At 35.6% G+C, this 57,671-nt stretch carries 51 protein-coding genes, 3 pseudogenes, 1 riboswitch and 4 other annotated features (1 of these 59 cut by a window edge); of the genes and pseudogenes, 12 read left to right on the top strand and 42 right to left on the bottom strand.

Annotated features, from left to right (window positions below):
- From DPQ31_RS09070 to DPQ31_RS09050, 5 genes and pseudogenes are all read right to left on the bottom strand, one after another.
- Window positions 1-648 carry the beginning of a bifunctional S-methyl-5'-thioadenosine deaminase/S-adenosylhomocysteine deaminase gene (locus DPQ31_RS09070; protein WP_208731800.1) on the bottom strand. 678 nt of this gene lie to the left of the window's left edge, so 648 of the gene's 1,326 nt are visible here — the first part of the coding sequence; it begins with the start codon at window positions 646-648; the stop codon falls past the left edge of the window.
- 53 nt (window positions 649-701) lie between these two features.
- Window positions 702-1,061, bottom strand: coding sequence for a YunG family protein (locus tag DPQ31_RS09065; RefSeq protein WP_097959011.1), 360 nt, complete (start codon window positions 1,059-1,061; stop codon window positions 702-704).
- 27 nt (window positions 1,062-1,088) lie between these two features.
- Complete coding sequence (locus DPQ31_RS09060; protein WP_087969987.1) at window positions 1,089-1,532, bottom strand: GNAT family N-acetyltransferase; 444 nt, start codon at window positions 1,530-1,532, stop codon at window positions 1,089-1,091.
- 228 nt (window positions 1,533-1,760) lie between these two features.
- Window positions 1,761-2,444 (bottom strand): annotated as a pseudogene (locus DPQ31_RS09055) (5'-methylthioadenosine/adenosylhomocysteine nucleosidase).
- Window positions 2,445-2,601: 157 nt separating this feature from the next.
- A complete protein-coding gene (locus DPQ31_RS09050; protein ID WP_001102585.1) occupies window positions 2,602-3,525 on the bottom strand; it encodes an alpha/beta hydrolase in 924 nt (307 codons plus the stop codon).
- Between the two features lie 205 nt (window positions 3,526-3,730).
- On the opposite strand from DPQ31_RS09050, the gene DPQ31_RS09045 reads away from it, so the two are divergent.
- The gene (locus tag DPQ31_RS09045) at window positions 3,731-4,492 is read left to right on the top strand and encodes a DODA-type extradiol aromatic ring-opening family dioxygenase (protein ID WP_199631630.1); all 762 of its coding nucleotides are present in this window, start codon (window positions 3,731-3,733) and stop codon (window positions 4,490-4,492) included.
- 55 nt (window positions 4,493-4,547) lie between these two features.
- On the opposite strand, the gene DPQ31_RS09040 is transcribed toward DPQ31_RS09045, so the two are convergent.
- The 3 genes from DPQ31_RS09040 to DPQ31_RS09030 all read right to left on the bottom strand — a co-directional run bounded on the left by DPQ31_RS09040 (window position 4,548) and on the right by DPQ31_RS09030 (window position 7,516).
- Window positions 4,548-5,762: a multidrug efflux MFS transporter gene (locus DPQ31_RS09040; protein ID WP_000179322.1), complete on the bottom strand. Its 1,215-nt coding sequence runs from the start codon at window positions 5,760-5,762 to the stop codon at window positions 4,548-4,550.
- 167 nt (window positions 5,763-5,929) lie between these two features.
- The gene (locus DPQ31_RS09035) at window positions 5,930-6,781 is read right to left on the bottom strand and encodes a GNAT family N-acetyltransferase (RefSeq protein ID WP_140158520.1); all 852 of its coding nucleotides are present in this window, start codon (window positions 6,779-6,781) and stop codon (window positions 5,930-5,932) included.
- Between the two features lie 18 nt (window positions 6,782-6,799).
- Window positions 6,800-7,516, bottom strand: a complete 717-nt coding sequence (locus DPQ31_RS09030) for a DUF554 domain-containing protein (protein WP_087969984.1) — start codon at window positions 7,514-7,516, stop codon at window positions 6,800-6,802.
- A gap of 203 nt (window positions 7,517-7,719) precedes the next feature.
- Here DPQ31_RS09030 and DPQ31_RS09025 point away from each other — a divergent pair, with 203 nt between their 5' ends.
- Together DPQ31_RS09025 and DPQ31_RS09020 are read left to right on the top strand one after the other, a co-directional pair.
- Window positions 7,720-8,823, top strand: coding sequence for a CapA family protein (locus DPQ31_RS09025; protein WP_199631629.1), 1,104 nt, complete (start codon window positions 7,720-7,722; stop codon window positions 8,821-8,823).
- A 52-nt stretch (window positions 8,824-8,875) separates the two neighbouring features.
- Window positions 8,876-9,103: a hypothetical protein gene (locus DPQ31_RS09020; protein ID WP_023521660.1), complete on the top strand. Its 228-nt coding sequence runs from the start codon at window positions 8,876-8,878 to the stop codon at window positions 9,101-9,103.
- A gap of 80 nt (window positions 9,104-9,183) precedes the next feature.
- Here DPQ31_RS09020 and ilvA read toward each other — a convergent pair whose 3' ends face one another.
- The 6 genes from ilvA to ilvE are packed head-to-tail and all read right to left on the bottom strand — an operon-like array spanning window position 9,184 to window position 16,072.
- Window positions 9,184-10,446 (bottom strand): threonine ammonia-lyase IlvA, encoded by a 1,263-nt coding sequence (gene ilvA / locus DPQ31_RS09015; protein WP_199631627.1) that lies wholly within the window; start codon window positions 10,444-10,446, stop codon window positions 9,184-9,186.
- Between the two features lie 31 nt (window positions 10,447-10,477).
- Window positions 10,478-12,151 carry a dihydroxy-acid dehydratase gene (gene ilvD, locus DPQ31_RS09010; RefSeq protein ID WP_001255829.1) on the bottom strand — a complete coding sequence of 558 codons (1,674 nt, stop codon included), beginning with the start codon at window positions 12,149-12,151 and terminating at the stop codon, window positions 10,478-10,480.
- A 46-nt stretch (window positions 12,152-12,197) separates the two neighbouring features.
- Window positions 12,198-13,211, bottom strand: a complete 1,014-nt coding sequence (gene ilvC / locus DPQ31_RS09005; protein ID WP_199631626.1) for a ketol-acid reductoisomerase — start codon at window positions 13,209-13,211, stop codon at window positions 12,198-12,200.
- A gap of 14 nt (window positions 13,212-13,225) precedes the next feature.
- The gene (locus tag DPQ31_RS09000) at window positions 13,226-13,438 is read right to left on the bottom strand and encodes an ACT domain-containing protein (protein WP_000019908.1); all 213 of its coding nucleotides are present in this window, start codon (window positions 13,436-13,438) and stop codon (window positions 13,226-13,228) included.
- Window positions 13,435-15,150 carry an acetolactate synthase large subunit gene (gene ilvB, locus DPQ31_RS08995; protein ID WP_199631625.1) on the bottom strand — a complete coding sequence of 572 codons (1,716 nt, stop codon included), beginning with the start codon at window positions 15,148-15,150 and terminating at the stop codon, window positions 13,435-13,437. The genes DPQ31_RS09000 and ilvB overlap by 4 nt, the downstream gene beginning before the upstream one ends.
- A gap of 22 nt (window positions 15,151-15,172) precedes the next feature.
- Window positions 15,173-16,072 (bottom strand): branched-chain-amino-acid transaminase, encoded by a 900-nt coding sequence (ilvE, locus tag DPQ31_RS08990; RefSeq protein WP_000528146.1) that lies wholly within the window; start codon window positions 16,070-16,072, stop codon window positions 15,173-15,175.
- A 151-nt stretch (window positions 16,073-16,223) separates the two neighbouring features.
- Window positions 16,224-16,463: a binding site (T-box leader), on the bottom strand.
- Between the two features lie 68 nt (window positions 16,464-16,531).
- Window positions 16,532-16,777 (bottom strand) — a binding site (T-box leader).
- Window positions 16,778-17,034: 257 nt separating this feature from the next.
- On the opposite strand from ilvE, the gene DPQ31_RS08985 reads away from it, so the two are divergent.
- Both DPQ31_RS08985 and msrA read left to right on the top strand, forming a co-directional pair.
- Window positions 17,035-17,793, top strand: coding sequence for an SDR family oxidoreductase (locus tag DPQ31_RS08985; RefSeq protein WP_208731799.1), 759 nt, complete (start codon window positions 17,035-17,037; stop codon window positions 17,791-17,793).
- A gap of 90 nt (window positions 17,794-17,883) precedes the next feature.
- Complete coding sequence (gene msrA / locus DPQ31_RS08980) at window positions 17,884-18,420, top strand: peptide-methionine (S)-S-oxide reductase MsrA (protein ID WP_001291856.1); 537 nt, start codon at window positions 17,884-17,886, stop codon at window positions 18,418-18,420.
- 168 nt (window positions 18,421-18,588) lie between these two features.
- Here msrA and DPQ31_RS29270 read toward each other — a convergent pair.
- From DPQ31_RS29270 to DPQ31_RS08960, 5 genes and pseudogenes are all read right to left on the bottom strand, one after another.
- A pseudogene (locus tag DPQ31_RS29270) lies at window positions 18,589-18,790 on the bottom strand (hypothetical protein).
- Window positions 18,791-19,013: 223 nt separating this feature from the next.
- Entirely contained in the window at window positions 19,014-19,910 is an 897-nt protein-coding gene (locus tag DPQ31_RS08975) for an RCC1 domain-containing protein (protein ID WP_097959000.1), read from the bottom strand.
- A 164-nt stretch (window positions 19,911-20,074) separates the two neighbouring features.
- Entirely contained in the window at window positions 20,075-20,716 is a 642-nt protein-coding gene (locus DPQ31_RS08970; RefSeq protein WP_000387067.1) for a FusB/FusC family EF-G-binding protein, read from the bottom strand.
- Window positions 20,717-20,826: 110 nt separating this feature from the next.
- Complete coding sequence (locus tag DPQ31_RS08965) at window positions 20,827-21,513, bottom strand: DUF421 domain-containing protein (RefSeq protein WP_001015969.1); 687 nt, start codon at window positions 21,511-21,513, stop codon at window positions 20,827-20,829.
- 152 nt (window positions 21,514-21,665) lie between these two features.
- Complete coding sequence (locus DPQ31_RS08960) at window positions 21,666-21,929, bottom strand: CD3324 family protein (protein WP_000878303.1); 264 nt, start codon at window positions 21,927-21,929, stop codon at window positions 21,666-21,668.
- Window positions 21,930-22,252: 323 nt separating this feature from the next.
- Here DPQ31_RS08960 and DPQ31_RS08955 point away from each other — a divergent pair, with 323 nt between their 5' ends.
- A complete protein-coding gene (locus DPQ31_RS08955; RefSeq protein WP_208731798.1) occupies window positions 22,253-22,957 on the top strand; it encodes a polysaccharide deacetylase family protein in 705 nt (234 codons plus the stop codon).
- Between the two features lie 143 nt (window positions 22,958-23,100).
- On the opposite strand, the gene DPQ31_RS08950 is transcribed toward DPQ31_RS08955, so the two are convergent.
- Entirely contained in the window at window positions 23,101-24,438 is a 1,338-nt protein-coding gene (locus tag DPQ31_RS08950; protein WP_001088192.1) for a sodium-dependent transporter, read from the bottom strand.
- A gap of 298 nt (window positions 24,439-24,736) precedes the next feature.
- Window positions 24,737-24,959, bottom strand: a binding site (T-box leader).
- A gap of 366 nt (window positions 24,960-25,325) precedes the next feature.
- Here DPQ31_RS08950 and DPQ31_RS08945 point away from each other — a divergent pair.
- A complete protein-coding gene (locus DPQ31_RS08945) occupies window positions 25,326-26,960 on the top strand; it encodes a putative polysaccharide biosynthesis protein (protein WP_097958997.1) in 1,635 nt (544 codons plus the stop codon).
- Window positions 26,961-26,999: 39 nt separating this feature from the next.
- Here the strand turns inward: DPQ31_RS08945 and DPQ31_RS08940 are convergent, their stop codons facing one another.
- From DPQ31_RS08940 to DPQ31_RS08915, 6 genes are all read right to left on the bottom strand, one after another.
- The gene (locus tag DPQ31_RS08940; RefSeq protein ID WP_097958996.1) at window positions 27,000-27,824 is read right to left on the bottom strand and encodes a DUF4037 domain-containing protein; all 825 of its coding nucleotides are present in this window, start codon (window positions 27,822-27,824) and stop codon (window positions 27,000-27,002) included.
- Window positions 27,825-27,917: 93 nt separating this feature from the next.
- Window positions 27,918-28,430: a GNAT family N-acetyltransferase gene (locus DPQ31_RS08935; protein ID WP_208731797.1), complete on the bottom strand. Its 513-nt coding sequence runs from the start codon at window positions 28,428-28,430 to the stop codon at window positions 27,918-27,920.
- 77 nt (window positions 28,431-28,507) lie between these two features.
- On the bottom strand, window positions 28,508-29,425 hold the full coding sequence (gene cysK, locus DPQ31_RS08930; protein ID WP_000762271.1) for a cysteine synthase A: 918 nt from the start codon (window positions 29,423-29,425) through the stop codon (window positions 28,508-28,510).
- Between the two features lie 10 nt (window positions 29,426-29,435).
- On the bottom strand, window positions 29,436-30,647 hold the full coding sequence (locus tag DPQ31_RS08925; RefSeq protein ID WP_001149432.1) for an MFS transporter: 1,212 nt from the start codon (window positions 30,645-30,647) through the stop codon (window positions 29,436-29,438).
- A gap of 211 nt (window positions 30,648-30,858) precedes the next feature.
- On the bottom strand, window positions 30,859-32,118 hold the full coding sequence (hflX, locus tag DPQ31_RS08920; RefSeq protein ID WP_000391892.1) for a GTPase HflX: 1,260 nt from the start codon (window positions 32,116-32,118) through the stop codon (window positions 30,859-30,861).
- 483 nt (window positions 32,119-32,601) lie between these two features.
- Window positions 32,602-33,156, bottom strand: a complete 555-nt coding sequence (locus DPQ31_RS08915; RefSeq protein WP_000821918.1) for a hypothetical protein — start codon at window positions 33,154-33,156, stop codon at window positions 32,602-32,604.
- Window positions 33,157-33,338: 182 nt separating this feature from the next.
- On the opposite strand from DPQ31_RS08915, the gene DPQ31_RS08910 reads away from it, so the two are divergent.
- The gene (locus DPQ31_RS08910) at window positions 33,339-34,322 is read left to right on the top strand and encodes a ketoacyl-ACP synthase III (RefSeq protein WP_087969972.1); all 984 of its coding nucleotides are present in this window, start codon (window positions 33,339-33,341) and stop codon (window positions 34,320-34,322) included.
- 46 nt (window positions 34,323-34,368) lie between these two features.
- Here DPQ31_RS08910 and DPQ31_RS08905 read toward each other — a convergent pair whose 3' ends face one another.
- Both DPQ31_RS08905 and DPQ31_RS08900 read right to left on the bottom strand, forming a co-directional pair.
- Window positions 34,369-35,643 carry an MFS transporter gene (locus tag DPQ31_RS08905; RefSeq protein WP_098911494.1) on the bottom strand — a complete coding sequence of 425 codons (1,275 nt, stop codon included), beginning with the start codon at window positions 35,641-35,643 and terminating at the stop codon, window positions 34,369-34,371.
- 187 nt (window positions 35,644-35,830) lie between these two features.
- Window positions 35,831-36,643, bottom strand: a complete 813-nt coding sequence (locus DPQ31_RS08900; protein WP_087969970.1) for a polyphosphate kinase 2 family protein — start codon at window positions 36,641-36,643, stop codon at window positions 35,831-35,833.
- Window positions 36,644-37,369: 726 nt separating this feature from the next.
- Between DPQ31_RS08900 and DPQ31_RS08895 the strand changes: the two genes are divergently transcribed.
- Window positions 37,370-37,834 (top strand): hypothetical protein, encoded by a 465-nt coding sequence (locus DPQ31_RS08895; protein ID WP_000823157.1) that lies wholly within the window; start codon window positions 37,370-37,372, stop codon window positions 37,832-37,834.
- A gap of 19 nt (window positions 37,835-37,853) precedes the next feature.
- Here DPQ31_RS08895 and DPQ31_RS08890 read toward each other — a convergent pair whose 3' ends face one another.
- A complete protein-coding gene (locus DPQ31_RS08890; RefSeq protein WP_000259572.1) occupies window positions 37,854-38,132 on the bottom strand; it encodes a hypothetical protein in 279 nt (92 codons plus the stop codon).
- A 34-nt stretch (window positions 38,133-38,166) separates the two neighbouring features.
- The gene (locus tag DPQ31_RS08885; RefSeq protein WP_097958988.1) at window positions 38,167-39,429 is read right to left on the bottom strand and encodes an MFS transporter; all 1,263 of its coding nucleotides are present in this window, start codon (window positions 39,427-39,429) and stop codon (window positions 38,167-38,169) included.
- A gap of 139 nt (window positions 39,430-39,568) precedes the next feature.
- On the opposite strand from DPQ31_RS08885, the gene DPQ31_RS08880 reads away from it, so the two are divergent.
- Window positions 39,569-40,054 carry an 8-oxo-dGTP diphosphatase gene (locus tag DPQ31_RS08880; protein ID WP_097954141.1) on the top strand — a complete coding sequence of 162 codons (486 nt, stop codon included), beginning with the start codon at window positions 39,569-39,571 and terminating at the stop codon, window positions 40,052-40,054.
- A gap of 28 nt (window positions 40,055-40,082) precedes the next feature.
- On the opposite strand, the gene DPQ31_RS08875 is transcribed toward DPQ31_RS08880, so the two are convergent.
- From DPQ31_RS08875 to DPQ31_RS08865, 3 genes are read right to left on the bottom strand one after another with little or no spacing between them, the layout of a single operon-like run.
- Window positions 40,083-41,708, bottom strand: coding sequence for a YndJ family protein (locus DPQ31_RS08875; RefSeq protein WP_098711711.1), 1,626 nt, complete (start codon window positions 41,706-41,708; stop codon window positions 40,083-40,085).
- A 5-nt stretch (window positions 41,709-41,713) separates the two neighbouring features.
- On the bottom strand, window positions 41,714-42,325 hold the full coding sequence (locus DPQ31_RS08870) for a DUF4166 domain-containing protein (protein WP_000002649.1): 612 nt from the start codon (window positions 42,323-42,325) through the stop codon (window positions 41,714-41,716).
- Window positions 42,318-43,238 carry a DoxX-like family protein gene (locus DPQ31_RS08865; protein WP_000824131.1) on the bottom strand — a complete coding sequence of 307 codons (921 nt, stop codon included), beginning with the start codon at window positions 43,236-43,238 and terminating at the stop codon, window positions 42,318-42,320. Before DPQ31_RS08865 ends, DPQ31_RS08870 begins: the two co-directional genes overlap by 8 nt.
- 192 nt (window positions 43,239-43,430) lie before the next feature.
- A riboswitch (Lysine riboswitch) is annotated at window positions 43,431-43,617 on the top strand.
- 201 nt (window positions 43,618-43,818) lie between these two features.
- On the opposite strand from DPQ31_RS08865, the gene DPQ31_RS08860 reads away from it, so the two are divergent.
- Window positions 43,819-45,048, top strand: coding sequence for an aspartate kinase (locus tag DPQ31_RS08860; protein ID WP_208731796.1), 1,230 nt, complete (start codon window positions 43,819-43,821; stop codon window positions 45,046-45,048).
- A gap of 190 nt (window positions 45,049-45,238) precedes the next feature.
- Here DPQ31_RS08860 and DPQ31_RS08855 read toward each other — a convergent pair whose 3' ends face one another.
- Together DPQ31_RS08855 and asnA are read right to left on the bottom strand one after the other, a co-directional pair.
- A complete protein-coding gene (locus tag DPQ31_RS08855) occupies window positions 45,239-45,688 on the bottom strand; it encodes a helix-turn-helix domain-containing protein (protein WP_000021945.1) in 450 nt (149 codons plus the stop codon).
- 149 nt (window positions 45,689-45,837) lie between these two features.
- On the bottom strand, window positions 45,838-46,821 hold the full coding sequence (asnA, locus tag DPQ31_RS08850; RefSeq protein ID WP_000284901.1) for an aspartate--ammonia ligase: 984 nt from the start codon (window positions 46,819-46,821) through the stop codon (window positions 45,838-45,840).
- Window positions 46,822-46,891: 70 nt separating this feature from the next.
- Window positions 46,892-47,149 (bottom strand) — a binding site (T-box leader).
- Between the two features lie 406 nt (window positions 47,150-47,555).
- Between asnA and DPQ31_RS08845 the strand changes: the two genes are divergently transcribed.
- On the top strand, window positions 47,556-47,690 hold the full coding sequence (locus tag DPQ31_RS08845; RefSeq protein ID WP_000047591.1) for a DUF3934 domain-containing protein: 135 nt from the start codon (window positions 47,556-47,558) through the stop codon (window positions 47,688-47,690).
- A 102-nt stretch (window positions 47,691-47,792) separates the two neighbouring features.
- On the opposite strand, the gene DPQ31_RS08840 is transcribed toward DPQ31_RS08845, so the two are convergent.
- The 7 genes and pseudogenes from DPQ31_RS08840 to DPQ31_RS08810 all read right to left on the bottom strand — a co-directional run.
- Window positions 47,793-50,999, bottom strand: coding sequence for a DEAD/DEAH box helicase (locus DPQ31_RS08840; protein WP_087969963.1), 3,207 nt, complete (start codon window positions 50,997-50,999; stop codon window positions 47,793-47,795).
- Window positions 51,000-51,381: 382 nt separating this feature from the next.
- Window positions 51,382-52,617, bottom strand: a complete 1,236-nt coding sequence (locus DPQ31_RS08835; RefSeq protein ID WP_208731795.1) for an MFS transporter — start codon at window positions 52,615-52,617, stop codon at window positions 51,382-51,384.
- Between the two features lie 146 nt (window positions 52,618-52,763).
- The gene (locus DPQ31_RS08830; RefSeq protein ID WP_001030884.1) at window positions 52,764-53,234 is read right to left on the bottom strand and encodes a MarR family transcriptional regulator; all 471 of its coding nucleotides are present in this window, start codon (window positions 53,232-53,234) and stop codon (window positions 52,764-52,766) included.
- A 161-nt stretch (window positions 53,235-53,395) separates the two neighbouring features.
- Window positions 53,396-54,328 (bottom strand): response regulator, encoded by a 933-nt coding sequence (locus tag DPQ31_RS08825; RefSeq protein WP_043322880.1) that lies wholly within the window; start codon window positions 54,326-54,328, stop codon window positions 53,396-53,398.
- A 2-nt stretch (window positions 54,329-54,330) separates the two neighbouring features.
- Window positions 54,331-55,629, bottom strand: coding sequence for a sensor histidine kinase (locus tag DPQ31_RS08820; protein WP_002043043.1), 1,299 nt, complete (start codon window positions 55,627-55,629; stop codon window positions 54,331-54,333).
- 63 nt (window positions 55,630-55,692) lie between these two features.
- Window positions 55,693-57,405: an oxaloacetate-decarboxylating malate dehydrogenase gene (malS, locus tag DPQ31_RS08815; RefSeq protein ID WP_002093791.1), complete on the bottom strand. Its 1,713-nt coding sequence runs from the start codon at window positions 57,403-57,405 to the stop codon at window positions 55,693-55,695.
- 74 nt (window positions 57,406-57,479) lie between these two features.
- Window positions 57,480-57,671: pseudogene (locus DPQ31_RS08810) on the bottom strand (aspartate ammonia-lyase); the annotation flags it as partial.

Genomic DNA, 57,671 nt, shown 5'->3' with positions numbered 1-57,671 from the left:
TTGATTTTCTACTGCAATACGTGCGCACTCTTCTAACAGTTCTGTACTACATGTATATGGGCTATGCGGTGCAACCATCGTAGTTAACATTCCACTTTCGTTATAATAACGCTTCATATATTTCTCGGCTTCTTCAATTGCTTTCTTTTCATCTTCTTTCGTTCCAAAGCTAAATAAAGTTCTTGAAACAGCAGCGCGCATCCCACTCCTTGATACCGTTTCCATAATTGCATCTTGATCTACTCCAATTGGATTAAACATATCAGAGAATGATGTCGTACCACTTTTCACCATTTCAAGTAATCCTAATTCCGTACTAGCGACCGCAAGCTCTGGAGTAAACTGACTTTCAAGTGGCCAAATTCTCGTCTCAAGCCATGGCTGTAATAACATATCATCGCCAATACCTCTCAAAAGACTCATAACAACATGTGTATGTGTATTTACAAGCCCTGGTAAAACCCACTTTCCTTTCATGTCAATTACTTCATCTACTTCAAAATCATTAGCGAATTCTCCGCTCTTTACATCTATAATTTGATCATTTTCTACAATGATATATCCATTTTCTATCACTTCATTTTTTTCATTCATCGTTGCAATTGTAGCGTTTACATAAGTTGTTTTCAAAAGTATTTCCCCTTTCAACTCTATGAAGTTCCCTTTAATAAGTTACCACCATTATAGTAACTCATTAAAGATTAAGAGTCAAAAGATAAATTTAATTCTTTCGTTATCTTTTCCTTCAAAATGCCATATTGCTTTTCATCTGTATCTGCAAATGCTTCTTCCCGATTTGATTCCACGCCCATATACTTCAATTTTTCATTAAATTGCGTCTCTGTAAAATCAAACACCTTCCCATCTATACAGTTATAAAAGTGCCACACCTCTCCTACTTTCGTCTTTTTAATTTTCCCTCCGTATATTTCTTGAACGACTAGAGCTGTTACACCACATTGTCCCTTTGCCGGATTTTCGCTCGTCCACTTTGAACTTGTTTCAATCGACCACGATTTTTTTAACATTTCATATATTTGTTTTTTCTTCACATTATCCACTCTCATCTTCCCCTGACATTAATAGTTTTACACATCATATTGCAAAAGAGGTAAAAATCGATTCTTACATACTGTTGATGGTGTCTCTCCAATTAGCTTTGCTCCCATTTTCAAGTAATAGCCTTTTGCATTCGGATCACTATCAATCGTAAACCTTTTTATTCCTAATTCATTTGCTTTTTCTATTACAAACTTCCAAAGTATTTTCCCGTAACCTTTTCCTTTGTAGCGAGGATGAATGTATAAAAAATCGAGAGCATTTTCATTACGTAAAAATGAGAAAAATCCAATCTTCATATTATTTTTTTCTAAAACATATACAAAATTATATTTTATGTACTCTTCTGTAATTGTTAAATCTGCCTTACAAGAAAGTATGAATTCTTCACTATAATTCCACGTTGCTTTTGAATGTAGTGCGAGTTCACTTAATTCATTTGCTTCTGCTAATGCAGCTTCTCGTATTTGCATAGTTTATTTATCCTCTCTTTTATTACTTGTAGTTCTATTTTCACATTCCATAGTAAAATACGATACTTTACAATTATTCTATAAATATCTTTACTATCCCTCGCTGCAATACTTACATCTCCACGCATTTAGTTCATAAAATAAAAGCGAACACTCAACTACAGAGCAGTATTACACGTGCTTCTTATAGTTCAGTACTCGCTTTTTCTCAAAGTAGAGCTATGTCTTTTACAACGATTCTAGTAACTTTTTAACAAAATGAATGGAATGATGTGAAGCTGAAACACAATTATCTTCAAATACTTCAATACCAGACGCTTCTTCTGTATCTGTTATAGATCTAACTGCTATAAATGGAATCGTATTGGCATAACAAACGTGAGCTATACTTGCTGTTTCCATATCTACACAAAGTGGGTTGTATGTAGAAATTATTTCTGTACGGCCACTCTCACTTATAAAAGCCTCTCCAGTAACTATCTTTCCGAAATAAACATTTTGGGTAAATTGATTGTTCTCGATTACTGCTCGGCTTAATTCAAGAAGTTTACTATCCGTTTTAAAATATACACTTTCCATCCATGGATGATATTCAGTTAATATTCCTTAATCCACGTCGTGATACGCTATTTCTGTTGAAATGACTGTATCTCCAATTTTTAATACTTTATCGATTGCTCCTGCAACCCCTGTTACAATAATATGCGTCACATTAAACTTATCTATTAATATTTGAGCTGCAATAGCTGCATTAACTTTACAGACACCACAATATAATGCAACAACTTCTACATTTTCATATGTCCCACTATGAAACGTTAACATCGCAAGATTCGTTATTTTTTTATTAGACATATCTTCAATAAAAGGCATAATTTCATCTTCTGATGGCCCAATAATTCCAAATTTCATACACTCATCTCCTCACTAAATTTATATATAAAACTTATATAGGCATTCAATCGATCTTCAAATATATAAAGCCGCTACGCAAACTCCATTAGCGACTATCCGTACTATCTATAAATATAAGCCCGAACTACAAACAGTTTGGGCTTAGCTTTTATTCTCATTTATTATGCGCATCTAACCAAGAAATTAAATCTTTAAACACTTCATCTCTATTCACTTCATGGAACATTTCATGTCTTCCATTTTCATATAAACGTAGTGTAACATCTTTCACACCACATTTTTTATAGTTTTCATAAACTTCTTTTACACCTTTTCCCATATCTCCAACAGGATCACGATCCCCAGAGAATATATGTATTGGAAGATGTTTTGGCGTCTTCTTGTATTCTTCTAGTTTATTTACTTCTAATACACCAGAAAATAGTTCCCTATAAAAACTCGTCGTACAAATGAATCCACATAACGGATCCGCGATATATTTATCAACTTGATTTATATCTGAAGATAACCAATCAAATTTCGTACGATTTGGCTTAAAGTTCGAATTGAAATTTCCGAAAGATAAAAAGTTTAGCACTGGACTTTTCGTTTTTGCCCCACGCAATTTCATTTCGATTGTTGCTACTTTATGACCAATAGCCCCTAAAAGCCCTGGATTTCCACCTGTTCCTGAAATCAGAAATCCATCATATAGTTCACCCCTAAGTTGTACAGCACGTCTTGATAAAAAAGAACCCATACTATGTCCTAGTAAAAACAAAGGACTTGACTGCTCTTCTTTTATCCTTTCTGAAACAAAGATAACATCCGATACAACTTGATTCCACCCTATATTTGGTTCAAAATGACCATAATCTTCTTCTTTTTTTACTGTTTTCCCATGTCCTTTATGATCATGCGCATAAACACCATACCCTGCTTCCAATAAAGCATCTACAAATTCTGTATACACCCCTGCATGCTCTGTCATGCCATGTGCAATTTGAATAATTCCTCTCGGATCTCCTTCTGGTAACCACTTACGCAAATAAATTTCCGATCCATCCAATGCCGTAACGAAACTTTCCTGTACGTTCATTTCGTCAGCCCCCAACTCTATTATGTATCTCAAAATAATGAATATCCGTTCATTATTCTTATTATGTATTATATGCAATTGCTTTCATTATGACAAATACTGTACTTTTCCGATTAGCTATCAAACTATTATATTGACGAACAACCAATAAAATTATATAGTTACTTACATAAAGTAATTATTATATTTTTAGGAGGTTTCTATTATGATGCCATCACTATTTTTAGCACATGGTTCACCAATGCTTGCTATTCAAGATACAGATTATACACGTTTTTTAAAAACACTTGGAGAAACATATAAACCGAAAGCAATTGTTATTTTTACCGCTCACTGGGAAAGTGAAGTATTAACAATCTCCTCATCAGATGAAGAGTATGAAACAATTTATGATTTTGGAGGTTTTCCTCCTGAGTTATACGAAATTAAGTATCGTGCGAAAGGCTCTTCTAGCATTGCATCTATGTTAGAAACAAAATTTAAAAACAAAGGCATTCCAGTTCATCATAATATGACGAGAGGTTTAGATCATGGTTCATGGACACTCTTGCATCGCATGTATCCAGAAGCAAATATTCCTGTCGTACAAATATCAGTCAATCCATTCCTTCCTGCAAAAGAACAATTTGAGATTGGAGAAGCACTTAAAGGACTTGGACAAGAAGATATTTTAGTAATCGGTAGTGGCGTTACCGTTCATAATTTACGAGCCCTGAAATGGAATCAAACTACACCTGAAAAATGGGCAATTGAATTTGATGACTGGATTATGAAACATATGCAGAATAACGATAAAGATGCATTGTTTAATTGGGAGAAAAATGCGCCTCATGCACAATTAGCAGTACCAAGAGCAGAACATTTTGTTCCTTTATTTATCGCTATGGGCAGTGGTGAAAGTGGCGGAAAAGTCATTCACCGTAGTTACGAGCTTGGTACATTAAGTTATCTTTGCCTTCAATTTTAAAGAAAAAGGATGAAGCATTCATTGCTTCATCCTTTTTTCTATTTCATTCACTTAGTTAACTAACTTCCAAATGTTGTTTCTCTGATACCTCTTCGTTCTTATTATGAAAATAAACCCAAATGCATGCAATAAATAATAGTGATGATGTAGAGAAAAAAACATATTGGAAGCCTGCATGAGCTGCAATTTGCCCCCCAAGCACTGGACCAATCATATTTCCTAAAAACTGAAACGACTGATTATATCCAAATATTCGTCCTGTTACATGGGTTGGCGTATGTTGTTTTAGTAGAGTTTGTACGGAAGGTAATAATCCTGCTTGTGCGATACCTAATAAAAATCGAAGAATTAATAGTTGCCAAGCTGAGGTTACAAATGCTTGCGGGATAAAGATAATCCCTGCAGCAAACAATGCTACTACTAATGTTTTTTGAGGACCGATATGATCTGATAATCTTCCTAATTTAGGCGCTGCCAAAATAACTGCTAATCCTGTCGCAGACATAACTGCCCCTGCAATCATTTCGATATGAGCTGTTCCTGGTCCTTCCAAATTCTTTACGTACAATGTAATAATAGGTTGAATTGACATATTGGCAAGTTGAATAATAAATGTTGTTACAAATAAACTAATAATTACATGCTTTGCTGGGACCATCGTCCATACTTTTTTTTGCTGTACCTTTTTTGCTTGAGCAGAGTGATTTTCTTCATGTAGGAAGAAAAAGACGATGAGGAAGGAAAGGAATAAGAAAGCTCCTGTAACAAGAAAGACATGACGCATTCCAATTAACTCAGACAAATAACCGCCTAGTAATGGTCCGAGTAATGAGCCGCTCACGCCCCCGGTTGAAATTGTGGAAATTGCCCAACCTGAATGCTCTTTCGGAGTTTCTGCTGCAATAAATGTCATTGCGGTTGAAAGGAAACCAGATACTGCTCCCATCAAAAATCTAAGTGCGACTAGTTGATACACATCCGTTACAAACCCCATAAGCGTCATAATAACCGCCATACCAAGGCTAGCACGTATAAGCATCAATTTCCGTCCATGTATATCACCAAGCTTTCCCCATATTGGTGATACGATCGCACCCATTAAAAATGTTACACCAAATGCAAGTCCCGACCACTGTGCAATACTCGAAGTGCCAGTCACTCCTAATTCCTCAATATAAAAAGATAAGAAAGGAATTACTAAACTCATACCGGCTGCAGTGGTAAAACAACCTAGCCAACAAATCATTAAATTTCGTTTCCAGCTGGCCATTTTCACACCTTCTTTCATTCGATACCCATTCTACACCTTTTCTTGTAAAAAGTTTAGTAATTTGATTTAGACGTAATATTCATTACAAAAGCCGCTATTTCCTAGCAAAAACCATGTAAATTCCACATTTTTTTCATAATAAAACCAACTCCCCTATATGGAGTTGGTCAATTATCTTCTAGCGGTATTAAACGAGCATTGCAACTTCTCTCATAAAACTCAATCGGACCTGCTTGTCCAATAATTGCATATTCATATCCGTCTTGCTTCATATTATATAAACAATGATGCAACAATTCTTTCCCTACACCTTTCACACGATTTCGTTTCGCTGTCCCCATCGGACCAAATAGTCCTTTCTTTCCCCTGACTACATCATAACAAGCGAAACCTACTATCACTTCACCCTGCTGTGCAATATAAATAGGTACCTTTTCTTTATATGTTTGAAACCCATAATCTATCGACTGTAACCAGCGTTCACCAAATTCCCCCGTCACAAAACGTACTAATGTTTCAAAATCAGCAGAGCTAGCTCTTCTAACATTACAAGATAATTTATTATAAATGGGATCAAAGCATTTTAAATCCACCGCCAAATCTCTTGGTTCAGCTATAATACGTAACACATCTTTTTGTATTTCTTTGTTTATAACTTTTTCACTCACTATACCTAAACGAAATAATGCATATATTACATGTCCTTCATTTATTAATACTTGCTGAAAACGTTCCATACGTTTCTTCGCTATTTGCAAAATTTCTAGCGTTTTATTGGCTAATTTATATTGTTCTATTTTTATGTACTCTATTTCATATTGTTCTTGTAAAGAAAGTTCTTCTAAAAAATCCGTGCCATCTTTACGAAACAAATACATATATAACTCTGCGCACACTCCTGTACCTTCTCTACACATGCCGATAAAAAGATGAACTGGTTGAATTATATTATATTTAGTCTCTTTTGCCGCAATCTCCAGTATTTTATGAACACGTTTTGTAAATTGGAATTCCCCCATATGTATCTCCATCCTCAACTACTTTACTAACAAACCGTAACCATAAATAATTGAAACAATTATTCCAACTACCAATATACCTGGAAGTAAATTCGCTACTTTAATTTTAATAAATTCAAGTAAGTTTAATCCAATGGCGAATATCATAATGCCGCCCGTAGCTGTCATTTCCACTATAAATTGATTCATTAATTCTTTCGGGACAAAACTATTAATCTGTGTTGCAAAAATGGCAATAGCACCTTCATATAAAATAACTGGAATCGCTGAAAATACTACGCCGATTCCTAGAGTTGTCGTTAATATAATCGAAATGAATCCATCGATAATCGCCTTTGTGAATAAAATATTATGATTTCCGCGAATTCCACTGTCCAATGCACCAAGTATCCCCATCGCGCCAATTGCAAAAATTAAAGTAGCTGTTACAAAACCTTCTGATATGCTACCTTTCCCTTTCGATCCAACTTTATTTTCTAGCCAATCCCCTAAATGTTTTAACTTTTCTTCTAATTGTAACCATTCTCCAATTACCGTACCAATCACTAAACTCAGTATGACAACAAGAAAGTTTTCACTTTTTAATGCCATTTGAAGCCCAAGCACAGTAACCGCTAAACCGATTGCGTGCATTATCGTCCCTTTCATACTTTCTGGAATCCTACTAAATAATTTACCAAGTAAAGTACCAAATATAATACAAATCCCATTTACAACTGCTCCTAATATAACCATTTCTCATTCTTCACCCTTCGAATTCTTTATTTCTATATTTTGGTTTACACATTGATTTACAAGTTATCTATATGTTAACTTAATATTGAGAATATTAACAAATGTTTTCCACTACATAACCCGCTATTTTTTGTAACTTTAATTACCTTTAATAGATTCAGTGTTAATTTAATTGCGGGATAATATTAAAAGGGAAGGTATATATGAAAACTTTACTAAAACGATTTTTGTTAATAGCCTTTTTCATTACACCGATTGTTTTATTAATCAATTACTCTTTTATTTCAAAAGCAAAAGACAAACCCGATTTACAAAACAAATCTAGTAAAACCGCTTCAAAAAGCGAAAAGAAAATAGAAGACCAAGAAATCACACTCACCTTCTCTGGTGATACAATGTTTGATTGGCAATTGCGTCCTATAATCGAAAAAAACGGGGCTGATTACCCATTCCAACATGTAAAAGAAGAAATAAAAAAAGCTGATATTTCTTTTGTGAATTTAGAGTCGGCATTTACAACGAAAGAAAAGAAAGCACCTGGGCAACTGTTTTGGATTAAAAGTGATCCATCTACACTACAAGCTATTAAAAACACTGGATATGACATCGTAAATATTGGGAATAACCACACACTTGATTATGGGCAAGATGGATTATTAGATACGATTTCTCACGTAGAAAAATTAAAGTTCCCTTACATTGGAGCCGGAAAAAATGCGAAAGATGCATATACAGCACGAGAAATGACCGTAAAAGGGAAAAAGTTCAAATTTCTTTCCTTCGTTCGATTTATGCCTGATTCTAATTGGGTAGCTGGTGAGAATAAACCTGGCGTTACGAATGGCTATGATTTAAATCTTGTAACAAAAACAATTAAAGAACAAAAGAAAGATGCAGACTATTTAATCGTCTATATGCATTGGGGCGTTGAAAAATCAAATCGTCCGGTAGAATACCAAAAGCAATATGTACCTAAAATGGTTGAAGCAGGAGCTAACGCAATTGTCGGAAGCCATCCACATTGGTTACAAGGGTTTGAGTATTATAATAAAGTTCCTATCGCTTACTCATTAGGTAACTTTTTATTCCCGAGTTATGTGAATGGAAAAAGTGCAGAAACTGGCGTCTTAACTTTAACTTTTAAAGGAAAGGATGTCCAAATGTCATTTAACCCTTACATCATTCGTAATAACCAAGTTTCCCCAGTAAATGAAGAAGAAAAGAAAAAAGCTCTACAATATTTACAAACAATTTCAACTGATGTAGAAATTGATGATACAGGGAAAATAAAAAACAAACGAAACTAGACAGCTCAAGATCTATTTCTCTGTAATATACTTTACAGAATAGGTGATAAACATGCTGAAAGACTTATTAGAAAATGTAAGTTTGTTAGAGAACGTTTATAAAATGTCTATAGCAATCCTACTTTTATGTTCCTTTTATTCTGTGAGACTATTTAAAAAAATAAAGCGAGAGAGAAATCTTACTCCCTTTGAATTTACAATGTATGTAATTATTCGCATTGCGATATTTTTTTGGTTAGCTAGCTTTATTCTTCTTGAATTTAATGAGTACCTAGTTTAACTATAAAAAAGATAGAACAAGCACTATATTCCCTCGCTTGTATCTATCTTTTTTATTTACATTCTAACTCTTTCCTTCTATTAAATAAGCAAATCAAACAAAACAGGGTTTTTATTAAGTTCCATAAATTGAATATTATTTTCTTTAAAGCGAGTAATTAATTGCTCATAATCTTCTTTATGTTTTAATTCTACGCCAACTAATGCTGGACCATTTTCTTTATTATGTTTCTTAATATACTCAAAGCGCGTAATGTCATCTTCTGGTCCTAATCCTTTATCAAGAAATTCTCTTAGCGCACCCGAACGCTGCGGAAATTCGATGATGAAATAATGCTTTAACCCTTCGTAAATGAGAGAACGTTCTTTCATTTCTTGCATTCTATCAATATCATTATTTCCACCACTTAGCGTACATACAACTGTTTTACCTTTTATTTCATCCCTATATAAATCAAGTGCTGCAATAGAGAGTGCACCAGCCGGTTCAGCTACAATTGCATTTTTCTTATACAGTTCTAAAATCGTCGTACAAACCTTTCCCTCTGGTACTAAAACAATGTCATCAATGACATCTTTACAAGTTTCAAATGTTAACTTCCCTGCTTTTTTGACAGCTGCTCCATCAACAAAACTATCTATTTTCTCTAATGATACATTTTCGTTTTGAAGGAAAGCCTCTTTCATAGATGCAGCCCCCATCGGTTCTACACCAATTACCTTTGTAGCTGGACTAACACCTTTCACATATGTACCTACACCTGATGCTAACCCACCGCCGCCAATTGCTGTAAAGAGATAATCAACTGCCTTATCCATATCGTGCATAATTTCAACAGCTACTGTTCCTTGCCCTGCAATTACATACGGATCATCAAACGGATGCACAAATGTCATCCTATTTTCCTCACAATAGCGCTGCGCTTCTTGAAAAGCACCATCAAATGTATCGCCAACTAACATGATTTCTGCAAAGCTACCACCAAAAAATTGAACTTGTGATACTTTCTGTTTTGGTGTCGTTGTTGGCATAAAGATTTTCGATGGAATATTTAATAAATTACACGTATACGCAACTCCTTGTGCGTGATTGCCAGCACTTGCACAAACAACACCATTTTGTAATTGTTCTTTCGACAAACTTTGAATTAAATTGTATGCACCGCGAATTTTGAAAGACCGAATTACTTGCAAATCTTCTCGTTTAATATACACCTCACATTCGTATTTTTCAGATAAAACCTTATCACGTTGCAAGGGCGTTTTCATGACGATATCCTTCATACAGTTATGAGCCATAAGGATATCTTCAATCTTCACTCTCTCCTTCACATTTTGCACCATTTTCTATCATCCTTATCTCTTTTATTTTGACTCAATCAAAATTCGGCACCTTTAGAACTGCACCTGTATTCGCCGATGTTACCATCTGAGAATATCGTCCAAGCCAGCCCGTTTTCACTTTCGGTTCTGGTCGTTTCCATTCTTTTTTACGTTTTTCTAATTCCTCATCACTCACTCTTACTTCTAGCAAGCGTTCCTCAACATCAATACATACAATATCCCCTTGTTCAAGTAGTGCGATTGTTCCACCCGCAGCTGCTTCTGGTGAAATATGCCCTACCGAAATGCCACGTGAAGCTCCAGAGAAACGTCCGTCCGTTAATAATGCAACCTCAGCACCTAATCCCATTCCAGCGATTGCTGATGTTGGTGCTAACATTTCAGGCATACCCGGTCCGCCTCTTGGCCCTTCATAACGAATGACAACTACATCTCCTTTTTTCACTTTCCCAAGCATAATGCCAGCCAGTGCCTCATCTTGTGAATTAAAAATAACGCAAGGTCCTTCAAATCGTTTTACTTCGGTTGCCCCGCTTTTAATAACCGCTCCATCTTTCGCTAGATTTCCTTTTAAAATACGTAAGCCCCCCTCTTCACTATGAGGGTTTTCAAGAGAATGAATCACTTCCTTATCTTTAATCTCTGCATGAGCAATGTTTTCTCTTAATGTTTGCCCAGTAGCCGTAATACGGTCTAAATGAAGTACCCCTTCTTTTCTGCTCATCTCTTTCAAGATTGCACTAATTCCGCCCGCTCGATCAATATCTTCCATATGCCAGTTAGAAGCTGGACTTACTTTACATAAATGCGGTACACGTCTTGAAACAGCATCAATACGGCTCATATCATAATCTAGCCCTGCCTCTTGTGCGAGTGCTAGCGTGTGTAATACTGTATTCGTTGATCCACCCATCGCCATATCAAGTGCAAAAGCATCGTCAATTGCTTCTTCTGTTACAATATCACGCGGTTTAATATCTCTTTCAATTAAAATTTTCAGTTTCTCTGCTGCTTGTTTAATTAACTCTTCACGTCTTGGATCAATTGCTAAAATACTACCGTTTCCAGGAAGGGCTAAACCTAATACTTCACATAAACAGTTCATAGAGTTCGCTGTAAACATGCCGGAACAAGAGCCACAAGATGGACAGCCATGATCTTCAATATCTTTTAATTCTTCTTCTGAAATTTTCCCAGATTGATAAGCTCCTACCCCTTCAAAAACAGAACTAAGGTCAACAACTTCCCCCTTAGATGTTTTCCCAGCTGCCATCGGTCCACCTGAAACAAACACAGTCGGAATGTTAATACGAAGAGCTGCCATCATCATACCTGGTGTAATTTTGTCACAGTTTGGGATACAAATCATGCCGTCAAACCAATGTGCATTTACAACCGTTTCTACTGAATCTGCAATAATTTCACGACTCGGAAGCGAATAACGCATACCGATATGTCCCATCGCAATACCATCGTCTACTCCAATTGTATTGAATTCGAATGGTACCATACCTGCTGCACGAACGGCTTCTTTTACAAGTTTCCCAAACTCGTTCAAGTGCTTATGCCCTGGAATAATTTCAATAAAAGAATTACAAATCGCAATAAACGGCTTATCAAAATCCTCATCTTTCAAACCAGTTGCTTTTAATAAACTACGATGTGGCGCTTTATCAAAACCTTTTTTAATCATGTCGCTTCTCATCTTGTCAAATCCCCTCTTACGTATTTTTCACTTATATTCTCTTAATCTATTTCTTTACTAACGTTTTCTTTTCTGGTTCCTTAATCCAGCTCATCATTTCACGAAGCTCTGTTCCTACTTTTTCTAACTGATGATTTTGTTCTGCTTTTTTCATCGCGTTGTATGTTGGACGACCTGCTTGGTTTTCTAAAATCCATTTTTTCGCGAATTCACCTTGCTGAATTTCTGTAAGTACTCGTTTCATCTCTTTCTTCGTTTCATCTGTAACAATTCTTGATCCTGTTACATAATCTCCAAACTCTGCCGTATCTGAAATAGAATGGCGCATGTTCGTTAATCCACCTTCGTACATTAAATCAACAATTAACTTTAATTCATGCAAACATTCAAAGTATGCAATTTCAGGACGATATCCGCCTTCCGTTAACGTTTCAAAACCAGCTTTTACAAGTGCAGTTACTCCGCCGCAAAGCACAGCTTGCTCACCGAATAAGTCTGTCTCTGTTTCTTCCAGGAATGTCGTTTCAATTACACCTGCACGTGTACAACCTACACCTTTTGCATATGCAAGAGCTACATGTAATGCCGTGCCGGTTGCATCTTGATGCACTGCAACTAATGCCGGAACACCATTTCCTTCTTGGAATACACGGCGAACGAGATGACCTGGGCTTTTTGGTGCGACCATCGCTACGTCTACGTAACTTGGCGGATTAATTTGTCCGAAGTGAATATTAAATCCATGTGAGAAAAGTAACATTTGCCCTTCACGAAGATTCTCTTCTACTTCTGTTTTATAAACATGTGCTTGTTGTTCATCCGGCAATAACATTTGTACAACTTGTGCGGTTCGAACCGCTTCTGAAACGGACATTACTTCAAACCCATCAGCTTTCGCTACTTCATATGACTTACCAGGACGAACGCCAACTACAACTTCCACACCAGAATCACGTAAATTTTGTGCTTGGGCATGACCTTGAGATCCATATCCGACTACTGCAACTGTCTTCCCTTGTAATAACTCTACTTTTGCATCTTGCTCATAATACGTTTTCATATTCCATACACTCCTTATAATTTGTTTACTTGTAGTACATTGATTAATTTTTTCAGCTGACTGATGAGTAATGTTGCTTCTTGTTCTGTACAAACTGTTGTTAACTCCATTTCATTTTCATTTAAATTTAATGAAGAAATATAATAACCACGCCGAGCAAAAATTCCACTTATGCGTAATAAGACGTTTGGGTCGTTATGGATAACTAGTGAAAAAGTATGACTCATTCTTCCCACCTCTTCATCATCATTTCATTATTCCCTTTGTTTGGCGGAACCATCGGAAATACGTTTTCACCTTCTTCTACACAAAAATCAACTACGACAGGACCTTCGTGCGCAAAAGCTTCTAACATCACTTTTTTCGCCTCTGTTGCATTTGTTGCTCTTAGCCCCCTCACTCCATATGCTTCTGCTACTTTTACAAAATCAGGTGATCCAATTTTTGATTCTGATAAACGATTCTCATAAAACATTTCTTGCCATTGCCTTACCATCCCTAAAAATTTGTTGTTTATTATAAATACTTTTACAGGTATGTTATTTTCTGCAATTGTTTGCAGTTCCTGAATATTCATTTGAAAAGAAGCATCGCCCGCAATACAGATGACAAGTTCTTCTTCTTTAGCAAGCTGGGCACCAATAGCTGCTGGGAAACCAAATCCCATTGTTCCTAATCCACCTGAGGTAAGAAAAGTACGAGGTTTTCTCGCTTTATAGAAGTGAGCAGCCCACATTTGATGCTGTCCTACTTCTGTCGTGACAATTGCTTCACCATCCGTTAATTCACTTATTAAATCAATCACATGCTGTGGTTTTAAATTGGATTCTTTTTGTTTATAGGAAAGAGGATATTCTTCTTTCCATTTCCTCACTTTTTGAAGCCATTCATCTGCTTGTGTATACATAGGCATATGTAACAGCATGTGTAACGCTTTTTTCACATCCCCTACAATCGGATGCTCTACAGCTATATTTTTATGGAACTCCGAAGGATCAATATCAATGTGTACCTTTGTCGAATGTGGAGAAAAAAGTTCTAATTTTCCTGTTACGCGATCATCAAAGCGAACACCTAAAGCAAGTAGTAAGTCACATTCTGTTACTGCCATATTTGCAGCGTACGTACCATGCATACCGAGCATTCCTAAAAACAATGGATCTCCCGGCGGATATGCACCTAGTCCCATTAAAGTTGAAACGACTGGAATACGATTCTCTCTTGCAAACTTGATGAGTTCTTCAGATCCACCTGAATGAATGACGCCTCCTCCAATATATAGAAGGGGACGCTTTGCTTTTGAAATTGCTTTAGCCACCTTTCTCAGTTTCATACTGTCTGGTACAACTTCCGGTTTATATCCTATAATGTTAACTTCTTCATTAAAGAAACTTGTCACATTTGCATTTTGAATATCTTTTGGAATATCAATTAATACCGGTCCCGGTCGCCCACTATTAGCGATGTAAAAAGCTTCTTGCACGATACGTGATAAGTGATTTACTTCACGAACTTGGTAATTATGCTTCGTAACAGATACAGTAATTCCGACAATATCAGCTTCTTGAAATCCATCTTTACCAATTAAAGGCGTTGCAACTTGCCCTGTAATAACAACTAAAGGAATCGAATCCATATAAGCATCTGCTAAGCCCGTAACTAAATTCGTCGCTCCTGGTCCAGAGGTAGCAAAGACTACCCCGACCTTTCCAGAAGCTCTCGCATACCCTTCAGCCGCATGAATGGCAGCTTGCTCATGACGAGTTAAAACGTGCTTCAATCCACTTCCATATAACGCATCGTATACTGGCAAAATCGCTCCGCCCGGATAACCGAAAACAGTCGTTACACCTAATTTTTTCAAGCATTGAATAACGTGTCCGGCACCTGTCACTTCTTCGCACTGTAATTTCTCACATGTTGTATACTGTTCCTCCATTTCGATTAACTCCTCTCCCTTTCTACGCTAAACTTTCCGCCAGTCCTGGAACACGTACTCCTCTTTCTCTCGTCAATTTTTTAAACTCTTCAGTTAATCGTTTCGTTACACTTCCTGGTTTCCCATCTCCAATTTCTCTAGAATCAACTTTTACAACTGGAATTAACTCTGCTGCCGTTCCTGTTAAAAACACTTCATCTGCTACATATACGTCATGGCGAGTAAATGGCCTTTCCTCACACGAGATATTAAGACGCTCACATAACTCGATAACACTATTTCTCGTAATACCTTCTAGCGCCCCTAAATACGAAGGAGGTGTTAGCACTTTTCCATCTTTCACAATGAAAACATTATCTCCAGACCCTTCACAAACATATCCTTGTTGGTTAAGCATAAGCGCCTCGAGTACGCCTGCTTGCGCTGCTTCAATTTTTACAAGTACATTATTTAAATAGTTCATTGACTTAATACGTGGATCTAATGCATCTGGCGTATTACGTCTTGATGCTACAGATACAACGCTTAGTCCATTATCATAAAATTCCTGAGGGAATAACTTTAATTGTTCTGCAATAATAATTACGCTCGGTTTCACGCAACTCCTCGGGTCAAGCCCTAAATCCCCTTTTCCTCTTGAAACAATTAATCTAATGTAGGCATCAGCGTATTCATTTTTTTGAAGTGTCTGTAAAACGGCTTCTTCCATTTCTTCTACCGGCATTGGAATCGTCAGTAAAATAGATTTCGCCGATTCATATAATCGTTTCACATGTTCTTTTAGACAAAATACATTTCCTCCGTAACTACGAATCCCTTCAAATACACCGTCTCCATATAAAAAACCGTGATCATATACTGAAACAACTGCCTTTTCTTTTTCTACAAATTCCCCATTCATATAAATGTACTGGTTACCCATCTCACATCGCTCCTCTTTTTTTCTCTCTATTTTTGCAATCTATTTCTACATCGATTGCTGAGATGAGTATTTTAACAGAATATTCAGTATACAAATCTTAAAAATATACTCATCTCAACAATCGATTACGTACATACTTGTAGCAACCCATTGCTGAGACGAGGGAATCGTGGTACCACTCAGCTTCCTTACACTTCTCACGAAATATAAGCTTTGCAAGTCCAATTAGACTTTTGTTTTTCTATCGGAAACAATTCCGCTACTTTTTACTAGTTTTCAAAAGTAGTGCTCCGAGGTGATCTTCAATGATTCGATTGTTACTACCCTCACAGCATTGGGGCAGCTCTCTGAAACAATCTATATCATTTACTCTCCTCTTCCACGCATTCTTTTATTCTATTTTTATAAAAGAAAAACTCTCGCCTCAGCAATCAACTACTACAACTTAGTAGCTTTGATTGCTGAGGCGAGAGTTTCGCGTTACCACTCAGCTTCCTTATACTTCTCGCGAAATATAAGCTCTGTAGGTCCAATCAGACCCCCGTCCTTTTACCGGAGACGATGCCGCCGCCCTCTACTCAGTTTCCCTTTCGCAAGCGATGCTCCGAGGTGATCTTCAATGATTCGATTGCTACTACTCTCACAGCCTAGGAGTAGCTCTCTGAAACGATCATAATCATCTACTTTCCTCTTCTTTGCATATACAACATATAAAGTTAGAAAATTCTTAATTCACTTTTATTTGTTACACGTATTATAGGACGTTGTTCTTTTCATTGTCAACATGTTTTTAGAAAAAAATAAAATTCATTCTATTTACTAGAAATCTATTTATTTTTTCTCAAAACAAAATCGGAATGAACTTCTTACACATACTCATATATTACTTAAGTATGTTCGCATTACTACATAAAGAAAAACTACTGACAAACATATAAAATTTATGGGGAGATGAGAAAAATATGTTAAAAGGAAAAGTGGCATTAGTTACAGGAGCAAGCCGAGGAATTGGACGTGCTATTGCTAAACGTTTAGCAAATGACGGTGCATTGGTTGCTGTTCATTACGGTAATCGAAAAGATGACGCTGAAGAAACTGTTCATGAAATTCGATCAAATGGTGGCCAAGCTTTTTCTATCGGCGCAAATTTAGAATCCTTACACGGTGTAGAAAACCTTTATAACGCTTTAGATACTGAATTACAAAAGCGCACTGGTGAAACACAATTTGATATTTTAATAAACAGTGCCGGCATTGGTCCTGGTGCTTTTATTGAAGAAACAACTGAACAATTTTTTGATAGAATTGTTTCAGTAAATGCAAAAGCACCATTCTTTATCATTCAACAAGCACTGCCACGTTTACGTGACAATAGCCGAATTATTAATATTTCATCCGCTGCGACCCGCATTTCTTTACCTGATTTCGTTGCATATAGTATGACGAAAGGCGCTATTAATACAATGACTTTTACGCTAGCAAAACAGCTTGGAGCACGAGGAATAACGGTGAATGCAATACTTCCAGGATTTATTAAAACAGATATGAATGCAGAACTCTTGAGCGACCCGATGATGAAGCAGTACGCTACTACTATTTCCGCTTTCAATCGCTTAGGTGAAGTAGAAGACATTGCCGATACTGCTGCATTTCTCGCTTCTCCAGACAGCCGCTGGGTTACTGGACAATTAATTGATGTGAGTGGAGGATCTTGTTTATAAAAAACATATATTTTCAAATCTTTTTTATTGCGCAATAAAACAATTTATATAATACTATATAAAACATATACATTTAGGAGGATTACAACAATGTCCGAAAAAACATACGAACTCGCAACCTTCGCAGGCGGCTGCTTTTGGTGCATGGTAAAACCATTTGATGAACTTCCAGGTATTCATAAAGTGCTTTCTGGCTATGCAGGAGGTCATATAGAAAATCCAACATATGAACAAGTAAAAGCTGGAACATCTGGACATTTAGAAGTTGTTCAAATTACATTCGATCCTTCTATTTTTCCTTATCAGAAATTACTAGACTTATATTGGCCACAAATCGATCCAACTGATGATGGCGGACAATTTTTTGACCGTGGTCCATCTTATCGTACCGCTATTTTTTATCATAACGAAACACAAAAAGCGCTTGCTGAAAAATCAAAACAAGCTCTTACTGAAAGCGGAATGTTTAAAGATCCAATCGTAACTGAAATTCGCCCGGCTGCACCTTTTTTTGAAGCAGAGGAATACCACCAACATTTCTATAAAAAGAACCCAGAGAAATATGCTACTGAGCAAAAAGAATCTGGCCGTGCAGACTTTATAAAAGAAAATTGGCAAAAAAAATAATAAAAATGCATCGTACTCTCTTTTCAAAGTGCGATGCGTTTTTATCTTTGAAAAAAGTACAATACAATGATGAGAACAACCGCTGTTAATGTCCAAAGTGCTATTTCATTTTTCACTCTACTCTTTTTCTTAGTCATTTCCTCTCCTCCTAATAGCAATACAACATATTCAAGATTTCCTCTGTTTAATTGTCCACCTTATATACGTGAATACATCCTTACAAATTCTTATAACAAGACCACCGACGATTCCGATTGCAATTGAAATTACTAACATCTGTACAAAACTAAGAGTAGTTGTGTATGTTATGTAGATAACAATGCATACAAGTAAAAACATCCGGTAAAGAAAGCAAAAACTTTTTAAGCATTTCTTCAACTCTCCTATGCTTTATTTATTTGTTCTACTGTAGCTTTGAAATAAAGTTTGTTCAAAAATTCCATTTAGACCCTCATTTTACGGAAAAATAAAAAGAACCCCTTTTTAAAAGGATTCTTTTTCAGCAAATTTAATTTTGATTATTTTTTTACATATCCCATTCCATAATTACTCCTAAAATAGAATAATATTACTAGTGATTTGTTGCGAATTAACTATTTGCCAGGCAATCGGATGTTACACCAGCTACTTACGTCGCATTGACCATATGTATTATCACCTACTGCTACCACCGTGCCATCTAATTTCAGACCGACCGTATGCGCACAACCCGCCGCTATCGCTACAATATCACGCCAATCGCTTACATTACATTGACCATACTCATTCCAGCCGACTGCCACCACGGTACCGTCTGATTTAAGTCCGATTGTATGATTCGTACCAGCTGCTATTGCCATAATATCTTTCCAGCCGCCTACATCGCATTGACCAAGTTTATTATTACCCACTGCCATCACTTTTCCATCCGATTTCAAACCAACAGTATGAAGATAACCTGCCGCCAACTCCACCATACCACACCATCCACTTACATCGCATTGGCCATATCGATTATTCCCCACAGTGGTCACTGTGCCGTCCAATTTAAGACCGATTGTATGCCAGTCACCCGCCGTGACCGCCACAATATCACGCCAGCTACTTACATTGCATTCTCCTTCTTTATTTCGTCCCACCACTATTACTGTGCCATCCGGTTTTAGGCCAAAGGTACGACGCCACCCTGCCGCAACCGCTACAACATTATACCAATCGTGTACATCACATTGTTCATGCTTATTCCAACCCACAGCTACCACAGTACTGTCACATGCAAGACCGATTGTATGTGCATTACCCGTGTTCGTCGCCATATGAACATTACCCGCTGCGACTGCTTCAATATCACACCAGCTGCTTACATTGCATTCTCCTTCTTTATTTCGCCCCACTGCTACTACCGTGCCATCCAATTTAAGAGCAACGGTATGACCACGACCTGCCGCTATCGTATCTTTAGGCCACCGTTTCGCTTTTAACATTTCTTCTTTCGGTGAAATGTAATTCATGTTTTTCCTCCTTGAATATAAGCAACTGTATCCAAATAGATATTTTTATCTAATTTCATTATAAATGCCCCAACTTTTTTTATAAATTTACAGCTACAAAAGAAGCCTATTATTACTTCTTCAAAAAATAAAAACCTCCAGTTTAAATACTAGAGGTTCCTTCTTTATTTCTTCAATCGTTCAATAAAATCGTTCAATTTATCAAGTGATTTCATATTCTGATTACAAGCTACACCATCTTTGCAAATATAGTTTCCCTTTTTAACGAAAGTTCCTGGTACATCACCTTTAATTTCCACTAAAAACATTCCTACTTCTTCATGCCCATGACATAATGAACAAATGCTTTTTTTATTTAAACTTTGAAAAGTTCCTTGCAGACCAACAAACTTATTCTTATCATTTTTCGCTATAATAAATTTCCTACTGGATCCTTTATCAATCCAGCTTAAATAAGATAATTCTTTCATATCCAGTTCTTCCATATCAGGAAGTTTTAACTTTTTCGCCTTAGGAAATAATTTTTTTAATGTTTGCGCTGTAACTTCCTGAAACGGAATGACATACGGATTTATTTTCATTAAAAACGATTCTGCATCTTCTCTATTTTGAACTGTTAATACCGTATCGATTAACTCTTTCTGTTCATCCGTTAAATTCTCAAATACATGTATTATCTTTTCAATTGCAAGTGATTTTAACGCTTGAATTACTCCTCTATCATTTGCCGTTGCATGCCCGTTTGCTAAAATATAAGCTTGTGATTTTATAAAATTATATTGATCACTTCTAATAAACGCTTCCATCTTTATCACTCCATACAAATTGTTGATCTAGTTTTATTGTATACAATGATTCAGTTTTTTGATATGTAAAAGATAACTTAGAAACAAACATTACATACATCGCCTATTCTCTACCGCTGCATTTCCTGACAAAAGAAACCATCGTCTGTTTTCCATTCTGCATATAATACGTCTTCAAATTTAGTAATTCCTTTTTGCTTTATTTGTTTATAAAGCCATCCTTCATCAAAACCTGCTTCCCTCAAATTATCCTTCACTACTTTCCCATCACTAATTAATGAAATCGGTAAGTATACAGGCTTATGTTTTAAACTTAAGTCATTTATAGTAGGAGATTCATATTTACTTTTTTTCAATACACTTATGTTTCCGTTAGGTTCCAATATCATATACTCAACTTCTCGAATTGAAAATATATCTTTTTGTTGCCTAAGCATTTGCTGTAATTGGTTAATATCCAAATGATTTGAACTTAGTTGTTCCCGGTCAATATATCCATTACGGATAATGATTGACGGAGAGCCTTCAAAAAAACTTCTCGTTCCTCTAAATTTTTGTGTTATTACTTCTATTGTATAAATTAACACTACCCATACAAGTACAGCATATAAAATAGACCATACTTTTATTTCCGGATCATATATAGTATTTCCAACCAATTCTCCGAGAACAATGGCAGAAATAAAATCAAAAGGTGTTAGCTGCGATATTTGTGTTTTACCTAATATTTTAGTAGCAATTAATAAAACAAAAAAACCAACAAAAAGTTCTATCGTTATTTGTCCAAGATGATTCATATATGTTCACCTTTCTGCTTTTCACTCAAATGCTATGTATCCAATTTAGTAAAAAACGGCACATTATCGCTATTATCATGTCCATTCACATCCAATAAATACAAAAAGAGTCTGATTCAAAATAATATTTGAACCAGACTCTTTCCTTTTTTTCACTTAGAATACACAATCTTTTTAATCGTTTCTCCGGAAAGAAAATATTCTTCTGCAAGTTGATGAATAGCAATTCCGCTTTTAAATGCTGCTTTAATCGCGTTATTTCTTTCATCTAATTGTTTTCTTCCTCCAGATCGTGTACCCCATTTATAATGTTTCGTTTCTTGTTTTGGAATGTAAATTGTTTCACCTTGTATATACTTTTGAATTTCAGCAATTAAACTTTCTGGTAAAACTGCCGCAGCTTTTACGTATTTCATCTCTGCTCGCCCCTTATTTTTATGATTCATTTCAATAAGGTGCAAAGCCAAATATAAAAAATGATACGAGCTCATTTAGGCGATTGTATATTACTTGTCTACCTCACGCAAAGTATCGCCATTTCCATACTTGGCTTTGCATGAGACGCTGCAGTGTCTGGCAATTGAATTATAATCGCCATATAAACACCTCCTAATATACCTTTTGCATTTTATTATATGATAAATTTCCTCTCCTTGCATCTTCATGCTTTTTCAGCAATAAATAATTAATTTTGATATAATACTTTTTATTGAATCAAAAATCATTGTGAGGTTACATTATGAAGAAAAAAATTATCATTACAATCGTTACGCTATTCTTTATTATCATAGCATTATTCGGAACGTACAAATTAATGAACGCAAGAAACTTTCAATTATTTGGAAATCTAATAAATCACATAGAAACTAATGAAAAAGTGATCGCTTTAACTTTTGATGATGGTCCTACTAACAATGTAAAACAAATATTACCGTTACTGGATAAATACAATGCAAAAGCTACTTTCTTTGTTATCGGAAACGAATTAGAACACAATTTACCATTAGGAAAAGCAATTGTTCAATCAGGTCATCAACTTGGAAACCATACGTATTCTCATAATAGAATGGTTTTTAAAACACCTTCTTTTATTAAAGAAGAAATTGAAAAGACGAATTCGTTCATCCGCCAAACAGGATTTACAGACGAAATTGATTTTAGACCCCCTAACGGAAAAAAATTAATTGGGCTACCCTATTATTTAAATAAAAATAATATTGAAACGATTACGTGGGATCTTGAGCCTGATACTTTTTATAAATCTACAGCTGATAAAATTGACTACGTTAATAAAAATGTAAAACCAGGTTCTATCATTTTATTACACCCTATGTATGATAAATCTAATGAAAATTTACAGACCATTGAAGGTATTTTAGACTCTTTATCTAAAGAGGGATATCAATTCGTCACAGTAAATGAACTGCAAAAAAGAGCAAAATAAGGTGAAACTTTAATCAGTGGGGGGGTGCCCATCCCCCACTTAACTTCTTCGCTTTCGCTGAGTTTTGAGGTGGGGGTCTTACTGCCCGGCAAATAAAAGGATAAAAAAGGTAGCGTATCATATAACGATACGCTACCTTTTTGTTAAATAATTCCAAGTACATTTAGGAATACGATAATAATCGCAATTGGTGCGATATAGCGAAGTAAGAATAACCATAATACGAATAGTTTATAGCCTTTATTTTTACTTACACCAAGCTCTTTCATTAATACATCTTTCTTCATTTTTAAAGGAACAAAGATAGAAACTAATAGAACACCAAGCGGCATTAATACGTTACTAACTGCATAGTCCGATAAATCAAAAATAGTCTTTCCAAAAATCTTCAGATCACTTAATATACCAAATGATAATGCTGATGGTACTCCAACAACGAAGATTAATAATCCAACGATTAAAGCCATTTTTTCACGTTTCCCTTTACCTTTTGCAGTTAAAGATGCAACGCTAATTTCTAACATCGAAATTGCTGATGTAATAGTAGCAAAGAAGAATAGTAATAAGAAAACGATGAAGAATAATTTTCCGAACGCCATTTTACTGAAAATAGCTGGCAATACGATAAACAATAATCCTGGTCCTTGAGATGGTTCCATTCCAAATGCGAATACAACCGGGAATATCGCAAGTCCTGCAAGTAATGTAATAACGAGCGTTAAAGCTACAATAGAAAATGCTGAACGCGGTAAACTTTCTTCTTTCGGTAAGTATGAGCTATACGTTACCATAACGGCTACACCGACAGATAATGAGAAGAACGATTGCCCCATCGCATATAAAATAATTTCTGACGTTACGTTTGAGAAATCAGGTTGTAAGAAGAAGCGAACTCCTTCACCAGCACCGTCTAATGTAAGTGCACGAACAATTAAGACAAAGAATAAAACGAATAGTGCTGGCATGAAATATTTATTTACTTTTTCAACACCATTTTGTACACCTTTACTTACGATGAAAATAGTAATAAGGATGAATAATAGTTGTGATCCGACTGCTAAATACGGATTGGAAATGATTTCACCGAACGTAGCTTCGTACGCCCCATTTCCTTCCCACAGTCTACCTGTAATTGCATTCCATAAATATAATAAAATCCATCCTCCTACAACACTGTAGAAAGAAAGTAATATGAAACATGTTACAATTCCTAATTTACCTAACCACGGCCATAACGTTTTCGGTGCGATTTCTCTATACGCATCAACGGCCTCTTTTTGTGTACTTCTCCCAATAACGAATTCGGCTAATAATAGCGGTAAACCAATTAATAATGTGAAACCGATGAAAATAAGGAAGAATGCGCCGCCTCCTCCGATGCCGGCCATATATGGGAATTTCCAAATCGCCCCAAGACCAATTGCTGAACCTGCTGCAGCTAATACGAAACCTAATTTCGATGTCCATTGCTGTGAATTCATCTGTTAATCTCCTCTCTTTATCTTTTTCTGTTTTATAATTTGGTATTTATATTGTTCTATCAAAACTTTTTTCTAATACGTTCACTTCCTCCCTAATAAAAAAACGTCCCTACGTAAATACGTAGGGACGACAAAAATATCGCGGTACCACCCTAGTTATGAAGATACAACAAAAGTAAGACCTAAATAAAAACGTCCCTACGTAAATACGTAGGGACGATAAAATATCGCGGTACCACCCTAGTTATGAAGCCACAGCAAAGTTAGGACCTAAATAAAAAACGTCCCTACGTAAATACGTAGGGACGATAAATATCGCGGTACCACCCTAGTTGTGAAAAAATCTTCACCACTTTATTTGATAACGGTATAAACTACCGTCTTCCATTTCCTCATAATGTGAGATTTATGAAAGATGCTCCAGGACGAACTTCATGAATAATCTATATACTGATTCACACCAACCATCAGCTCTCTGAAATAGGGAGATTTTCATTACTATACCCTTTCATTGCCCAAATATTATTTTCCGAATTGATTACTATCATTTTTATCACACATTAAAAATAGTGTCAACTTATATTTTAAGTTTTTATGTCTTATATTCTATTTAAAAATTTGAAATATGACTTTTGTATGAATAGTATTTGAACTTATATGGTTTATACTGTATTAACTTCTCTAACAGGTTTATAGTAGTATACGGTAAAGTGAAACTTTAATCAGCGGAGGATGCCCCACTGATTAAAGTTTCACCAATTTTGCGTTTACTCGTAGTAGCAGGGCTCCCACTTAACTTCTTTCTCCAGCCTCATTTTGAGGTAGGAGTCTTACTGCCCTCAAATAGCGAGATACATGCAAGGCAACATGAGTAGGAGGAACAAATTTTGTCTACTTCAAAAGTTTTAAAAGGTACTGCTTTACTAAGCGGCGCAACAATGATTTCACGTATTTTAGGTTTTATATATTTCTTCCCTTTTCAATTATTAGTTGGAACACAAGGGGTCGCTTTATACGGATATGCATATACTTGGTATGGTATTTTATTAAGCTTTTCAACTGCCGGTATTCCTATTGCCGTCTCCAAATTTGTTGCAAAACATAATGCACTCGGTGATTATAGTACAAGTAAAAAATTGTATAGCTCGAGCATAAAATTAATGCTATTTATGGGCTTTTTAGGATTTTTAATTTTATTTATTGGAGCGCCTTACATATCACAATTTATTATTCGCTCTAAAACGCCAAATCCACAATTTATCGCTGACGTAACACTTACAATGCGGGCATTAAGTTTCGCACTTATTATCGTACCGGCTATGAGTGTTACACGCGGCTATTTCCAAGGTTTTCAACATATGAAACCAAGTGCTGTTTCTCAAGTCGTAGAACAAATCGCACGCGTTGTTTTCATTTTAGTTGGTAGCTTCATCGTTTCCAAAATATTTGGAGGTTCCGTAGCCTCTTCTGTTGCTGTTGCTACATTCGGTGCTGTTATCGGGGCACTTGCCAGCGCCTCTATTTTAATGCTGTACTGGAAAAAGTATAACGGATTAAAGCCTCCTGAAGGTGAATTAAAGTCAAGGGCATCCGATATTCCATTACGAAATATTTATATGGAATTACTTCGATATGCAATCCCAATTGTATTTGTGGGTATTGCAATTCCACTCTATACGTTAGTAGATCAATATACCGTAGCTGATGTCCTTAGAGCGATGGGAGAGCCTTTAGAAACCGCGAATGCAGTTTTCGCTTATATAACGAACTATGCACAAAAGTTAATTATGATTCCGGCTTCACTTGCAACTGGATTCTCATTAACAATTATTCCGGCTATAACGAAATCATTTACAAGCGGAAAACTAGAAGAATTACAAGAACAAATTTCGAAGATATTCCAAGTATTGTTATTCTTCACTATCCCAGCTGCATTTGGTCTTGCTAGCATCGCTTACGATGCATTCCGAATGATTTATGTAGATCCTAAAATTGCACTTGATGGATCACAATATTTAATTTCATTTGCACCTTCTGCTATATTAGGTGCGATTTTCACAGTTTCTGCAGCTATATTACAAGGCATTGATTATCAAAGAAAAACAATGATTGCATTCTCAATCGGTATTCTTGTGAAGATTGTAGTAAACATACCACTTTTACACTTATTCGGTGGACACGGTGCTGTACTTGGAACAATTCTCGGATACCTCGTTTCGAATATTATTATGTTGTATTGCATCATTAAGTTTGCGAAATTTAAAATTGGTGAAACGGTGAAAACAGTATTTCTTATTACGATATACTCCGCAGCAATGTCTGCTGTTGTAATTGCATTAAAAGCAATTATAAGCTGGATTATTCCTGGCCAATCTTATATCGAATCACTGCTCATTGTATTTATATGTGGTGCGGCAGGAGGGCTTGTTTACCTTTTATTCGTATTAACGAGTGGACTCGCTTCACATATTCTTGGTAATCGTATTCAACGTTTACCTGTACTAAGAAAATTAGTAAAATAAAAAAACAAAAGATGTAACTCGTTGTTACATCTTTTGTTTTTACTTTGCATATTGAATGCGTTTTTGTTGCTCCGCAATATTTAATTCTGGAGTATATTGTTTTACTAAATGTAATACCTCTCCCATTAACAATTCTAACTCTTTCACACTATTCTCTGGATGTCCTATTAAAATATTCGCCATACGCTCATATAAATTTTCAGGCTTAATCCCCATTCGTTCCACATTATATGGCATCCATTTAAATGCAGGATGATGCACGTACATGCGGTTCAGACCAAATAAGACTCCAAATATATTTCTTTGAACTTCACAAATAACATCATATAGCATAAGCCAATCTTTTCGTTTTAAAAGAGCCTCTCGATTATGCCAACGATTGCTTAAACAAAGGTTTTCTACAATCATTTTTTGCGCCAATTCTTCTGGATACGCTTCAACTCTATCTTTTAGAGTATGTACTTTCACTTCTCCATACAAACTCACACCATCATGAATGGATGATACAATACATTGTTTCTCATAATTGATATCATACTGCTCTACAACTTCTGAAATAATTTTTTCTACGGTCACTGTTAAAAAATTACTAATCTCTAGTTTAATTCCTTCTTTCGTCAAATACGTCTCCGACCATTCTTCTTCCTCGTAAGGATAATATGATAAAATTTTTCCACCAATATGATTAATAGGTTCTTTACGATCCTCATCCTCTGGTGGTTCCGACCATAAAATATGTAATTCAATATCTGAATGTTCATCCTCTAATTTTCTAGCTACTGAACCTGCTAAAATAATAGCTTCGATTTTCGGGTTTTTTCTATAAATCTCCGACATTTCTATCGCTTTCTCTCTTAATCCCATTTCATTCCCCCCTAAAACTGCAGTACTCCCCTTACTCTTCATTTATCTATTTCGATATTGCATATTATATTACCTTTTCAAATTCACACTTAATCAAATTTCTACCCAATAATGCTGAACAATTTCACCAGTATGAGAAGAAACTACCTCATTTTCTAACACACCGCCAACCTTTTGAATCGTTTTAGCAGAACCGATATTGGATTTATCACAAGTTATTAATACTTTCTGCAATCCTAATTTTTGCGCTTCAGCTAATGCAAGCTTTAGTTGTTTCGTAGCGTAACCGTGGCGACGTTTATTCGGATGGACACTATATCCAATATGGCCGCTTTCCCTTAATAATTCTGGATTTAATCTATGTCTAATATTCACAAAACCTATAAGTTCCCCTTTTTCAAAACTTAAAAACTGACTAGATGGCACTCGATTCGCTTGTAAGTTTTCTCCTACTTCTTGTATACTCACTTTTTCAAACCATTCAGCTAGGGAATCAAAATTTTGTAAAGAGCTACTACCGTGTGGTTGTTCTCCTGCATGTAAAAAAGCCTCCCGATACTCTATAATTTGTTCACTATATTCATGCGTTGGTTTTAATAGTTTCATCGTGCTTTCCCCCTCTTAACCCCCTAAAACAAACCCCTTAATAGCTCTATTTCACCATTAAGGGGTTTCTATCATTTTTATTCAAATAACCCCATACTCAAATAACGTTCACCAGTATCAGGTGCAATACATAAAACTTTTTTACCAGCGCCTAGGCGCTTCGCTATCATAATTGCTGCGTACACAGAAGCTCCTGAAGACGGCCCTACTAATAAGCCTTCTTGTCTAGCTAAGTTTCTCATTGTCGTTAAAGCCTCTTCGTCTGCAATTTGAATAATTTCGTTATACACTTCTGTATTTAAGTTTTTCGGAATAAATCCTGGGCTTGTTCCTACTAGTTTATGAGGACCTGGTACACCACCTGATAAAACGGGAGATCCTTTCGGTTCCACTACTGCAATATATAAGTTTGGTAATTTCTCTTTTAACGTTTCACCAGTCCCTGTAATCGTTCCGCCTGTTCCTGCCGTTGCAACAAAAGCATCAAGCTCTCCATCCATTTGTTCGTAAATTTCAAGTGCAGTCGTATAACGGTGAATATTCGGATTAGCTGGATTTTCAAATTGTTGCGGGATAAAACTATTCGGTATTTGTTTTTGCAGTTCTAACGCCTTTGCAATCGCTCCTGGCATTCTTTGTTCTGCTGGTGTTAAAACTACTTCTGCCCCGTATGCTTTCAATAAATTAATACGCTCTTTTGACATATTGTCTGGCATAATTAAAATCGCTTTATACCCTTTAGCAGCTGCGTTCATCGCTAAACCAATTCCTGTATTCCCACTTGTCGGTTCAATAATTGTATCCCCTGGTTTAATGAGACCATTTTCTTCTGCAACATGAAGTAAATTATAAGCAGCACGGTCTTTCACACTACGTGATGGGTTAAACATTTCTAGTTTCACATACACATCCGCTGCGTCTTCCGGAATAAATTTAGATAATCGGACGACAGGTGTATCTCCTATTAATTCTGTTACGTTTTCACATAATTTCATAGTGCATCCCCTATTCTATCGTTTTCTTATCACTTGGTAATAACCATGAAGTAAGTCCAATTAACGGTAAACAACTACATAATATCATAATGAACTGAAGGCTATATATATCAGCTAATTTCCCAAGAACTACAGCACCTAATGCCCCAAGTCCAAACGCAAGACCTACGATTAATCCTGACACCATTCCCACTTTTCCAGGTACAAGCTCTTGCGCGTATACAACAATTACACTAAAACTACTTGAACTAATAAAACCGATACATAAAAATAAAGGTACGACCCACACAAGTGAGACATGTGGTAATAACAGTGCAAGTGGCGCTGAACCTAACATTGAAAATACGATGATGTTTTTCTTACCAAATCGATCTGCTAACGGTCCTCCGAAGAAAGTTCCTAACACACCAGCAATCATAAATGCGAATACGAAATACTGCGCATTTTTTATAGATAAACCGTAATGCTCAATTAAGTAAAATTGATAGAAATTCCCGATACCGGCACCGTACCAAGAGCGCACAAAAGTAAGAAAAACAAGAAGTATAATAACGAATTTAATGTGTGTACTTACAATTGCATTTTCCGCCTCAAGCGCAGCTCTCTTCTTCCTTCTTACAGCGCCGGTTGCTAATTCATTTTTGTACCAATTCGATACGAAAATTAATAATATAATTCCTACTGCTGCAAATGCTGTAAAACCTAAAGAACCAATTTGACCAAGCGGAACGAAAATTAGCGCTGTAAAAATGGGAGCTAAGGAATTCCCCGTGTTTCCCCCAACTTGATAAATCGCTTGCGCTAACCCTCGTTTTGCACCTGCCGCCATATACGCAACACGAGCGCCTTCTGGATGAAAGACTGCAGAACCTAAGCCAATAAATAAAACAGAAATAATAACAACTATAAAGTTCGGCGCAAATGCGAGTCCAATCATCCCAAGCATACTTGAAAACATGCCGAGTGGTAATAAAAATGGTGACGGCTTCTTATCTGAATACATACCAAACACCGGTTGCATAATCGATGACGTCATATTTAACGCAAATGCAATCCACCCTACTTGCATATAGGATAAATTCATCGTTTTTTCCAAAATAGGAAACAACGCCGGCACAACTGCTTGCATTGAATCATTTAAAAAATGTCCAAAGCTTATCGCAAATAATATTCGATATATTGTCGGTGTTTCTACTGTGTTTTTTTGCGAAACTGCCTGCATATGTGAATCTCCCCTTTCTGTACAAAATATTTATTTATTAAAGTAGGTGTAATAAATTCTGACTTTTGAAACATTTCTATTCTATACTGCTTTCATTTCTTTTTCCAGAAATATAACTTAACTTCCGTCATTGGCTTGCATCCTTGTAACTTTCAGCAGCAAAACATTACAGAAAAAGGCAACCCAATCACATACTGGGTTGCCTCTCAAATTAAATCGCAAAACGCTTATACTTTTCGTAATCACTCGTCTTACATTCTAGTTCAATTTTTGTACCTTCGTTTTCATAACTCGTAGATAAAACGTGCGCATGATTGTTGAAATAAGAAACTACCTGTCCTTGATCATACGGAATTAACATTTCACACTTCGTATACTCTTTATAAATATACGAGCGAATCATTTCTACAAGCTCTTCAATTCCAACATGCTTCTTCGCAGATAAATACACGCGGTCTTCTTGTACTTTTGGAATTTCAACATCTATCATATCTGATTTGTTATATGCATATATCGTTGGAATATTTTCTACTCCAATTTTCTTTAACGTTTCATTTGTAATATCAATTAATTGTTCATAATTTGGATTTGCGTAATCTACAACGTGAATAAGTAAGTCTGCTTCTGCTACTTCTTCTAACGTTGAACGGAACGCTTTCACAAGATGATGTGGTAATTTACTTACAAATCCAACCGTATCCGTTAATAAAAATGATTTATTATCTGGTAAATCAATATTTCGTACAGATGTTTCTAATGTCGCGAATAACATATCTTTTTCAAATACTTGTTTTTCTTCCGTACCATTATAAATTTCCAGCATTGCATTCATCGTCGTTGATTTTCCTGCGTTTGTATAGCCTACTAATGCTACAACTGGTACTTCATTTTTCTTACGTTGCTTTCGCTGCGTTTGACGCTGAGCAACAAGCGCTTCTAAGTCTTTATTTAAAACTGAAATTTGCTCTTCAATTTTACGACGGTCTAACTCTAATTTTTTCTCACCGACACCTTTATTTTTCGTACCAACACCTCCGCTCTGTCTTCCTAATGATTCACGAAGACCGATTAAACGAGGCATCATATACTGAAGATGCGCTACTTCTACTTGCAGCTGCGCTTCTTTCGTTTTCGCACGTTGCGCAAAAATATCTAAAATTAAAATGGTACGATCAATAACTTTACAGTCTAAATCTTCCTCTAAATTTCGAATTTGTGAAGGAGATAATTCGTCATTAAAGATTACCATATTCGCATCTACTTCATTTACATAGGCTGCTACTTCTTCAATCTTTCCTTTTCCAATATAATGTGATGGGTTTACTCGTTGTAAATTTTGCGTCACTTGCCCGATTACCTCTACATCACAAGCTTCTGCAAGATTCGTTAACTCTTCCATAGAATATACAAAATCATCTTCATTTCCTAAATTCACTCCAACTAAAACTGCTCTTTGTAATAATTCTTCCATATATTTATTCCTCCATTTCGATTACGTAAAATAAAAAACACAGGTCGCTGCCTGTGTTTTCGTAAACGGATAAGGGTTCACCAAAGAAATAGAAGAAAGTTATACTTCCATCCTATCTCATAGTCAATAAGTCTCAAGATCATATACGAATCCACAACAAGTGTTCACCTATACGATCCCAATCTAATTTTAAAGGCAAAACAAAAAGAGGGCGTATTCGTCCCTCCCTCTTTTTCACATATAAGCTTAATAAAGGGTTCCTTTAAAATAGGCAGACCAATCCCGTTCACTCTGTACACAGACAGAGCCTTTGAGCGCTATTCAATTATTGGCACAAAGTATTGAGACGTAATCTGATTAAGATCAAAGGAAGCCCCTCCGTTCATTTTAAGTTATATAAAGTGTAGCATAAGTAATTCGCTTTCACAAGGTTAACCCCCCTATAGAAACAGAAAGAAACTCTTTATATTTTTACTTTAATCGTCATTTTTTGCGTGTTCTTCTCACAAAAAAACTAACAACAGCAATGATCAATAGCAGACCTATGGATATGATAGCAACTTGCCACCAACTGAAACCACTCACCATTCCACCTTTTAAATTCACTTTCTTCGTCGGAACAGACTCTTTTGCAATATGACTTAAAGCCGCTTTGTCCACCCCTGCCTCATCCAATCTCTTCGTTCCACTACAACTATGTGTGTGTAATTGTTTTTCTGATCCCCTTTGAGAAGAAAACACTAAGTACTCTCCTCCCTCTACAAAGTGAAACACACAATCACCACCATTTGTATATACGATAATTTGCGAAGAAGTTGTCCCTTTCCATATTTTCTTCACTTCAAATAATACTTCAATCCCAATCCCTTCTTTCCTTCCAATCTCAATTACTTTCCCCTCAAACACTACATCATTTTTTTGAAATGCATCTTCTGCTGTTACATTAATACAATCACAAGCATGAGATTTCTCTGGAAAAATAATAAGAATAAAGCTACAAATAATGACAACAGGCAACATGCGCAAAATTCTTTTCAAGGAGCCCCACTCCCTTCATTATCAATTTCAAAAGCTTCTCGTATATTATTTTTACGCTACTCGTCAAATTCCTCCAGAGTAAATTAAACAGTATCGTTTCCATACAATAAAAGTCTTTATTGACATTTTTTATAACCTGGTATTAGTATAAGGTTATAAAAAATAAGTTAGGAGATGTCCCTATGAATTCTAAATCTCGTATTACCGCAATTGGTACTTATGTTCCAAATCAAATATTGTCTAATAACGATTTAGAAAAAATGGTCCATACGAATGATGAATGGATTGTGCAAAGAACAGGCATGAAAGAAAGAAGAATTGCTAACGAAGACGAATACTCCTCACACTTAGCCATTAAAGCAGTCGAAAATTTGTGTACAACATATAAGAAAAACTTAGAAGATATTGACTGTATCATCGTTGCTACAACTACTGCTGACTATGTTTTTCCTAGTGTCGCTTGCCAAATACAACAATACTTCAACATACCTCATACACTAGCTTTTGATTTAAATGCGACTTGCGCTGGTTTCACATACGGACTGCATGTCGGTAATAGCTTAATCACTTCTGGATCACATCAAAAAGTACTCGTCATAGCGACAGAGACATTATCTAAAGTTACTGATTACACCGATAGAACGACCTGTATTTTGTTCGGTGATGGCGCTGGAGCTATTTTATTAGAAAGAGATGAAAACAAACCAAGCTTTATTGCTGCTCACATGGGAACAAACGGTAACGGTGGTATTCATCTATACAGAACAAACTTATCTACTACTATGAATGGCACACCACTACAAACAAATGAAAAAATCGTTCAAAACGGAAGAGAAGTATATAAATGGGCTGTACGAACAGTACCATACGGCATAAAAGAACTATTACATACTGCAAATTTGCAAATAGATGATATAGACTGGTTCATACCACATAGTGCTAACTTAAGAATGATTGAATCTATTTGCGAAAAATCAAAAATATCTATTCAAAAAACATTAACGAGTGTGGAAGATATGGGGAATACATCTTCCGTCTCTATTCCACTCGCTTTAGATTTAGCTAGAAAAAAAGGAAGATTAAATAACGGAGATACACTTTTGCTATACGGATTTGGCGGTGGACTTACGCATTTAGGGCTTATTGTGGAGTGGGATTTAAGTTAAGTATTGAAAAAGAGGTTCTAATTAGTAACTAGAACCTCTTTCTCATTTAATTTCTCGCCCCTTTTCGAGACCATATCATAATAGGAATAAGCAATAATGCTAGCACTCCTCCCGCTAATGATAATGCGGCATAACTGGAATTCGCTACTATCATACCTGACATCGCTCCACCAGAAGCCCCAGCTAACGCAACAAATACATCTATTTTGCCTTGTGTTTTTGCACGTGTAGAAGGTATAGTTGCATCAACAATTTGAGCTGTGCCACTTATTAAACCGAGGTTCCAACCTAACCCAAGTAAAGACAGAGCAACAATTAATAATAGTAAAGAATCACTCGGCGCCATCGCAGCTATGACACCCGCCGCTAATAAAATTATTCCACCAGCTATACTCATCGTAGTTCGTCCGATTTTATCAATTAACATTCCTGTAACGAGAGACGGAAGATACATTGCACCTACATGAAAACCAATTACAAGCCCTACTGCACTTAAACCATGACCATGATGCCCCATATGAACTGGCGTCATCGTCATAATCGCAACCATCACTATTTGAGTAAGTATCATAACGATTGCTCCAACTGTAATACCTCGTTTGTTTTCTTTCACTTCTTCTGTTACTGGTTGCCCTTTATATGTATGTTCTCGTTTATATGTTTCTATTATGTTAGCAATAATTAATGGATCTGGACGAAGCATAATAAAAAGGATAAGACCCGCCAGTATAAATGCCGCTGCTGATAATATAAACGGACCTGCAAGGTTAGGAATTCCGATTGAATGGGCAAAATCTCCCATTACGCCTACTAAGTTCGGTCCTGCAACTGCACCGAAAGTCGTCATAACCATCGTAATACTAATAGCAGTTGCTCGTTGTCTCTTATCTGCTAAATCGGTACCAGCATAACGAGCTTGTAGATTCGTCGCTGTACCTGCACCATATATGAGTAAAGAGACTAGTAATAAAATAATACTATTTGTTAAAGCAGCCAATACAACTCCAATAGCCCCTAGCCCCCCTACTATAAACCCTGTTGCAAGTCCTATTCGGCGACCATATTTTTGCGATAACTTCCCAACAAAGAAAGCCGCTACCGCAGACCCCATTGTAAACATAGCAGCCGGTAATCCTGCATATGCATCTGTCCCAAGCATTTGCTGCGCAAGAAGTGCACCTACTGTAATTCCAGCAGCTAATCCCGCTCCACCGAACATTTGTGAAATACTTACGATTATTAATGTTCGTTTATATAATTTTTGTTGCTCTTCTTCTGTGTACATACGATTACGTATTGAAGCATCTGCTGTCTCTATCATTTCCTCACCCTCTCTATAAAACTAATACCTCTTGTTAATGTACTATAGAACAACAAAATTCCAAAATTTAAAATGCTACAGTTTATTTATTAATGTAAAGAACCCCACGGTTTATGTTTGGCTCATTACCGAGGGGCTCCCAAAATCACAGGGTAGATCTTCCTATATTTTACATTCAAACTTTCGACTATTTTACAACTACATCTTGATTATTTTCAAAGCCCTCTGCCTTACCTTCTTTCATTTCATAATAATAAGAAGGTAATTCTATACCATGCTCTAAGAAATAATCCTCAATTAATGAAATAATCACTTTCAATGTTTTCAAACGTGCATATAATTTATCATTACTCGCGATAATTTGCCATTTCGCATTTGGCTTATTTGTTTTTTCAAACATTTCTTCCATTACTTCAACATACTCGTCCCATTTTTCACGATTACGCCAATCTTCGTCTGTAATTTTCCATCTCTTCAAAGGATTATTCTCTCTATCTTTAAACCTTTTTAACTGTTCATCTTTGCTAATATGATAGAAGAACTTCCCTATTATGTAATGGTCATCTGTTAATAGTTTTTCAAAATCATTAATCTCATCATATGCTCTCATCCACTCTTCCTTTGTAGCAAATCCTTCCACACGCTCAACTAACACACGACCATACCATGAGCGATCAAAAATAGTAATTTGCCCGTACTGTGGAATTTTGCGCCAGAAACGTTGCAAATAATGGTAACGTTTTTCATGAGGTGCAGGCGCTCCAATTGGAGTTACTTGAAAACCACGCGGGTCAAGATGTTCCGTCACCCGCTTAATTGCCCCACCTTTACCAGCCGCATCCCAACCTTCCATAACGAGCATAACCGCGATTTTTTCTTCTTTTAAAATTTGCTGTAATGCTAATAAGCGCCTTTGATATTTTTCGAGTTTCTTATTGTACTTAGATTTTGATTCAATTTTTTTCGTTAAATCTACTTTAGCAAGATGCCCATTTTCCATAAAACAAATCCCTCTTGTTGTATGATAATATTATTTTAACATATTTTTGGTAAATTTTTCATATTACAAAAAACTGTGCAGGAAAATCTCTACACAGTTTTTCACTCTAACTTTACATCTACCTCGATATTCCCTTTTCTATTGCTCACAGCTTTCATAAAGAATATAGCAATTAAAACAACTGTAATAACCGTGCCTGCAATCGGAGATATGTTTAGTGGAATGTTAGAAGCGATTTTCACATTTTACAATCGAATGATTGGGGGAATCCCCCTTCTAGTAAAAAATAAGCAAATACTGTAAAGCCAATGATTACTACTGAAAATTATGTAGTTACAACTCCTATTGGTATTGTAAGCAGCGTAACATTTGAACTTTCTCTTACAGAACTGACAATTGAATATATACCTAAAATAAAACTAAGTATCGCAATACTTATATACACAATTACTGCATACCAAGGATTAAAGTCTAATAAGAGTCCAGAAATAACTATATACAAAAATAATAGTTGCAGAAAAACACTGCTCCCCATACTTATTAATATTCTCAACATACGCTTCCCCTTATGTTCACCATTCCTTTTTTTCATTGCGTTTGATGTGTATTAGCATATGAATCAAATGTAATAATTCTTAACAATCACCCTTACATTAAATGGTATATCCTCTTATAAAGAGAAGATAATAACAAATAAATCCGTTACAGAATGGGAGTTCTCAAAAAATGAAACGAAAAATATTCTTTCTCTTTGTGCTTATTTGTGTAGTACTACCAATGCAAGCTAGCGCTTACACATTTCAATCGCTACCAATTGTGTTAAAGTCTAAACAATGGTATATCGAAATTGATAAATCTCATAACTCAAATGAACAAGTAATCCGGTCAAAACAAGGTGTATATGATACGTATAGTTTACTCGTAAAAAATATCGGTACTGATGTTTCAAATGTATCTGTAGAAATACTTGATAACACGCCTACATCTAAAGCTACCTTTACACCTACTACATCTGATGAAAACATCTCAAAAAGTCATACAAGCTTTGACCACATGGTATTTCCATTAGACTTTAATAGCCATAATTTTAAAGTCGTTATTACTTGGGAAGAAAAGAATTTCTCTTACAATGGTCATCCGGTAAATGAGGGTAAAAAAATGAAACAAACATTTGTATTTAATGAAGACTAAGCCTTATTTTAAGTATGGCTTAGTCTTTTTTTATGAAACCCGATTGGATCGCTTCTGTCACTTCTTTTGCAATTTCCATTTTCGTTGCTTTCTTGCAAATACATGTTTCCCATATATGTACAGAAGGCTCTTCATTAGAAAGATGCTTCAGTAATATGAGCCGTTCATACTCTAGTTTATTATCAACAGGAGTCACAATATATACAGTAAAATTCTTCGTATCAAATACCTGTTCTTTTACAACATATTCGCCTTGTAGTTCCGATTCTAAAAATTCGTTGAGGCAATCTACAACCATATAAAATAACTCCTTTCATTATTCATTCAAATTATTAATCAAACTTACGAATACTTGGGACAGATAGAGCAATTACAATTGTAAAGATTACGAATAATGCTAGCATTAATATAGTTACCTCTCCGCCTATTACATTCGCTAACCAACCAACAACTACATATCCTAATGGCAATAAAGCAAAAGAACCTAACATATCAAGGCTTGCTACTCTTCCGAAAGCTTCTTCCGGTACGAGCTCTTGTAAACTCGTTTCCCAAATGAGTCCAAATATCATCATACCGAATCCTTCAATTGCCATTAAGAATATTAAAGCAGGCGCCCAAGAAATAAAAGGCATAACTAATAGAGCGAAGCCGCTAATTAAAACACCTCCATAGGCCAGTAACCCTCTCTTGTGCCACCGCTCTTTCCCACCAAATATTAATGCGGCAATTACAGCACCGCCACCAGAAGATGCCATTCCCAGTCCGTAAACGTAAGCTTCAAAATGATGATGAATATTAAATAACCATGGAATTAATACGACGATAATGCCGGCATAACAAATATTTACGAAAGAAAAAACTAAGATTGTAATCCAAAGCCACGGATGACTTTTTAAAACTAAAACACCCTCCATAAACTCCTTTTTATAATCAACCTTACTCTTTTCAATCGATTTTATTTTTTTAAACTTAATTTCTTTTAAAAATAATAAACATAAAAATGATAATAAGTACGTTGCTGCATCTAATCCAAATCCTATCCCAGCAGATGCAACTGAAACGATTAATCCACCAAGTGCTGGTCCAATTAACCGTATGCCTTGATTACTCATTTGCGTTAATGCATTAGCTGCATTGCGAATTTCAGGTACGAATACTTTCGCCCTCACGGCAGAATATGCTGGCTGAAATATCCCTTCCATAAGTCCATATACGGCAACGAGGACATATAACAGCCTAATCGTTAACAAATCCGTAAATATAAGCGATGCAAGTAATAGCATTACTATACAGCGGATTATATCCGTAAATAACATTAATTTTACTCGATCAATTCGATCTACAACTAACCCTGCAAACGGTAAAGCAAGAATATTAGGTAGCATATACATTGCCATAGTCATCCCCATTACAACTGTTGAACCAGTTAGTGAGTAAACAACGACTGGCAAAATAACCATTGTTATAGAACTCCCTAAAGTTGAAAGCAATTGTCCAATCCACAAAAACTTAAAATGCCGTGATACTTTGACTGGCAACAGTAATTTTCCGACATATCCTAAACCTTTTTGGGTTTGTATTTCTCCCTGCATTTTCCTCACCTCTTTTCAATTAACTATAAACTCTATAATAAACATCTGAAAAATATTAATATTCTATTTTAAATTATAATATGAAACTACTATATTTATGGTAAAATTATCAAAAAAATACAAGGGAGAAAATATGGTCATGCCTTCCAATTCACCTAACATCGAGCACCAGATCTATACAATGTGTATGATCCAGCGTAACAATGAAATTTTACTTTTAAAACGTCCCAATCATCGAGGCTTTCCTGGCTATATAGCTCCTGGCGGAAAAGTAGATTTCCCAGAAAGTATCGTCCAAGCTGCTATACGAGAAGTGAAAGAAGAAACTGGACTACACGTTTCTAATTTAACTTTTAAAGGGGTAGACGAATATGTAAATCCTAAGGAGCATGTTCGATATATGGTATTCAACTATTGGACAGACTCATTTGAAGGCGAGCTTCTTATTAATCCTCCTGAGGGTGAATTAGTATGGGTGCCAATCGATACAGCACTCAATCTTCCTATGCAAGATTGGTTTAAAGAAAGATTCCCATTATTTTTTAAAAAAGGCACGTTTGAAATTCAACGTGTTTGGGACCGAGACTTAGATAAACAAGTCGCTATGACAATTACCCATACGTAAAAAAGCTTGGAATCCCTCCAAGCTTTTCTTACTTCACCTCTATTTTCTTAATCTCATAATCAATTTCTAAAAACTTAACTCCGAATATCCACATTTTATGGTGAGCAGTTAGCATGTGACCCTTTCCCTCTTTAATGATAAAAATCTCTGTTAACGGTAAACGGATTGTAAAGAAACCAGTATGTAGATAAATCCCCTCATCTCCCTTACTATTTTCTCTCAACTTACTAGTAATGATTAAATCATTGCTATCATTACATACTTTTAAAATACCTGTCATATTCGAATAAGGTAAAGGCAATGCGATATTCATATATGTCTCGTTCTTATGCGTATGTTTTGAATACAGAGCCAAAAAAATAGACTCTCCTGCTTCATTTTCCCTTAGCCAAGCCCTTACATTCTCTCTTCCATCTTTCTCATCATTTACACCTATGATAGAGCCATACATTGTTTCCCACTTATCGCCCATACCTAAATGTATTTGTCCTACTCGTTTACTCATTTTCGTATAACAAAATGCAAATGGACGGAACCAACGAGCCCATTTAATATTCGATTGTAACTCATACGCTGCTGTATTTTCATAAAAACGAATCATACTTAAAGGAACCTTCGTCACGTCAAATGACTCACTATGAAAATCATTTATTTTATCAACTAAACCGTTGTATTCCTTACTATCTACTAAATTTCCATTCTGTAAAAATGTCCCACCAATTCTCACGCTTCCTCTTAATCTACTCATTGGTTTCCCATAGTACTTATAATTTGGAGCACTCTTTTCAATCATCCAACCTACAAATGCTGGTAATGCTACTCCAATGCCATTTACCACACCGTGAATCCAAACCATTTGAGCAATTGTAATCGTCAGTACTTGTTTTAAATTTCCGTATGAATATATGAGTGAGAACATAATTGTAACCATGAGCGTACTAGACGAAATGATTAAGAGAACCTTTGCACGAATAGCATTAAATTTCGCTTTCCAAACGTAAATACCATATCCATAAATAGCACATAAATATATCACAACTGCAAAAAATTCTAATATCCTCGAATATGTAATTCCTATTGCAACTGTCATAGGTGAAATCATGATGATAAACATAATAGCATCATACACTTTACTTCTCTTTTCTCTTTTTCTCCCTATTAAACCAGCTGATAATGGCAATAAAAACGCCGAATAATGAAAATGTGCAGCTGTGAGTAAAACAATGTCAGAGCTAAAATGCATAATTGAAAGTTTTGCTACTGAAGCAAAAAACCAAAAACCACCTAAAAACAAATAAATAAACGCACTATCTATGACGGTCTCCTCTAACGGCTTCCATCCTCTTTCTAGCAATCTACTTACACCAAATAACGCAACAATTCCTGTATATACAAACCAAACTAGCGCAAATAAATAGTGATTTGTGACGAAAGCTAGCATTGCGCAAATTGCTGCGATTGGATATAAAAACGATACGAATTTATAAAATAATAAATACGATCCATTTCTTGTTCTTTTATCAATAATACAAAAAGACATCGGTATAAATAATAAAACAGATAATAATATAATTGCTTCAACAGGATTTATATTCGACCACTCACATATTAGAAAAACAACATAACAAGCAAGCCCAAATATTATATTTTTCATATCGTTTATTCCCTTTCTACAAATGTTCCCTTGTATGAAAAAAGCGAACCAATTAACGGGTTTCGTACTTGTACATGAATTCGAAAACACTTAAGTGTTTCATCATAACTTTCAACAATTTTTGCCTCACCATACAAAAATTTTGGTAACGGCATTTTTCTTCCAAACATATAAAACCATTGTTCCTTTGAAGAAATATGCATTGCCCCTAACTCATCGATATGAAAATGCAGTGTAGAAACGAGTAAATGTGGTTCGCCAAAATAATCTACAATTTCATTTTCGTTTTCATCCAATTGCATAACTGCGTTAAAATATCTTTTCTTATTATGAAAATAAAAAGTACGGTTCCACCTTACTAATTCTTGTCCATATTCATCTCGCTCAGCTATGTTTTGTATCGTAAATGGAATTTCCTCCCCTCGTTCCGAGAAAAACATTCGAAACTTCGATGCAATTTTCAATATAAATTTTACGAAAAAAGAGCCACCGTAAATTTCATCCATCTTTCCTTCCCCTGTAAAACTATTCTCTTCTGTAATCGCATAACGCTTCTGCAATTCAGGATGAAGATTTTTATAGGTATCCCCTAATAATCGTTCATACATATTAGCCATACACTTGTCCCTTTCTCGCCCTCTTGCAATTTTTCGCGCTTGGTAAATCGAAACTATTTATATAACCGACAATTGATAACCCCATTAGAAGAACATTTAATGTAATCGGATTAAACGGCCCTGTAAAGCTTGCGATATTCGTAAATCCTGCCGCTAACGTTAAAACTAGTAATACAATAATATGCAGTATAAATAATTTTCGTTTTATTATTGGCAACAGCCATACGACACCGAAAATTATTTCTAACACCCCAATTATTTTAAGTATACATACACTACTTTCATTTGAACCGATTAATAAAGAAAGCATCTTTACTTCCTCTGAATGAGTAAACAGTAGTTTTGGCACTATCCCTTGATATATCCATACAAAAGCAAATAAAAAACAAACGAGCCAATACGTCATCGTTCTTCTAATTAGCAAACTAGGATGCAAACCTTTTTCCAACCATAATTTGAGAGCATCAAAACTCCAAGCAGTCGCCCAACCTAATAATGGACGAAACATATATGAATCAATCACATTTCCTATACGACCATATCTCGTATCATAATCATATTGCGTTTCAAAATGAATACACTCTTTATGCGGTGTATACTTCCAATAACCACGCCCTATTCGTATAAGTGATAATGTATTGTCTGTCCAAAATTTCAAAGAAGAAATCCGTTCACCAGTTTCTTTTCTTATTTCACCTATCGATTCCCCTTCTCCGCCTATTTCAAGCCCAAATCCTATCTTTGTTTTATATAAAAACTTCTGTGGTTCTCCCTCTTTTTTCTCTAAATACGAAATTTCAGTAAAACGAGCATCCCACTCTGTATGTAGGTCTGGTTCTTGCGTATATTCCCATAATTTCTCTATTGTCGTTTTCATTTCTGTTGCAACATAAATAGGCCTTTTTCTTTTCATACTCCGACCTCCTATACTCTATATTTTTAATGTACATGTAATATATGTATTTTGCTACATTTTTCACAAACTTCATCTCTAAAAAGAAAGAATTTTGAAAATATATATAAAACACTTGATTCCCTGAATAATTTAAATTATTATAAAACAAATGTTACCAACAACTTCATAAATCAAACACTCTCGCCTAAAACGTGAGATAGAGGTTGCAATACTTATGAGTATTCTAATGGAGACACAGAGATGTCTATGAAATTGGATAAAAGGAAGTGTTGCCGAAATTGATAAATTTCTCTGCATTTATCAATTGGGGCTGTTTTCGAATAGAAACAGAACTGTCATATGTACAGACATGTACGTATGAAGAGCTATCTACAAAAAAGAGATATCATTTTCATGGTATTCCTTTTTTGGCGGTTTTTTTATTAGCTCCGTTTTCTGTTTCCCTTTTCCTGTAACAGCACCATCCTCACTTATTTGAGATGGTGTTTTTTGTTTTTCTCTCTGGTAACTACAGGAATATTGGGATTTATATATGTCCTAATCTATTCTTAAAAATGGACGAAAGAAGGAATTCGTAATGGAAACGATTGTACAAAAATTTGGTGGTACTTCTGTCGGAAGTGTTGAGCGCATTCAACATGTGGCAAATTTAATTATTGAAGAATATGAACGAGGACATAGTATCGTCTCTGTCGTTTCAGCAATGGGGAAAAGCACAGATGAACTTGTAGCACTTGCTAACGCTATTGCGGAAAATCCAAGCAAACGTGAAATGGATATGCTTCTATCTACAGGAGAACAAGTAACTATTTCATTATTAACAATGGTACTACAAGCAAAAGGTTATAACGCAATTTCATTAACAGGATGGCAAGCTGGTATTACGACAGAATCTGTACACAGTAGTGCACGGATTACTGACATTAACGTTGAGCGTATTCAGTCTTATCTTACTGAAGGCACGATTGTTATCGTAGCTGGTTTCCAAGGAATCAGTGAAAAAAATGAAATTACAACGCTTGGACGTGGTGGCTCTGATACGACAGCTGTTGCATTAGCAGCGGCACTAAAAGCGAAAAAATGTGATATTTATACGGATGTAACAGGCGTATACACGACGGATCCACGAGTTGTAAAGACAGCTTACAAATTAGATGAAATTTCTTATGATGAAATGTTAGAACTGGCAAACCTCGGCGCCGGCGTATTACATCCACGTGCTGTTGAATTTGCCAAAAATCATCATGTCATTTTAGAAGTTCGCTCAAGTATGGAACAAGAAAACGGAACAATTGTAAAAGGAGAATGTAACATGGAACAACAATCAATCGTTAAAGGTATTGCTTTTGAAGATAATATTACTCGTGTAACAATTAAAGGATTAGAGCAAGGTTCACTTTCAACAATTTTCTCTACGTTAGCTAACGCACATATTAATGTAGATATTATTATTCAAAGTATTACAAATGAAGGAAGTGTTCATCTTTCCTTCTCTATCCATTCTAATGACTTACAAGAAACACTAGAAGTATTGGAACAGAATCAAGAAGATCTTCACTATGAGTCTGTAGAACATGAAAATCATTTAGCAAAAGTATCAATTGTAGGATCTGGTATGGTATCTAATCCAGGTGTTGCTGCGAATATGTTCACTACTTTAAAAGAAGAAGATATTCATATTAAAATGGTAAGTACATCTGAAATTAAAGTGTCTGTCGTTATTGACCGCCTTCATTTAGTAACAGGTGTGGAAGCACTTCATCAATCATTTATGGCGAAAATTGAGCCTTTAGTGCAAATGAGCTAATTTAATATTTTTATTGCAACTTACAAAAACATATTAATCTATTTCTTTCCTATATAAATAAAAAGCTGTTTGCATAGATTTCAAGACTCTACGCAAACAGCTTTTTAATATATTATCGATATCCAAAAATCATTATAAAAAAATAAAATTATTCTTTAAACTCTTTCCTAGGAAATATAGTTGACTCTTCTTACTTCTTATCACACATATCGTTTCTCTCTTTCCCTTGAAAAAATGATCTATATTCATTGAAAATAATTTTCTTCACATCCGAGTAAAAGACCATCATGAATAGTGCAATTCCTAATACAACCACCTGTATTTTTTCATACTCAATGAACGCACTCATAATGAGCAAACCACATCCAATATAAAAACCAAACTCATTCTCTTTCTCAAAATCCGCCTCTTCTTCATCAATATGTATTTTCTCTTTAAAGCTTTGATTCCCTTTTATTAACTCATCTAGCGTAACGTTGTACATTTCGCTCAGTAAAATTAAATTATCAATGTCAGGGTAACTTTTATCATTTTCCCACTTATAAACCGCTTGCCTCGTCACACCAATTTTTTTAGCAACATCCTCTTGCGAAAACTCCTTTGATTCTCGTAGTTTTTTTAGCTGTTCTCCTATACTCATAACACCCCCTCCTTTAACAAATTATTACATAAAAGGAGATAAAAAAGAAAGAAACTATTAGTAACACGCACTGTAAACCACTAGTTTACACAATAAAAAAAGGGAGAGTAACTCTATTTTCAAGCTACTCTCCCTCTCACTTATATTAATTAAAACAGATGAATGTTTTCTTTCTTACAAGCTTCACGTAAATCGTCAGGCCATACAGAAGATTGAACTTCACCGATATGTGCTTTGCGTAAAAAGTACATGCACATTCTTGATTGTCCAATACCACCACCAATTGTTAATGGTAGTACATCTTCTAAAATACCTTTATGGAAATCATACTCACGTTTGAAATCATCACCCGTTTTTGTTAACTGTTCATCAAGTGATTTACTATCAACACGAATTCCCATTGATGATAATTCGAATGAAGCTTGTAATACTGGGTGCCAGAATAAAATGTCACCGTTTAATTTCCAATCATCATAATCGGCTGCGCGTCCGTCATGCTTTTCACCTGAACGAAGTGCATCACCAATTCCGATAATGAAGACTGCACCGTGTTCTTTTGCAATTGCATGTTCACGGTCTTTCGGCGTTAATTCTGGATATTTATCTTCTAGCTCTTGGGAAGTAATGAAAACAACTTCTTCTGGTAAATACTTTCCAAGGAACGGATATTTTTCAAATAAGTGATCTTCCAAATCTTTGAATATTCCATAAATTGTTCGTACTGTTTCTTGTAAGTAATCTACAGTGCGCCATTCTTTTTGAACGATTTTTTCCCAATCCCATTGGTCGACGTAAATGGAATGTGTTGCATCAAGTTCTTCATCACGACGAATCGCGTTCATGTTTGTATATAAACCTTCACCAGCTTCATATCCATATTCATGTAGTGCAAATCGTTTCCACTTTGCTAGTGAATGAACAATTTCTAATTCTTCTCCTGAATGTAACATATCAAATTCAATTGGACGTTCTACACCGTTTAGATGATCGTTTAATCCTGATTTTTTTGTTACGAATAATGGTGCAGATACGCGGAATAGTTCAAGACGTTTTGCTAATTGGTCTTCGAAAAATGTTTTAACTTCCTTAATTGCGATTTGAGTCTCTCTTACTGTCATTAATGATTGATACATGGTGGTTTCCCCCTAAAATGTTTGGATGTTGTGAAAAGAAGCCAACAAAAAAAGCCCTTCTTCCCCAAAAAACTGGGACGAAAGGCTTTGGTTCCGCGGTACCACCCAAATTAGCAACAGAGGTTGCTCACTTATACAGTACGGAGATGAAGATCTCGATACTGTTCTTCTTGTAACGGCGAAGTGCCCGGCTAAGTCTACTTTCCTATAAAGGGTTTCGGTTAGCAACTCCAGGAGGTTCTTCATAATAGGCTTCGTATCAGGCTCACACCACCCCTGACTCGCTTAGACTACGTCCTACTACTACTCGTCCTTTCATAGTCGTTTTGTTGTCACATCTCTGAAACATTTTATTAATGATTATTCTATACAAAAAATAAAGAAAGTCAACAAAAAGTTTTAAAATATTTTTCAATTCTATATTTTACGGCTTTATTGATTGTTGTTAATTTAACATCTTTACTTCTTCTGCCTCGTCAATCCAAAAAATGTTTCACTAACCGAAACTAACGTATACACAACAATTAGTGTAATCGTTCGAAATATAGAATCCGCAGTATTTCTTATTATTTTCATTTTCTTTGTAATTCCTTTCAGTTTACTTGCAATTTCATGATATACTATAGCATTCAAGCAGTTTGTTTTTACTTAAAGCAAACATAGTCATTTATCAAGAGTATTTTCTAATTCATTGACTATTATCAAACAAGATTTTTATATAACGGAGTGATCATATGAGCAAAACGAAAGCGAAACCGAAAAAAGGTGTAGGACAAGGTACAGGAAGTAAAGGATGGAACCGTTGGCAATCAAGTGCAAAGAAAAAGAAAGCAGCAAAGCCATACAAAAGTAAAGGCACAAAGAAATAATTTAAATACCATTTGATTTCTTTACTTTGTTCAAAACAAAATATAATTATTAAAACAAAAAAACTATGCTCTCATAAATTTGAAAGCATAGCTTTTTTTATTTTAAATCATAAGAATTTCTCGAATTTCTTCCTCAGTTATGGAGGATAATTTCCCTTCTCCTGGCTCAATTACTTCAGCAATTAAATTTTTCTTCGTTTCTTGTAGTTCATGCATTTTCTCTTCAATTGTTCCGTGGGCTACTAACTTAATAACTTGCACCGTATTTTTTTGTCCCATTCTATATGCTCTATCTGCTGCTTGTTGTTCAACAGCTGGATTCCACCATAAATCATATAATATCACTGTATCTGCACCAGTTAAGTTAAGACCCGTACCACCAGCTTTTAAAGAAATAAGAAACAAATCGCCTTCACCTTCGTTAAACCGATTGCATAGCTCTACACGTTCCTGCGCTGGTGTACTCCCGTCTAAATAAAAGTATGGAATCGCTTGACGATTTAACTCACGACCAATAATGGAAAGCATCTTCGTAAATTGAGAAAAGATCAAAATTCTCTTCCCAGTACTTCTACATTCTTCTAAAATCTCTAACAGTTGTTCAAATTTAGCTGAACTGCCTTTGTAATCATCAACGAATAAAGCAGGATGATTACAAATTTGTCGTAATCTCGTTAAACCAGCTAAAATTCTAATTTTATTTTTACGTAACGTATCTTTGTCTAAATGTTTTAACGTTTCTTCCCTTAATTTCGCTAAATAAGCTGCATACAATCTCTTTTGGTCTGGTAATAACTCCGATGACTGTAAATGCTCTATTTTATCTGGCAACTCATTTAATACGTCCTCTTTTAATCGTCTTAATACGAATGGTTTCACTCGCTTCGCTATATCCTCACGCCTTAAATCACCGAACTCTTTTCTTCCTGGTAATAATTCTGGGAAGACGACATGGAAGATAGACCATAGCTCTTCTAACGAATTTTCTACAGGTGTTCCTGTTAATCCGAAACGATACTCCGCTTGAATCGTTTTCACCGCTTTTGCAGTTTGCGTTGTAGGGTTTTTAAACGCTTGTGCTTCATCAAGAAATAGTGTATGAAACGGCCTTTCATACAACCTTATATCTCTTCTCAGCAATGGATATGACGTAATTATGACATCAAATTCTGCTATATCTTTTAAAATTTTTCGGCGCTCTATTTGATTTCCATCTGCAATAACTGCTCTAATATGCGGGGCGAATTTTTTCAATTCACTCAGCCAATTATAAACGAGGGACGACGGAGAGACTACTAATATAGGCATGTTTTTCTCTCGAATTTCAGGCAAAACAGAGTCTATAAAAGCAATGCTTTGCAGTGTTTTCCCGAGTCCCATATCGTCTGCTAAAATGCCTCCAAAACGGTAATAGGCGAGTGTTTTCATCCACTCGAATCCATACACTTGATACTCTCGCATTTCTGCATGTAAAGTATTTGGCACAGCAAATTTCAATTTTTTCGGGTTTTGAATATTTTCTACTAGCTCTTGAACAGAATCATCCAAACTTAAAACATTACCTTCGTGAAGTCCGTTCATCCATTTTACACTCCGGATAAGCGGAACATTCACTTCTTCCCCATGTAAAAATTCTTTCCGAATACCCGTTTCTTTTACAAATTGATTAATTTCATTAAACTCTTTACTCTCCAGTGATAATAAAGAACCGTTCGCTAATCGGTAATATTTCCGTTTCTCTTCAAGAGCTACTAATACTCCTTTAATTTCCGCCTCCGGTATTCCTTTTATATCAAAACGAAATGACAACCAGTCTATCCTCTCTTTTCGTCTAACTCTAATAAGAGGAGCTGTATCTCCTTTATGAATTCGTAATTTGATTGCTGTCGTCGCATAAATATCAAGTAAACCTTTTAATGTTGGAACGACGTGATATAAAAAATTGTACTCAGCTTCTTCATTATGCATAAAGTAACCGCCTTCCGTTTTCGCAAAGGCACTTTCACTCATAATATCTAAAATCTCTTTTTCCTTTTTCTCATCACGATTAAAAACAGACGGCTGTCCATCCTCTTCTAACGGATTAATTATGACGTTTCCATAGTGAAATTCAAGACCTGCTAACAAGCGATTTTTCACTCTATCTAAATATAATTTCGCTTTTAATACGGGTGTTTCAACACGATCTGATACTACCTCATCTATTCGTACAGTTCCTAGCTTCATTAAACCTGGTACAACTTTCGCTACAAAATATTCCATCTTATCTGCCGGAATGTATAATTGGTTACTACTAGAGCGATTCATCATTTTTTGTAATTCGATAAGCCGCTTGCAATCCTCAGCGTTCAACTGATACAGTTTCCCTCCAAATAGAGCATAACTATACGTATCCATTACCTCAACTCGTTGTAAGCCATCAATATAAAGCGTAAACCCACTGTTACTCCCTTTATTAAACTCAAAATGTAATGGAAGGAGTCCTTTTGAAATTTGTAAACCATGAAAAGATTGTCCATTTTGATTCAGTCTTACACACTCAACTTTAGAAAGTAAAGAAAGCATATCCCCCCAAGACGCTGGCGGTATTAAAATCATGCTATCATCTTGTTTTGCATGTACTTCTAGCGTATCCTCATACATTTTTTCATTATGATGAATTTTAATAAGTTGCTGAATAATCGCATCTGTATCTTGTTTAAAGCTATGTACATCTGGTGTATATGTAAACTCATTGGAACAATTAAAAAGTTCTCTTCTCTCCACCTTAAAAAGAAATTCTCTAATCTGATTTACGAAATACGTTTTGGCAAGTTTCAGCTGCATTCCTAGAAGCGCTCCACCTTGTTTCGTAACTACTGGTGTACAAATAAATTCAACATGAAGTATTTCACGTGTATCAAAACGATGTTGTTTACTTTTCGGTCTCAGTGGCTTGTCTGCAAACAACTGAAACATCCCACTTGTTAATTGATCATTTCCGCTCATGTGTTCACTACTAGCTGGGCGCATTCCACCCGTTTGCTGATTATAATTTATTTGTATCAATACTGCTGCAACATGTTGACAGTACGTTTGAAAAGACGCTAATGAAGGACAACTACATTTCGCAACAACATCACCCTTTTTAATTTTTTCGACTGTAACATGAAAATCTTCGTTTCCTTTTACTGTTGCCTCGCAAATTTCTTTATTTTCATCATAATGATTTATTATTACTTTATTTGATTTATAATAAGCTTCGCCTCTTTTATATGAGGTCTCTCCGCACACTTCTTTAATAATCGATTTATTTAATGTAAAACTCATTGCTTTGACACTTCCTTACTGTAAAACCATTTTCTCTTACTTAACATTTTACATGCTTCACGAGAAAATATAAAATTTTGGTTTAACAAAAAAGATACTTATTTATAAACGCCTCAGATGTAAGCAAATAGAGTTTCAGTACTTGTCCCTAAACTCTTAAAACCGCCTATTATACAGGCGATTCTGAAAGATTCCAGCATAGTATTTAAATATCTTCTACATTTTTCATGTAAAAGTTTTACTGGCCATCGCATCAATAATTTAAAAGATATGATTTTATGAAAAAGAGTAATAAAAGTTTTTCACACACACCGTTGAGATGGATGTGCATATTTTGATGCAGGGGGCTTACTCTCTATAATAGGAGGATAAAGTAGGTAATTTACATATTTTCATGCGTGCCCTTATATAAGACTGTTATTGCGGCTAGTATAAGGATGATCCCCATACAAGCAGGTGCGGCATGCCCAAGTGAAACATAAATTTGACCTCCAATGATCGGCCCAATCATTCTTGCTAAAGCCTGAATAGATTGACTACCTCCTTGAATCCTTCCTTGTTCACTAGAATCGACAGACTTCGAGAGCATCCCATTGAATGAAGGTCCAAAGATGGAATCACCAAAACCAAATATAAACATTCCAGCGATAAGAAAAGGATAAAATGAGAACAAAGCTGATGCTGCAATAAGACTATAACCTATAATTTCCGAAACCATTCCGAGAATTGCTATCTGTTTATCAGTAAGTTTTGTCAAAAGTTTTGGCATTATAAAACTTTGTGAAATGATATCTTGGAATCCCATAATTGAAAACATAAGTCCGATTAACGCAGGCTTCCAACTAAAAGTATCCATTGTAAATTGTGAAAAAATTGCCTGTAAAGATCCATTTGGTATCCAAAGTAAGAATGCTGAGACAAGTAGCCATTTTAAATTTTTCATGGAAAGTATATTTGCAAGTTGTGTAAATGGATTCAATCTTACAAAGGTAATCTCTTTCAATCTATTATTTTTGTCAAGGCTCTCAGGCATATATAAGATTCCATAAACAACATTTAATAAAGTTATGATTGCTCCAAAATACATAGGTACAGAATAACCAAACTTGGCAAGATATCCACCTATAGTTGGTCCAATAACAGTGCCTACTCCTACAACCGCACTTACCCATCCGAAGTATTTCGTTCTTTGTTCTGGAGGAATAATATCTGCAAAATATGCGAAGATAGTGCTTATGCTCCCTCCTGTTATACCTTCTATTATGCGCCCAGCAAATAGTATCCATAGAGCTCCTCCTATGCCAAAAACTAAGTACCCGATTGCGGAACCGAAAAGACATACTAAAAGTAATGGACGACGACCATATTTATCACTCAAAGCTCCAAGTGCGGGAGCCGCAAAAAATACGCAGACTGCATAAACAGAAGCTAATAGCGTAACGACGACCGCTTGTTCTGCCGAATTACTTGTATACGGCTGCACTAAAAATGGAACGACAGGTATTATAATGCTGAATCCTATTCCACAAAGAAACACAGAGATAAGACCGAATAGTAAGGCGTGTGTATCTATGACTCTTTCCGTATTATGTTCATTATGTGATCTGAATTTGGACATTTACATTCTCACCCCAACAGTTATTTTTGTTTCCTTATCAACAAAACAATAACTCCATTTTGTTTCTCTGTCAACAAAATTACAACAATAAAAAAGGCAATCCATCCTTGGACTGCCTTTCGTTTCATTTTTATTTTTTAAATAGATTACGACTTAATATGTACACCTTGTTTCTTTATTTCTGTATCTAAATGTCTACTATACTTTTCCACAAAGCTAAGTATACTATCAAATTCTTCCTCGGTTACTTGATCAAACACAACTTTATCCCGTTCTTCAAACTCTTTGTGCAGATCCTCATGTATTTTATAAATTACTTTCCCTTGTTCAGTAAGCCTAAAATAGATTTCTTTCTTATTATCCGACTTCTGATAACTTTCGATAAGGCCTTTTTTTATAAGTTTTTTTGTTATTCTACTTATGGCACCGCGAGTCATATAAAAGGACTCCGCAAGTTTTGTCACGTTAGAATCTACATTTTTTTCAATGTATTCGATACAATGTACTTCAGAAGAATTATACCCCTTAAGACTGTCTTCCATCTTATCCTTATTAAGCCAAACAATCTTATTATATAAGTCCCTGAAACCCACTATGATCTTTTCTTCTTTATTCATGCCCTGTCCTCCTCCCCGTTGGTGCATTAACCATATTATATTTATTTTTTGCTTCTATTCCAACTCTAATGAAAAAAGAGAGTCAAAAGCGTGTTGAGCACCAAGAAACTCAATGTCATTTGAGCAAGACTTTGTCTACAATCTGAAACACTTATCTCTTTTCATTCTATCTCCATCAACCGTTTTGCCTCAAAATACAACACTTGAATAAACTTCTTCGTGTTAATACGTATATGACCAGAAGCCGCTACTTCATCTTTCGTCATTTCTGTCATCCGTTTTCTAACTATAGTAAAATCAAAAAATTTCGGAGCATAGCTTTCAAATTTCGGATTCGAAAAGTCTGTTAACCCGAGGGAAGCTAAGTGATTTAACGATTGATAAATCGCCCTTCTTACCCTTTGCTCAGATGCTTTCTTCTCTTTATCAATATCCGTATCTAAAGCTACATCCCCTAATTTCCTTATTGTAATATGATGGAAAATATCTTTTAACGCAGGAAATCCAAATTCAAATGTTTGTGCCTTTTCCTGCCCATATAAATATTCCAACATACTAAGCAAGTCTTTGCTTCCGTTCTCTCCCGCAATACCGAGTTCTGATAATAAATAGCGCCCTGAATCCGCTATTTTCTTCCCTTCTTGTATTGGCTCAGTTCGAACTTGCGGCTGTTCCCACTTAAAAACGTTATTCAATGATTTTTGAATATCATGTATAGAACGCTCCAAACGAATACGCTCCATTACTTTTCGTACAACAGATACAACTTCAATTTTATTCAGTGGCTTTGTAATATAATATTCTACTCCAAGTGTATACGCCTCACCTATAAGTTGCTTCGATTCAACTTGAGAAATCATAATGATCTTCCCAGTAAAAGCGGACGCAATATGACGAACTGTTTCAATTCCGTCTCGCATTGGCATTAATAAATCAATAAACAAAATATCTACTTTTTTAAAATTCAGTTGGTCCGCTTCAATAAAAGCTCCGTCTTCCGACTCTCCAATTACTTCCCCAAGATCTCCATCTTCAATAATTTGCGAAAGCATAGAACGGAAAACTTCATCATCATCTACGATATAATAAAACAACATTATTCCCCTTCCCTCTTTAAACTGCACTCCGGTAAACAAACGATAAACTTACACCCGCCGCCAGTTTCTCGGTCTTCTAATCTCACTTCTCCACCTAGCTCTGTTACCATTTCGTTTATGTAAGAAAGTCCAATACCTGTTGACGGTGTTCCCGTTTGATCATACTTTGAAGTAAACCCTGGCTTAAATACTAATTTCTTATACTTCTGTGCAATACCAGGACCATCGTCAATTACTTCAAAGAATATATGTTTATCTCGTTTATATAGCTTTATACTAATGAGACCTCTATCCTCAATTGCTTCCACTGCATTTGCAACTAAATTATTAAAAATTGATAGAACTGTATACACGTGATATGCAGCGTGCTCACCTTCTATATGTTTAGAAAAACGTATATCTTTTCCTAGCATTTCAGCATACTTCTCATTTATTCTTACAATTATTTCCGCTAATTCATGTCCTTCTACATACTCAGCCACATTTTTATCTAATAACAGTTTAGATAACCCTGCAAAAATTCTTTGATTATCCTTTTTTATTTCATGCACTTCTCCTGCTATTTTTAAAGCTGTTTTGCTATTTAAGTCATCGTTCGCTTGTAAGTTTCGATATAGTTGATATGCTTCTTGTGTAATTAACTCAGCATTTTGTAACGTTTTTTTCAAATGGACAGATTCCACATATAAATTAGAGAGATACATTAACATATTTTCATTTTCTTTTCGAACTTGGGATTCTTTTAATTTCGTTTCATATAAATTCATCATATTTAAAAAACCGAGCGCAAAGAAACTACGGAAAATAGCTATAATGATTAGTTTATTCACTTCAGAAACTGTTATCGTTGTGCCTAGTACGAGCATATGATAAAACGCAAGTTCTGACATACTTGCAATAATTTCAATTGAAATTCCAAGGCACCCAATAACAATTGGCTTCTGATGAAACTTATTTACCCTACAAAACGAAAAGAGGCTTCCATAAATAAAATAATAAAAGAACACAGGATAGCGCAAATAAAATGATTCTGTCATATGGAATGAACCTTGCAATACCCAGTCAAGACTTACACGGAATAAAACTACAGATATACCGACGAGAACACCTGCAGCTGCTGCTGGTATCCTTCTTAAAAATAGTAATAAAAAGAAGAAAAGCGGTGTCCCGAAGCTAACACGAAACATATCATTAAAAGGATGAAAATTAAGCTCTCCAGCAATTGGGACAACTACCATTAATATAATTAAAAGATACATATCTTTCTTCCATAATTGATTCCAATTCAAAGCTGCCACTTCCTATATATTTTTCAAAATGTATAAGTAAAGCCCGTTTATTATTATAAACGGGCTTTTTCTCTATATACTAACCTTTTCTACCGCTTTTATTTGACGATACTCAGGCTTCCACATTGCTTCTTTCACTGCAATCTTAATATCGTTATCACTTAAGTTCTCTCTAGCAACACCTTCTGCAACTGCAACTTTCGCTACTTCAATTGCAACTAGTTCAGAGATATTACGTAACTCTTCAACTTCTGGCAAAATAGGTGCTCCTGGCTGACTTGTATCTACCATACTTGCAACTGCTTCAGCTGCTGCTGCGAACATTCCATCCGTCATGACGCTTGCACGAACAACAATTGTACCAAGACCTAGTCCCGGGAAAATAAGTGCGTTATTTGACTGTCCAATCACATACGTTACACCGTTATATGTAACTGGTTCAAACGGACTTCCTGTTGCAACTAACGCTCTTCCTTCTGTCCACTCGATTAAATCTGCTGGTTTCGCTTCCGCAAGTGGTGTTGGATTCGACATTGGTAAAATAATTGGTCTTTCTACGTGAGAAGCCATTTCTTTAATAATCTCTTCTTTAAATGCGCCCGCAACTGTTGATGTTCCAATTAAAATTGTCGGTTTTACATGTTTCACAACTTCAGCAAGCCCAATCACATCATTTTGTTTCCAATCACTTACTTCTGCTTCTTTTCTTGCATATGGAATTTGGAAATCAAGAAGACCTTCCATATTATCTGTAACTAATCCGTTACGGTCAATACACCAGAAACGATTATGAGATTCTTCATCTGATAAGCCGACGCGAACCATTGCATCTCTTACTTGATCTGCGATACCGATTCCAGCCGTACCAGCACCAAACACAACAACACGATGCTCACTTAGCGGTACACCAGAAGCTTTTACTGCCGATAATACAGCAGCAAGTGAAACTGCCCCTGTACCTTGAATATCATCATTAAATGTACAAACGTCATGACGATATTTATCTAAAATTTTTCGTGCATTTCGAGAACTGAAGTCTTCCCAATGTAGAAGCGCCTTCGGGAATTGTTTATTTACCGCTTGAACAAACGTATCAATAAATTCATCGTAAGCTTCCCCTGTTATACGAGGGTGACGATTTCCGATATAAAATGGATTGTTTAATAATTCCTCACGATTTGTACCTACATCTAAAATTACTGGTAATACACGGCTAGGATCGATTCCAACTGCGGCCGTATATACAGCTAATTTCCCGATTGCGATGTTAATTCCACCAACACCCCAATCACCAATTCCTAATATACCTTCTCCATCCGTTACAACGACTAAATCAATATTTTCAGCTGTTGCACCGATATTGGCAAATGCATCTTCAATACCTGATGGATCGTTAATTGATAAATAAATACCACGTGGTTTACGGTATTCATGACTATACCTTTGAATTGCTACACCTACAGTTGGTGTATATACAATCGGTAACATTTCACGTAAATGATCTGTTAATATACGATAAAATAATACTTCATTTCGATCATGTAACGCCGTTAAGTATACATTTTTTAATAAATCATCCGGCTGAGAACTAAATTGTTCATATGCTCGGCGTGCTTGTTCTTCTAATGTTAAAACCGCTGGCGGTAATAAACCTTTTAAACCTAACTCTTCTCTTTCCTCTTGTGTGAAAGCTACCCCTTTATTTAAAAGTGGTGTTGATAATACTTCTGCTCCTCTTAATGTTGTTTCTAATGCACCATTAGAAGCCACTGTAAACTTACTCATAACATCCCTACCTCTATTCATATATAGCATTTCTATATTGTAAACAAAAAAGAGGGGATTGTCCCCCTCTTCTTTTAATTTTTCTTTAAAAGAGTTGCTCCTGCAATCCCTGGATGTGTCATTTCGAATGGATCTAGAATTAACTCTAAATCTTCTTGTGACAATACACCATTTTTCACACAAAGTTCACGAACGGATTGACCTGTTGCAATTGCTTCTTTCGCAACACGAGCTGCTGCTTCATAACCGATATGAGGGTTCACGGC

It is taken from the genome of Bacillus sp. COPE52, assembly GCF_003355115.1.
Taxonomy (GTDB): domain Bacteria; phylum Bacillota; class Bacilli; order Bacillales; family Bacillaceae_G; genus Bacillus_A; species Bacillus_A toyonensis.
This window is presented reverse-complemented; position numbering and strand designations above follow the sequence as displayed.

Bases quoted from the DNA above. Each gene is read 5' to 3' on its own strand.
- DPQ31_RS09050 (WP_001102585.1), bottom strand. From the start codon at position 3,525: ATGAACGTACAGGAAAGTTTCGTTACGGCATTGGATGGATCGGAAATT.
- DPQ31_RS09030 (WP_087969984.1), bottom strand. From the start codon at position 7,516: ATGGTTATATTAGGAGCAGTTGTAAATGGGATTTGTATTATATTTGGT.
- DPQ31_RS09045 (WP_199631630.1), top strand. From the start codon at position 3,731: ATGATGCCATCACTATTTTTAGCACATGGTTCACCAATGCTTGCTATT.
- DPQ31_RS08835 (WP_208731795.1), bottom strand. From the start codon at position 52,617: ATGTCCAAATTCAGATCACATAATGAACATAATACGGAAAGAGTCATA.
- DPQ31_RS08870 (WP_000002649.1), bottom strand. From the start codon at position 42,325: ATGGCTAATATGTATGAACGATTATTAGGGGATACCTATAAAAATCTT.
- DPQ31_RS08855 (WP_000021945.1), bottom strand. From the start codon at position 45,688: ATGAGTATAGGAGAACAGCTAAAAAAACTACGAGAATCAAAGGAGTTT.
- DPQ31_RS09025 (WP_199631629.1), top strand. From the start codon at position 7,720: ATGAAAACTTTACTAAAACGATTTTTGTTAATAGCCTTTTTCATTACA.
- ilvE (WP_000528146.1), bottom strand. From the start codon at position 16,072: ATGGGTAACCAGTACATTTATATGAATGGGGAATTTGTAGAAAAAGAA.
- DPQ31_RS08865 (WP_000824131.1), bottom strand. From the start codon at position 43,238: ATGAAAAGAAAAAGGCCTATTTATGTTGCAACAGAAATGAAAACGACA.
- DPQ31_RS09000 (WP_000019908.1), bottom strand. From the start codon at position 13,438: ATGAGTCATACTTTTTCACTAGTTATCCATAACGACCCAAACGTCTTA.
- DPQ31_RS08975 (WP_097959000.1), bottom strand. From the start codon at position 19,910: ATGAATTACATTTCACCGAAAGAAGAAATGTTAAAAGCGAAACGGTGG.
- DPQ31_RS08940 (WP_097958996.1), bottom strand. From the start codon at position 27,824: ATGGGATTAAGAGAGAAAGCGATAGAAATGTCGGAGATTTATAGAAAA.
- DPQ31_RS08890 (WP_000259572.1), bottom strand. From the start codon at position 38,132: ATGGTTGTAGATTGCCTCAACGAATTTTTAGAATCGGAACTACAAGGC.
- DPQ31_RS08910 (WP_087969972.1), top strand. From the start codon at position 33,339: ATGAATTCTAAATCTCGTATTACCGCAATTGGTACTTATGTTCCAAAT.
- DPQ31_RS08960 (WP_000878303.1), bottom strand. From the start codon at position 21,929: ATGAAATACGTAAAAGCTGCGGCAGTTTTACCAGAAAGTTTAATTGCT.
- DPQ31_RS08905 (WP_098911494.1), bottom strand. From the start codon at position 35,643: ATGATAGAGACAGCAGATGCTTCAATACGTAATCGTATGTACACAGAA.
- DPQ31_RS09035 (WP_140158520.1), bottom strand. From the start codon at position 6,781: ATGGGGGAATTCCAATTTACAAAACGTGTTCATAAAATACTGGAGATT.
- DPQ31_RS08935 (WP_208731797.1), bottom strand. From the start codon at position 28,430: ATGAAACTATTAAAACCAACGCATGAATATAGTGAACAAATTATAGAG.
- DPQ31_RS08840 (WP_087969963.1), bottom strand. From the start codon at position 50,999: ATGAGTTTTACATTAAATAAATCGATTATTAAAGAAGTGTGCGGAGAG.
- DPQ31_RS08900 (WP_087969970.1), bottom strand. From the start codon at position 36,643: ATGGAAAATGGGCATCTTGCTAAAGTAGATTTAACGAAAAAAATTGAA.
- DPQ31_RS08895 (WP_000823157.1), top strand. From the start codon at position 37,370: ATGAAACGAAAAATATTCTTTCTCTTTGTGCTTATTTGTGTAGTACTA.
- DPQ31_RS08970 (WP_000387067.1), bottom strand. From the start codon at position 20,716: ATGGAAGCGTTTATTAGAAGTGATCAATATAATTTTATAAAATCACAA.
- msrA (WP_001291856.1), top strand. From the start codon at position 17,884: ATGTCCGAAAAAACATACGAACTCGCAACCTTCGCAGGCGGCTGCTTT.
- hflX (WP_000391892.1), bottom strand. From the start codon at position 32,118: ATGGAAGAATTATTACAAAGAGCAGTTTTAGTTGGAGTGAATTTAGGA.
- DPQ31_RS08950 (WP_001088192.1), bottom strand. From the start codon at position 24,438: ATGAATTCACAGCAATGGACATCGAAATTAGGTTTCGTATTAGCTGCA.
- DPQ31_RS08885 (WP_097958988.1), bottom strand. From the start codon at position 39,429: ATGCAGGGAGAAATACAAACCCAAAAAGGTTTAGGATATGTCGGAAAA.
- DPQ31_RS08880 (WP_097954141.1), top strand. From the start codon at position 39,569: ATGCCTTCCAATTCACCTAACATCGAGCACCAGATCTATACAATGTGT.
- DPQ31_RS08955 (WP_208731798.1), top strand. From the start codon at position 22,253: ATGAAGAAAAAAATTATCATTACAATCGTTACGCTATTCTTTATTATC.
- DPQ31_RS08860 (WP_208731796.1), top strand. From the start codon at position 43,819: ATGGAAACGATTGTACAAAAATTTGGTGGTACTTCTGTCGGAAGTGTT.
- DPQ31_RS08830 (WP_001030884.1), bottom strand. From the start codon at position 53,234: ATGAATAAAGAAGAAAAGATCATAGTGGGTTTCAGGGACTTATATAAT.
- DPQ31_RS09040 (WP_000179322.1), bottom strand. From the start codon at position 5,762: ATGGCCAGCTGGAAACGAAATTTAATGATTTGTTGGCTAGGTTGTTTT.
- DPQ31_RS09060 (WP_087969987.1), bottom strand. From the start codon at position 1,532: ATGCAAATACGAGAAGCTGCATTAGCAGAAGCAAATGAATTAAGTGAA.
- ilvD (WP_001255829.1), bottom strand. From the start codon at position 12,151: ATGAGAAGCGACATGATTAAAAAAGGTTTTGATAAAGCGCCACATCGT.
- DPQ31_RS08875 (WP_098711711.1), bottom strand. From the start codon at position 41,708: ATGAAAAATATAATATTTGGGCTTGCTTGTTATGTTGTTTTTCTAATA.
- ilvA (WP_199631627.1), bottom strand. From the start codon at position 10,446: ATGGTGCAAAATGTGAAGGAGAGAGTGAAGATTGAAGATATCCTTATG.
- cysK (WP_000762271.1), bottom strand. From the start codon at position 29,425: ATGAAATTATGTGAAAACGTAACAGAATTAATAGGAGATACACCTGTC.
- ilvC (WP_199631626.1), bottom strand. From the start codon at position 13,211: ATGAAAACGTATTATGAGCAAGATGCAAAAGTAGAGTTATTACAAGGG.
- DPQ31_RS08845 (WP_000047591.1), top strand. From the start codon at position 47,556: ATGAGCAAAACGAAAGCGAAACCGAAAAAAGGTGTAGGACAAGGTACA.
- asnA (WP_000284901.1), bottom strand. From the start codon at position 46,821: ATGTATCAATCATTAATGACAGTAAGAGAGACTCAAATCGCAATTAAG.
- DPQ31_RS09020 (WP_023521660.1), top strand. From the start codon at position 8,876: ATGCTGAAAGACTTATTAGAAAATGTAAGTTTGTTAGAGAACGTTTAT.
- ilvB (WP_199631625.1), bottom strand. From the start codon at position 15,150: ATGGAGGAACAGTATACAACATGTGAGAAATTACAGTGCGAAGAAGTG.
- DPQ31_RS08965 (WP_001015969.1), bottom strand. From the start codon at position 21,513: ATGAATCATCTTGGACAAATAACGATAGAACTTTTTGTTGGTTTTTTT.
- malS (WP_002093791.1), bottom strand. From the start codon at position 57,405: ATGAGTAAGTTTACAGTGGCTTCTAATGGTGCATTAGAAACAACATTA.
- DPQ31_RS08925 (WP_001149432.1), bottom strand. From the start codon at position 30,647: ATGCAGGCAGTTTCGCAAAAAAACACAGTAGAAACACCGACAATATAT.
- DPQ31_RS08985 (WP_208731799.1), top strand. From the start codon at position 17,035: ATGTTAAAAGGAAAAGTGGCATTAGTTACAGGAGCAAGCCGAGGAATT.